Source organism: Streptomyces xanthophaeus, from assembly GCF_000725805.1.
GTDB classification, from domain to species: domain Bacteria; phylum Actinomycetota; class Actinomycetes; order Streptomycetales; family Streptomycetaceae; genus Streptomyces; species Streptomyces xanthophaeus.
Genome location: NZ_JOFT01000058.1, coordinates 1 through 46,430, shown reverse-complemented (window position 1 = coordinate 46,430; position 46,430 = coordinate 1). Strand labels below are relative to the sequence as shown.

Genomic DNA, 46,430 nt, shown 5'->3' with positions numbered 1-46,430 from the left:
CGGCTTCGCCGAGCTAAGGCCGCCCCTACGGGGCGGTGGTCCTCCGCTTCGCTCCGGACCTAGGAAGGAGAAGGCCTCGCTGCGCTCGCCTGAAAGAACTCCTTGCTCCGCTCGGAGGCGCTTCGCTTCGCGAAGCTAAGGCAGTCCTGCGCTTCGCTCCGGACTGCAGGGAGGCAAGCGGCCTCGCTGGGCTTGGCCGTGGGAACGGCCTGGCTGCGCTTGGCCAAGGAGAGCAGCCTCGCTGCGCTCGGCGGAGCTTCGCTTTGCTGAGCCGTGGCTAGCGCTGGGGGCTGGTGTCTTTTGGTTTGTTGCGGATCGTAAGGAAGAGAGCGTCTTGCTGTGCACCGGTGCAGCCAGCCCTGCTTTGCAGGGCTACAACTGGGCTTCCGTCCCTGTGGGCCAGGAAGTGGCTGCCTTGTTGTACTCGGGTTGGTGGGGGAGATGCTGGGGTTCTGGGCTTGGGGTGGTTCTTGGAGGGGTGGTGAGCGTTAACGGCGTTAATGCCTGTTGGGGGTGCTTCAAAGTGGGTTGTGGATAGGGATTGGAGTGGGTGGGCGGTTGTGGAGGGGTGGGTTGGGGCGTTGTGGTGGCTGTTGGGGTGTCAGGAATGGGGCTCTGGCTGGGGGTTCGGACGGCGTTGCGGGCGCGCAGCGCGGCAGGGGACGGCCTATAGAAGGTACGGAGATGCGTTTGCGCAGGTCAGGGGGGATGTGGGGGGAAAGTTATGTCCCCCTAGGAGGGACATAACTCGGGCGTTGTGTCCCTCCTAGGGGGACACAACGGCTGCAAAACGTCAGCGCGGCTGACGGTTTTTGGGCTAAAACGTCGGGCTGGCTGACGTTCTTCCGGAGTTATGTCGGGGAACTGCGTCAGGGGCGGGGAGGGTTGGGGTGGACCCTGAGGGGAGGAGGGGGGTGGCTGAGATGTGTACCTCGTGGGGGGACATATGACACGCCGAACGTCAACGAGCGTGACATTAGTGTCACCCTTGTTGACATACTCTCTCTACAGATCAACGAAGTGGAGAGCATCCTCGTGTCATCAGAGCCACAGCGCCGCCGGCCGAGTCCGTCGCGCGCGCCGCGTCCTGATCTCCCCGTTGATGATGCGATTTCGGCCTGGAGTCAGCCCCTGGCTCCGGTGAAGGATCTGGACAGTCTCGCCCGGCGGTATCCGAGCCGGAAGCTCACGCTGGACGGAGAGCGCAAGCCGCTGGAGTTCTACGGGACGCAGAACCAGCCGAATGCGTTCTCGATGGACAGTCTGGAGTTCTTCCTCGTCATCGCGCAGTACTTCCGGGAAGCGCTGCCGTTGAGGGTGATCTTGCTGCTCATTGCTTGCCAGCGGGCGGGGGGGCGGATTCCGCTTACTCAGGAGGAGATGGCTACGATCCTTGACGTCAGTCGGACGAAGACGTCGGAGGCGCTGCACACCGTCATGTCTCATGGGATCGTCTTCAAGGTGCGGCGGGGTGTGTACCAGTTCAACCCGCCCTACAGTTACCGGGTGGCTGAGTTCATCCCGGGTACGGAGACGGCGGGTGAGTTCGTGAAGGTGGAGCAGCACAGCACCATCTCCCAGATTCGCAGCGACACGAGTCTGCCTGACCTGGTGCGGTTCCCGTCGCTGGACCACATGCGGCAGGCCATCGAGGAACTGCGGGCCGAACGGTCCAAAGAGCGCGCTGCACGTCGGGTGAGCCGGGCGCAGCGCAAGGAAGAAGGGACAGCTCAGTGAGCACCTTGCGATTCGCTGCGGTCAACGCCGACGGGCTTCTCTCCGACCTCGACCTGCCGCCTGCGGCATACCGCGTACTGCTGAAGCTGCGTTCGCTGAGCGAGCCCGGAGGGCGGATCCTCATCGACCAGGCCAGCATCGGGGGGATGCTGGAGCTGAGCCGGCCGAGCGTCAACGCCGCGCTGCGGAGCCTGGAGCTCGCGAAGCTGGTGCGGAAGGTCAGGAACGGGATCTACCAGATCAATCCGATGCTGGCCGGGTACAACTCGTTCGAGGACGCCGTGGCCGCGGTCAACGAGATGGCGGCCGAGGAGCGGCTGGATGCGCGTGGGTACGTCGCCAGCTATCACGAGGCGGTGGCGGCCTACCAGGACCAGCTGGCCGAGCAGCGGAAGAAGCGGGCCGCGTTGGCCGCGGCGAAGAAGGCTGCGGAGTCGAAGCGGCGGAGGACGTTGCACGCCGTGGGGTAGTGATGTTTGCCTTACCGGGCCCTGAGGGGGTCTCAGGGGCGCTGGAGGGCTTCGGGGTTCACTCCGGGGCCCTCTGGGGTTTTTCGGGGCGCAGAGGGGGTGGAGAGGGCCTTGTGGGGTTAGAAGGCGAAGTCGACGTAGTCGATGTCGGTGAACTCGACCAGGAGTCCTTGGGCGCGGGAGCCGCTGTCCTTGAAGTAGACCTCCTGGAGGCCTTCCGCTGCGATGGCGCGGAGCTGGGACTCGGCGGCGCCCGCTTCCTGGGCTGCGAGGAGGCGGCTCGCGTACTCCGGCGGCAGGTGCTGGGTGATGCGGCGCATCCGGCCGTCGTCGCTCGTTCCCGGAGCGGCGGTGAATCCGAACCGGGCGCGCGTCTCGATGACCAGGCCGGTGGATTTTGCCGCCTTGTCGCGCGCCCGCTTGCGGACCAGGGGCTGCCAGCGTCGGCGGACCTCTCCTTCGAGGCGGGCCGAGAGGGCCGGCTTGGGCTGCTTGATCTGGTCCTTCACGTAGCGCTCGACGGTCCGCTGGGAGATGTTGAGGAGGGTCGCCACTGCCTTGGTGGACTTGAGCTGTTTGACGAGGAAGCGCATCTGAGCGCCCGCTGATTTGGGGACGGGGCGGGTGAAGTTCTGTTCGTCGGCGCGGCTGAGGCTGTCGCTGATCTCGGACATGGCTGGTTGTTACTCCCCGTCGGCCGCGGCGTCGTGGCCCTTGATGTGGCGGGCCGGGTTGTGTCGTTCGTCGAGCATCTGGACGGCCCACAGGAGGGGTTGGGTGCCCTCGTGCTTGACCATGCCGGGACTGACCCCGAGGCGGAACCCTCCGGGCAGCGGCTTGCCCTCGGGGGTGCGGGGGAGGAAGTCGAGCGGGCTGGGACCGTCGGAAAGGTAGACCGCGCAGTCGGAGAGCACCGCGATGGGGTGCAGGCCGGCCGTGGTGGCGAGCTTCTGCATCTTGCGGTGCATGTTGACGCGGGCCGTCGCGATGACGGCGGCCCTGATGTCGGGGCGCCAGGTGGGGCGTTCCAGGGCGGGCCAGGGTTCGCCGGGGCGGTAGCCGGAGCCTTGGGGGCGTTCGCGGAGCTTGCCGATGCCGCCCTTGACGGTGGACTTGATCGCGGAGAGGACGGCGGTGCGCGCGGGGTCGTCCTGCTTGTGGGTCTGCATCGCGGTGAGGAACTCGGTGTCGTCGAGTCCGGGATGCACGCCGAGGTCGGCCATCGTGGCGAGGTAGGCGTCGCGGAGGCGGGTGTACCAGGCGTCGAGGTACGGGCCGTTCTCCGGGCGTAGCCAGGCCTCGGTGGGGTGGACTTCGTGGCCGAGCTCCTGGGCGTAGGCGAGGGTCGGGGTCGCGTACCAGGCGGGACCGGTCGGTGCCTTGCCGTGGGGGGTGAAGGGGCTGGGCAGGCGCGGGTCGAGGCGGAGCCCCGAGAGGTCGGCGAGCCAGCAGCCGGGGGTCTTGGGGTCGAAGCGGGGCGCCTTGGTGTGGGCGGCGGGGCCGAGGCCGACGGTGAGGCGGTTCGCGGCGGCGGCGAAGGCCATGTTCACGTCGATGCCGACCGCGTGGGTGCGGGCGCACTCGGCGTCGGTGAGGAGCTCCGGGTCGCGGATCCAGTCGTAGGCCTCTTCGTCGAGGACCTGGTCCGGGGTCCGCTGGTGGGCGCGCGGGTAGAGGGCGGCGACCACCGGGTGTTCGTCGGGGGCCTCCGGGGGAGCGGGGTCGACCGGGCGGGTGAGGGAACCGGCGACGAGTGCGGACTCCCAGGCGTTGGTGGCGGGGTTCCGGGCGGCGCGGGTGGGCGGGCGCAGGGCCGTCATCAGTTCCAGGCCGGAGACTGCGGTGGATCCTCGGGGGGTGAGGACGCGGGTGGCGTAGCAGGTGAGCAGCTCGGCGAGTTCCGGAGCCGGGAGGCCGGAAGTGTCCTCGCCCCAGGCCCGCGGGTCGAGGGCGCCCCAGGGGAGGATCGCGAGCTGGACGCACTGGCGGGGACCGCCCTGGGTGGCCGGGCGGTAGATGCGGGGCCAGGGGCCGAAGCCGCGTCGGGTGAGCTGCCACTTGGCCTTGGCGAGCTGGCGCAGGACCGGGTGGTCGTCGGGGAGGCGCAGGCCGCGGCGGTCCTCTAGGACGAGGGGGAGGCCGAGGGCTTCCGTGGCGTCGGGGGTGAGGACGAGGAGGGGGTCGCCGTCCTTGCCGTTGCGGTGCAGGCGGGGGGAGCGGAGGTCGGCCCCGGGGCCCAGGGCCCAGGTGACGAGGTCGGGCAGGCCGGTGGTGGGGTGGTCGAGGACCAGGCCGCCGGAGGCGTGGGCGCGGCCGTGGCCGTCCAGGACGGCCAGGGGGCCGTTGCCTTCCAGGGCGGCGGGACGGTTCCAGGCGGCGGGGCGGCGGCGGGCAGCCGGTGCGTTGGCGGTCTCCCCTTGGGTCCCGGGTACCGCAGTCTCGGGTGCCGGATTCTTGGGTGCCGGGGTGGGTTCGGCGTTAACGCCGTTAACGGTCCCTGTGGCGGTCCCGGTCCCCGAGGTCTGTGAGTCCCGTCCGGGGGGCGGGGCGTTAACGGCGTTAACGGCGTTAACGGTCCCGAGGGGGGTGGGGGGCTGCGGCTTCGGTTCCGCGTTAACGGCGTTAACGGTGCCCTGGGTCTCGGGTGCCCGGGTGGGCTCCGCGTTAACGGCGTTAACGGTGCCTGAGTCGGCCGGAAGGTGTCGGTGCTCGGCGTTAACGCCGTTAACGGTCCCGGCGGTCTGTGGGGCTCGGTCCGCGTTAACGGCGTTAATGGGTGCCGGGGTGCCGGGTGCCGGGGGGGCGTCCGCGTTAACGGCGTTAATGGGGTGGAGGGTGGCCAGGCCGTCCAGGAGGCGGATGTAGGCCGCGCGCTTCGGGGGGCGGGGGGCCGTGCGGCCGGTCTCCCAGGAAGTGACGGTCTCCCGGCGGACGGACAGGGCCTTGGCGATCTGGTCCTGGCTGAGCCCGGCGGCCTCGCGCAGGCGCTTGCGCTCGTCGGGGTGCGGCAGGGCGTCCTGCGCCGCTGCCTCTTCGAGCAGGGCGTCGACCGCGGCGAAGAGGCCGTCTTGTTCCTCGTGCATGGTGGGGTACCTCCGGGTGCAGCCTATGTGAAGCGCACGGTTGAACGCACACGAAACGCACGTGGGGCGCTGCGTCGGCGTTAACGGCGTTAACGCCGTTAACGCCCCCGTCGGTGGGTGCCCGTCCTAGATCCGGCTCAGGAGGAGCTCCGTGACGGCCTTGAGGTCGTCAGGGGACAGCTGGGCGGCCAGGGCGTTCGCGATGTCCTCCGGGGAGCCGGCCGCGATCGTGAGCCGTGGGGTCGCGTTAACGGCGTTAACGCCGTTAACGGCTTCCGTGCCTTCGGAGCGGTCCGCGGGTGCCGGGGCGGGGGCGTTAACGGCGTTAACGCCGTTAACGGTCCGGGTGCGCTGTCGGGGGGGATTAACGGCGTTAACGGTGGCCTCCGCCGCTGCCTCCTGTTCCTCCTGCGGCAGCCGCCCGATGCGCCGGGCCGGTTCCACCTTCAGCTCGCCCGACTCCACCTTGTCCTGGAGGTCCGGGGTGAGCTGGAGGAGGGCCAGGCGCTGGGAGACCCAGGCCGCCGTCTTGCCGAGCCGCTTGGCGACCTGGGCCTGGGAGCCGTGTACGTCGACGAGTTCCTGGAGGGCGCGGGCCTGGTCCATGGGTGCCACGTCGACCCGGTGGATGTTGGCGATCAGCGCCGATTCGAGGATGTCGGCCGCCGAGGTGGCCAGGGAGTCGTTGACGTGGATGTGCATCGACTTGAGGCCCGCCAGCTGGGCCGCCGCCAGGCGCCGGTTGCCGTCGATGACGACGTACGGGGCGCGGCCGAGGCCGTCGGTCTGGCCCGGGTGGGCCTCCATGAAGGCCATCCGGGTGGCGACCGCGAGGGGCTGGAGCTGGCCCCGGGCGGTGAGGGACTGCGCCATCTCCTCCAGCTCGGTGAGCTCCTCGCGGAGGTTGAACGGGTTGTGGGCCAGCGCCTCGATGGGGACTTCCGACGGCGGGACGATCCCGGAGGTGGGGGCGGCGGTGGCTTCGGCGATCGCCGCGCGGCGGGAGCTGACGCCGACGGGCTGGGCACGGGCGAAGGACGCGGAGACGGCGAGTTTGTCGGCCTTGCTGCTCATGAGATCTCCCGTGCGAGGGCGCGCAGGGCGACGGCCTGGTCGCCTCTGGGGGCGTAGACGAAGAGGGGCTGCTTCACGCGGACGGCTTCGCGCTGTTCCTTGAGGTCGGGAACGATGGCGACGACGCGCGGATCCTTTATGTCCATCCAGGCCTGGAGGGACGAGGTCGCGATGTAGCCGCGCCGCCCGTCGTAGAGGTTCACGACGAGCCCGAGGTAGCCGATGTCGAGGCTGAGGTCGTCGCGCAGGTCATTGATCTGGGAGGTGAGCAGGTCGTACGCGTCGGCCGAGGAGTCCTCCGCCTGTACGACGATCAGCGCGCCGGAGGCTCCGGGCTGTTCGTTGTCGCGGCGGCGCCCGTAGTAGATGGCCGCGTCCATGCTCAGGCCGAGGCTCGGGGGGCAGTCGATGAGGATGACGTCGTAGTCGGACTCGACGGGGGAGAGGGCCCGTTCGAGGGCGGCCTCGCGGGCGCGGACGGTGGAGAGGCGGACGTCGAGGAGGAAGGCGTCCGTGCAGGCGGGCAGGATGTGCAGCCGGTCGCCGAACCGGTCGCCCGGGACGGGCACGATCAGGTCGGCGAGCGGGCCCTTGGCCTCGCCCGCCATGTGGCAGGTGAGGCTGTCGCCGCCGATGGGCAGCGGCTGCTGGCCGAGCTGCTTGGTCAGGTGGCCCTGCGGGTCGAAGTCGACGAGCAGGACGCGCATGCCCAGGCCCGGGAGGTCCTCCAGGTCGAGGGGTGTGGTCGCCGTGTCCGGCTGACCGCCGTCGCCCTCGTCCCCGGTGGCCGTGAGGCGGGCCAGCTGGCGGGCGATGCGCACCGGGTGGAGGGTTTCCGGGTCCTCGGCCAGGGCCTCGGCGGTGCCGGCGGTGATGGCGGTCTTGCCGACGCCGCCCTTCTGGTTGCACACGACGATGCGGCGTACGACGGAGGGCCGCTGCACGGTGGGGGCCGGGTTCGTCTCCAGCCAGAGCCGCACGGCCTGGGCCAGTCCCTGGATGAGGGAGACCCCGCGGTCCTTGGCGCCGGAGCGGAAGGACTCCCACTGGCCGGAGGGCAGCCAGGTGGAGAAGGACTCGGCGCCGGAGGTGTCGACGGGGGCGGGGGCGGAGGCGAGCGCGCTCCACTGGGCGATGCCCTGGTGGACGGCGTCCTGGATGTCCACCCGCAGTTGAGCGGTGCGGATCTTCAGTTCCTGGCGCAGCCACGGGGGGAGCTTGGAGACGACCTTCTCTCGGTCGCTCTGGGACGAGGGCGAAGTCATGAGAGGGACTTTACTAACGTTCGGGGGTTCAGGGGACCGCCACGCTTGAAGCTTGCTAACGAAATGCGGGTGGAGGGACCCCGGGTACGCGACAGGGCGGCCTCGCACACGCCGTAGTGAGCACCCCCGTGGTTCACCACGGCGTGTGCGAGGCCGCCCTGGATGCGGTGTCAGCCGACCGGGACTCCGAGGGAGTCGGGGGCGGGCAGAGCGAGTTCGGCCCGGCACGCGGCCGAGCCGGCCGGGTCGAAGAGGGGGATGCGGTCGGCGGGCACGACCCCCGGGAGGAGGAGGTTCCAGAGGTCGACGAGCCGGGTGTGCAGGTCGTCGCGGCCGGTGCGCACGTGCGAGGTGACCTGGATGCCGGTGAACGAGCCGACGAAGAGCGTCGCGAGGTCGTGCACGTCGAGCGAGGGCAGTACGTCGCCGCGCTGCTGGGCCGGGACCAGGCAGCTGACGCAGGTGTCGATCCAGGCGTCGTACGGGACCGGGTCCGGGTGGGTGAAGGAGCCGAACTCGATGACCAGCCGGATCCCGGCGCGGATGCGGACGTTGGTGCGCAGTCCGTACGCCATCTGGTGGGTGAGGTCGATGACCGTCTGGAGGCCCGGGTCGGCGATGGCGGGGACGCCCTCACCCACCTGGAGCTGCTCGGCCATCAGGGTGCGGGCGAGGGCTTCCTTGGACTGGAAGTGGAAGTACAGGGCGCCCTTGGTGACTCCCGCGCGCCTGACCACGTCGCTGAGGCTGGTGCCTTCGAACCCTGCGGCGTCGAAGGCGGCGGCTGCGCCGTCGAGGATCGCCTGACGGGTGATCTCGGCCCGTTCCTGCCTGACCCTCGCCACGTATACGTCTCCTGTGTGCACGGCGAGCCGGAGGTGGGGGGATGCGGAGGCTCGCACGAGGAGCAATGTAGTGGGACAGCGCCAAAGAAAACCAGTCGACAAGTACTTTTTTAGAGGAAGGGCAGGCTGTTCGCTGGGGTTTGGACTGGTTTGCCTTATTAGTTTTTGGCAGGCGGGAGGGGTGCCCGGGCGTTAACGGCGTTAACGCCGTTAACGGTCGGCGGCGTTAACGCCGTTAACGCTCGCCGCCTTTCCCGGCCCTACGCGAAGGCGGTCCGGCCCCGGTCCACGGCGTCCAGCGCCGCCTGCCACGGGAAGTGGTCGGGGGCGTCGGGGCCGGCCGGGCCGGGGACGAAGCCGCCCTCGCCGTACAGCACCGTCGCCCCGGCCCCGCTCAGTACGGCCAGGGACTGGTCGAACCGCGGGTGCGCGGCGAGCGCGGAGTTCAGGCAGGGGACGGTCACCACCGGAGTGCCCTTGCCGAGCGCCTCGGCGGCGACCCCGACCGCGAACCGGTCGGTGAGGCCGAGCGCCCAGGAGTTGAGGGTGTTGAAGGTGGCCGGGGCGACGAGCAGTGCATCGGCCACGGGCCATACGTCGGGCTCCCCGGGCAGCTTGTACTGCCACCGCACCGGGTGGCCGGTCAGGGCCGCCAGCCCGTCGAGGCTCCCGGCCAGCCAGTGGGCCGCGCTCGGCGTCAGGCCCAGGCACACGTCCCAGCCCCGGGCCCGGGCATCCTCGATCACGTGGGCCACGTCGAACACGGGCGGGGCGGCGGAACAGAGCAGGTAGAGCGTCCTCGTCATACCGACATGTGATCACATTGCTTGACCTGCGCTCCGGTTGAGGGGGGCCGTCGCAGCGGCCTCGGACGTCTGCGAAAGATTTGCCGGCTCCGAGCGATGAGTTCCGGGCGGCCCGGTGGTCTCTCCTCCTGACAGCGGATGCACGGCGCGCCGACCACGGACGGACAGGAACCACGGACATGACCCAGACGCCCAAGGGACCGGCCTCCTACTTCCCCTCCATCGAGAAGAAGTACGGCTTCCCGGTCTCCCACTGGCAGGACCTCATCCGCTCCTCGCCCCTCACCCGGCACATGGAGCTCGTCTCCTGGCTCAAGACGGAACACGGGCTGGGCCACGGTCACGCCAACGCCCTGGTCGCCCACACCCTGAAGTGAACACCTGTTCCTGAGACGCACGCGTATGCGTCTGAGCTTTGCGGCTATGGCCCGTCTCGCGGCAGTGGAATTGACTGAACCCATGACCCAGGACACGCAGACCACGCAGACCACCCTCGTCATCGGCGGCACCGGCAAGACCGGCCGCCGCGTCGCCGAGACGCTCGCCGCCCGGGGCCGCCCCGTCAGGGTCGGCTCCCGCACCGGCGAGCCGCCCTTCGACTGGGACCGGCCCGACACCTGGGGGCCTGCCCTGGAGGGAGTCGACCGGGTGTACGTCACCTACTACCCCGACCTCGCCTTCCCCGGGGCCGCCGAGCAGGTCGGTGCCTTCTCCCGGGCCGCGGTGGCCTCCGGAGTGCGCCGCCTGGTCCTGCTCTCCGGCCGCGGCGAGGAGGCGGCCCAGCGCGCCGAGGAGGAGCTGAAGGCCTCCGGCGCCGACTGGACCGTCGTCCGCGCCGCGTGGTTCCACCAGAACTTCGACGAGGGCTTCTTCCTGGAGCCGGTCCTGGCCGGCGAGATCGCCCTGCCCACCGCGGACGCCGTGGAGCCCTTCGTCGACGCCGGGGACATCGCCGACGTGGTGGTGGCCGCGCTGACCGACGACCGGCACATCGGCCGGACGTACGAGCTGACCGGCCCCCGCCTCCTCAGCTTCCACGACGTCGCCGCCGAGCTGTCGAAGGCCACGGGCCGTGAGATCGCGTACGTCCCGGTCTCGGGCGAGGCCTATCGCGCGGTGCTGCGCGAGCACGGCCTGCCGGAGGACTTCGCCGACCTGTTCACGCTGATCCTCGACGGGCGCAACGCCCATCTGGCGAACGGGGTGGAGGAGGTCCTGGGCCGGCGGCCGCGGGACTTCGCCGACTACGCCCGCGAGGCGGCGGCGGCCGGCGTCTGGAACGCCTGAGCCGTCCGGCGGGGAGGATGTGCGCATGGACACGCTGACCGGCCTCCTCGAACGCCCCCAGGCCCGGGGCGCCTTCCTGCTCAAGTCCGTCTTCAACCCGCCCTGGTCCCTGCGGGTGGAGGACCGGGCTCCGCTGTCGCTGGTGACGATGGTGCGCGGCTCCGCATGGCTGGTGCCCGACGAGGGCGCACCCGTGCGGATCGGCCCGGGGGACGTCGCCGTCGTACGGGGGCCAGAGGCCTACACGGTCGCGGACTCCCCGGACACGCCCGTGCAGATCACGGTCGACGTGGACCAGCGGTGCAGCACGCAGGCCGGCGAGGACGTGACGGGCACGATGGACCTGGGCGTACGCACCTGGGGCGCCGCCTTCCAGGACGAGGACTCCGCGGTGATGCTCAGCGGCACCTACCAGGCACCGAGCGAGATCGGCCGGCGGCTGCTCGGGGTGCTCCCGTCGGTCCTGGTGCGCCGCCGCCCGGACTCCACCGACACCGCGCTCGTCGGAATGCTGTCGCAGGAGATCGGCAGGGACGAGCCCGGCCAGGAGATCGTCCTGGACCGGCTGCTGGACCTGCTGCTGATCGGGGTGCTGCGCACCTGGCTGGCCGCGCCGGGCAGCGGCGCCCCCGCCTGGTACTGCGCCCAGAGCGACCCGGTGGTGGGCCCGGCGCTGCGCCTGCTGCACGAGGACCCGGCGCACGGCTGGACGGTGGAGGAACTGGCCCTGCAGGTCGGGGTCTCGCGCGCCTCGCTGGCCCGCCGCTTCACGGAGGTCGTGGGAGAGCCGCCGGTGGCGTACCTGACGGGCTGGCGCCTGGCCCTGGCCGCCGACCTGCTGCGCGAACCGGACTCCACGGTCGCGACGGTGGCCCGCCGGGTGGGCTACAGCAGCGCGTTCGCCCTCTCCACCGCCTTCAAGCGGGTGCGCGGCGTCAGCCCCCGCGAGTTCCGCAGCTCCCCGGCCGCGCCCGCGGCGCCCGCGCCGTCCGCGAGCCCTCGTACGGTGGTCCTCCCGGCGCCCTAACGTGCTCTCAGGCCAGTTCGAGCACGCCGACCGGCTGGCCGCCGCTGAGCTCACCGGTGCGGGCGAAGCCCAGACCCAGGTAGAAGGGTTCGGGGCTGCCCTCGCCCGGCTCCCAGGTGACGTAGGCCCGCGTGGCGCCCCGGCGGCGGAGCTCGTCGGTGACGGCGCCGACCGCGAAGCGGCCGTAGCCCTTGGACTGGTGGGAGGCGCAGATGTTCAGGCGCCAGAGGCCGGAGCGGATGTCACGGGGGTCCTCGGCCGGGTTCCAGGCTATGTCGAGGAAGGCCATCACGAAGCCGACGACCTCGTCGCCGTCGACGATCGCCCGCGGCCAGGCGGCCTCCCCGTGGACGTACGCCTCGGCCAGCGACTTCACGACCGGAGAGACGAGGTGTTCCTGACGGGGATGCACCCGCACCGCGCAGACGGCGTCGAAGTTGTCGGCGGTGACCGGTACCAGGCGCGGTGACGTGCTGTTCATCCCCGCACCCTAACGGTGGAGCAGCAGCGCCCAGGCCAGGAGTGCGACGGAGGCCGTGCACAGCACCGCGCGCCACACGTTGGCGCGCACCCAGCGCGCCTCGAACGCGCCGCGGACGGCGGCCGGATCGGCGAGCTGCTCGGCCGGACCGGCCTTGTCCAGGGCGTTGTTCAGCGGGATGTTCACCCGGGCCGTGACCGCCATCGCCAGGACGTAGCAGACGAACGCGCCGGTCAGCGGCCCGAGTGCGGAGCCGCCGGAGGGGATGTGCAGGCCCAGTGCCAGCCCGGTGAACAGGAGGGCGCCGATGTAGCCGAGCAGGAACCAGCCGTTGAGGATGGCCACGTTGATGCGCTGCATCGCCTCGATGACCGTCCGGTCGGTGCTGCGCGCCAGACCGGGCATCACGGCGACGGAGAACCCGTAGAACAGGCCGCTCATCAGGCCCATGGTGATCGTCGCGGCGACGAGTGAGGCGAGCCGTGCCGTTTCCACGCCGGTTTCCCCCTGGTGGTGGTCGGAGCGCCGATCATAGGGGCGCCCCGGACCCCGTGTCCCGCAGGATTCGACCCGGCGTCCACGGTGTCTCGGCCGCGGCCCGCAACAGTGGGCGTGATCCGGTCCGACGGCCCGGGGGACCGGCAAGCGGGTCCTCGCCCCCCGGGACGGCACGGTCCGACGAGGTAGCCTCCGGCTGGCCACCGGCACCGGAACCCACCTCCAGGAGGAGCAACCGTGAAGGACCAGACGGCCCCGAAGGACGGACTGGACGCGCTGCGCACCGACATCGAACGCCGCAACCCCGCCCAGCCCGAGTTCCACCAGGCGGTACGGGAGGTGCTGGAGACCCTGGCGCCCGTGCTCGCCGCACGGCCCGAATACGCCGAATCCGGGCTCGTGGAGCGCCTCGTCGAACCGGAGCGCCAGATCATCTTCCGGGTCCCGTGGCAGGACGACCACGGCCGGGTGCACGTCAACCGCGGCTACCGCATCGAGTTCAACAGCGCGCTCGGCCCGTACAAGGGCGGTCTGCGCTTCCACCCGTCGGTCGACATCGGCGTGGTGAAGTTCCTCGGCTTCGAGCAGGTCTTCAAGAACGCGCTGACCGGCCTCGGCATCGGCGGCGGCAAGGGCGGCAGCGACTTCGACCCGCGCGGCCGCTCGGCCGCCGAAGTGATGCGGTTCTGCCAGTCCTTCATGACCGAGCTCCACCGCCACATCGGCGAGCACACCGACGTGCCGGCCGGGGACATCGGCGTCGGCGGCCGCGAGATCGGCTACCTCTTCGGGCAGTACCGGCGCATCACCAACCGCTGGGAGGCCGGCGTGCTCACCGGCAAGGGCCGCGGCTGGGGCGGCTCCGCGATCCGCCCGGAGGCCACCGGCTACGGCAGCGTGCTGTTCGCCGCCGAGATGCTCGCGGCCCGCGGCGGCGCCCTGGACGGCCTGAGCGCCGTCGTCTCCGGCTCCGGCAACGTCGCCCTGCACACCATCGAGAAGCTCCAGCAGCTCGGCGCTAACCCGCTGACGGCCTCCGACTCCGAGGGCTACGTCGTCGACGACAAGGGCATCGACCTCGCGCTGCTCCGCCAGATCAAGGAGGCCGAGCGCGGCCGGGTCTCCGAGTACGCGCAGCGCCGCGGCGCCTCGGCCCGCTTCGTGCGCGGCGGCCGCGTCTGGGAGGTCCCCGCCGACGTCGCCTTCCCCTCGGCCACCCAGAACGAGCTCGACGAGGCGGACGCCCGCACCCTGGTCCAGAACGGTGTCAGGGCCGTCTCGGAGGGCGCCAACATGCCCACCACCCCCGGGGCCGTCCGCCTCCTCCAGGAGGCCGGTGTCGCCTTCGGCCCCGGCAAGGCCGCCAACGCGGGCGGGGTCGCGGTCAGCGCCCTGGAGATGAGCCAGAACGCGAGCCGTACGGCCTGGTCCGCGGAGCGCGTCGAGGAGGAGCTCGCCGCCATCATGCGCTCCGTCCACGCCGTGTCGTACGAGACCGCCGAACGGTACGGGGCGCCGGGCGACTACGTGACCGGGGCCAACATCGCCGGCTTCGAGCGGGTGGCGGACGCCATGCTCGCCCAGGGCCTCATCTGACCGGCTCCCGGCAGGGGCGGGGGAGGGTCCGCAGGGGCCGCCTCCGCCCCCCGTAGGCTGATCAAGGCCCGCACCCGCCCCGCCCGCCGACCCACCGGAGCCGCCGCCATGCTGACCGCACTCACCGGCACCTACGGGGACCGGAAGGACGCCGTCACCGTCGCGGGCCGCTCCGCCTCCTACGAGGAACTGCTCGGCGCGGCCCGTGCGGTGGCCGCCGACGTGGCCGGGGCCCCCGCCTTCGCGGTGACCGCGACCGCCTCCCTGGAGACCGTCGCGGCCGCCGTCGGCGCGCTCCTGGCCGGGGTGCCCCTCGTACCGCTGCCGCCCGACGCGGGGAGCGCCGAACGCGAGCACATCCTGCGGGACTCGGGCGCCCGCACCGTCGACGTGGACTTCGCGCGGCGCTCCGACTGGAGCGGGCCCGTGCCCGCGGCGCAGGACCCCGCGCTGATCCTGTACACCTCCGGCACCACCGGCGCCCCCAAGGGCGTGGTCCTGTCCGCCGCGGCGCTCGCGGCCGACCTGGACGCCCTCGCCGAGGCCTGGCAGTGGAGCGCCGAGGACACCCTCGTGCACGGCCTGCCGCTCTTCCACGTCCACGGGCTGGTCCTCGGCGTCCTGGGGGCCCTGCGCACCGGCAGCCGCCTCGTCCACACGGGCCGGCCCACCCCCGAGGCGTACGCACGGGCGCGCGGCAGCCTCTACTTCGGCGTGCCCACGGTCTGGTCCCGCGTCGCCCGAGCTCCCGAGGCCGCCGCCGAGCTCGCGGGCGCCCGTCTGCTGGTCTCCGGCAGCGCCGCCCTGCCCGCGCCCGTCTTCCGCGACCTGGAGCGCCTCACGGGGCACCGGCCCGTCGAGCGGTACGGCATGACCGAGACCCTGATCACCATCAGCGGCCGGGCCGGGGCCGAAGTCCGCCCGGGGACGGTCGGCACCCCGCTGCCCGGCATCCGCACCCGGATCGCCGCCGAGCCGGGATCCGACATCGGCGAACTCCAGCTGACCGGGCCCACCTTGTTCGCGGGGTACCTGGGCCGGCCGGAGGCCACCGCGGCCGCGTACACCGAGGACGGCTGGTTCCGTACGGGCGACATCGCGGCCGTCGATCCTGCCGACGGGGTCCACCGCATCGTGGGGCGCGCCTCCATCGACCTGATCAAGTCGGGCGGCTACCGGATCGGCGCCGGCGAGATCGAGAACGCCCTCCTGGACCACCCCAAGGTCACCGAGGCCGCGGTGGTCGGGGTCCCCGACGCCGACCTGGGCCAGCGGATCGTGGCGTACGTCGTCGCCGAGGGCGTGACCGGTGAGGAGCTCACCGACTTCGTCGCGGCCCGGCTCTCGGTCCACAAGCGTCCCCGGGAGGTCCGCTTCATCGCCGCGGTGCCCCGCAACGCCATGGGCAAGCCGCAGAAGAAGCTGCTCCTGGCGGGGGAACCCGGCAGCTGAGGTCCCGCCTGCCGGGGCCGACAGCGACCGTGGGACGCCCGGCGCGGGGCCCGCGGGCCGGGGCCGGGGGCGGGCCTCTGCATCGCCTCACCACCTGCTAGAGCCAGGGCGGAGGCGGACTCGACGCCTTCCGATCCGGCCCGCCGGGCGCAGCGACTGAAGAACAGCGACTCAGCACAGTTTCGGTCGCTGTGGCGCGCTGGCCGAAACCCCTGTTCAGAGGGGGTGTTACTGCCTGACAGCGACTGAAGCGACTCAAGGTCCCGGTATATGAGCCGTAACGCACGTGCGCGTGTGCGTGCGTGTGTGCGTCATATATAGGGGTCTTGAGTCGCTTCAGTCGCTGTTCTGGCTTGCGTACCTCTGTGACCTGGTGTTCTGTGAGCGACTCAACGAGCTACCGAAGAAACTTCGGTAGCTGCGCCTTCAGTCGCTGAGTCGCTCGAGCACGCAGCGCAGGCGTCCCCCTGTGCAGGCTCAAAAGACTCTCGCTTCCCAGGGGTTTCGCTAATCTGTTTCCAGGCGTTCAGTCGCTTCAGTCGCTGATGGGGGAAGTGATGGCAGCTGAGCTGCGGGTTTCGCGTAGCGACCCAAGACAGTCGGGGGGAGCTGCATGGGGGGAACCGCAGCCTCTTGCGACTGCCTTGTGGTGCGCGCGCCGAGGGTGGCCGGTCCATCCGCTGGCACCGGGCCGCAAGACGCCCGTGGGCAACTGTGAGACGTGCCGGTCATCGGGCCACCACCGAGGGGCCTGCGAATGCCTGCGGGCGGGCCGTTGGTGCCACGGCTTCCACGCGGCCACCCTCGACCCCGCCAGGATCGAGCAGTGCTGGGGCCGCCGCCCCGACCTGGGCATCGGTGTGGCGTGCGGCCCCGCGGGGCTGGTGGTCATCGACATCGACGCGCACGCCCGCGAACTCCCCGACCGGGACCGGCTGCTGCCCGGCGTCGGGATATCCCCGGCCGTGGACCTGACCGGACTGGCCAACGGCTTCCACACGCTGGGCCTGCTCGCCGCCCTGCGCGGCGCCGTCAGCCCCGCCGACGACACCTCGACCCTGCGCGTACGCACCCCCTCCGGGGGCCTGCACGTCTGGTACCGGGACCAGGGCGGCCACCGCTGGCAGTGCTCCACCGGCTCGGGCAGCGGCCGCGCCCTCGCCTGGCAGGTCGACGTACGGGCGCACGGCGGCTACATCGTGGCCCCCGGCACCGTGACCCCCGGGGGCGTCTACCGGCCCGTGGGGCCCGTACGGGAGCCCGCGCCGCTCCCGGCCTGGCTCGCCCGCGAACTGGAGCGCACCGGGCACCTGTCACCGGCGCACGTGGCCGCGCCGCGCTCCGTACCGCCGCGGGCCCGGCAGGCCGTCATCGCGGCGGGCGGCGGCCGTGGAGCCCCGGGCCGGCTGCTGGCGGGGGTCCTCGCCGAGGTCACGGCCTGCGCCGCCGTACCCGAGGGGGCCGCCTTCTCCGAGAAGCTCAACCGCGCCGCCTACACCGCCGGAGGACTGGTCGCCGCCGGGCACCTGACCGAGGCCGAGGCCTGCGCCTCGTTGCGGGAAGCGGCCGAACGGGCCCGCCCGGGGCAGGAACGCCGCAGCGGCGCCGTCATCCGCAGCGGACTCAGAGCGGGCGCGATGCGTCCGCTGGCGCTGGGAGGCCGCAGGTGAGCCTGGACAACAGCAGCCAGCTGTTCGAGTTCGACGTCCAGGCCGCCGCTGCGCAGATCCTCGCCCAGCCCGTCGCGGCGGAGCCCGGCGAACAGGACGCGGACGTCGACGAAGCCCAGGAGCCTCCCGTTGCGGAAGCCCGCGCCGTGCACTCGGACGGGGAGGCGACGGCGTCCGGACTGCTGCCAGACACCCTCACCGACCGCGGCAACGCCAAACTGTTCGTCAAGCTCTACGCCGACGACTACCGCCACGTGCCCGGCATCGGCTGGTTCCGGTGGGACGGCACCCGCTGGCAGGTCGACGAGGACGACACCGTGCTCTGGGCCGCGGGCGACCTCGCGGAGAGCATCGCCACCACCGACCCGCGCGGCGTCTACACCCCGTCCGCGCTCCAGCAGCACCGCCGACGCGCGCTCAGCACCAGCGGCATGAACGCCATGCTCACCCAGGCCAAGTCCGCCCCGGGCATGGTCCTCAACGCGGCGCGGCTGGACGCCGACCCGTACGCCCTGTGCACCCCCGCGGGCGTCGTCGACCTGCGCACCGGGCACATCCGCCCCGCCCAGCCGACGAAGGACTTCCACTCGCGCTCCACCACGGCCGCACCGCAGCCGATGGCCACCCCGCGCTGGAACCGCTTCCTGACCGACACCTTCGGCGAGGGACCCGAAGGCGCGGAGATGATCGATTTCCTGCAGCTGCTGCTCGGCTACTCCGTCACCGGTGACGTCGGTGCCCAGGTCATGCCGTTCCTCTTCGGCTCCGGCAAGAACGGCAAGTCCGTCCTGCTGGACGTCCTGATGAAACTCCTCGGGGACTACGCGGACGCCGCGCCGCCCGGCTTCCTGATGGCGCGCCCGTACGAGGGCCACCCGACCGACCTCGCCGAACTGCACGGCCGGCGCGTCATCGTGTGCAGCGAGGTCAAGCCGGGCGACCGCTTCGACGAGGCCCGCGTCAAGCTGCTCACCGGCGGCGACCGGATCAAGGCGCGCCGGATGCGGCAGGACTTCTTCAGCTTCGAGCCGACGCACAAGCTGTGGCTGCTCGGCAACCACCGGCCCGAAGTGGGCACCGGCGGCTTCGCGTTCTGGCGGCGCATGCGGCTGATCCCGTTCGAGCGGGTGGTCCCCGACCACCGCAAGATCGACAACCTGGCGGACGTCCTGGTCACCCAGGAGGGCCCGGGCATCCTCAACTGGCTCATCGAGGGCGCCCGGCGCTACCTGGGCGGGGACAAGGACCTCTCGGGCCCCGAGCGGGTCCGCATCGCCACGACGGCGTACGCGGAGACCGAGGACCACACCGGGCGGTTCATCGGCGAAACCTGCCGTTTCGAGCCTGATCTGAGGGCGGAACAGGCCCTTCTCTACGCCGCATACAGGAGCTGGTGCCACAATGAGGGGGCGCCGGCGATTTCCTCCCGTGCGTTCGCGGCACGCGTCCGCGAGGCGGTGGGTCTGGCATCGCCGAAGGAGATGATCCTGTCGAACCAGCGCAAGTACTACCCGGGCATCGGTCTGCTCGCGCACGAGGAGAGAGCATGAGCGCCCTCATCGCAGAGGACGAGATCCTCCACGAGGCAGACCTCGTATGGCTGGAGGACATCACCCGGCTCGACTACGTCCGGCAGAGCCTGGACCGGCTCCCGACGCGCCGCGGCAAGCCCGCCTACCACCGTGACGGCCGGATGGTCGGATACGCCGTGCTGGGCCCGGGGGCCAAGCCGTCCCGGTCCTCCGGCACCTTCCGGCGCAGGGTGTTCTGGCTGCTCCCGCACGACCGGGACAACGAACCCGACGGGCTGTACGCCACCGGGGCGCCCGCGGAGGCCGTGGACGCGCGGACCCTGGCACCGGGCGTCAAGGGGTGCAAGACGGAGCGCTCGGAAGGCGGCCCGATGTCCTCGGCCCGGCTGGGCACGGGCGGCGGCTGAGTCCGGGCCGTCGGCGAAGCCTCGGCCGACGGCCGCGGGAGGGATTTCCTGCCCTCCCGTACGACCAGTTTTCCGCCCCGCACGGAGAAAGAACATTCCACCCGGTATATTTCTGCCGTCGTTGAGAGGCATCGGTTCGGGGGGAAGGCCATCGACGTGCAGAGTGCTGTCGTCGCGGGGGACGGCGGGATCCGGGCGCAGGTGGCCGTGGTCGGGGGAGGGCCGGTCGGCCTGCTCGTGGCGGCCGAACTGGCCGCCCGCGCCGTCGACACGGTGGTCATCGAGGCGGCGGCCGCCGTCACGGAGCAGCCCAAGGCGACCACCCTGCACGCGCGGGCCGTCCAGTGCCTGGCCCGGCGCGGCCTCCTGCCGGCCGGGGCCTCCTCGTCCGCAGGCGGCGCGACTTCCTTCCACTTCGGCGGTCTTCCCGGACTGGTCATCACGGCTCCCCAGGGCGAACCCGAGCCGATCCTCAAGTGCTCCCAGGCCGATCTGGAGCGGTTCTTCGAGGAACGGGCCCTGCAGGCCGGAGCCCGGATCCTGCGCGGGCACAGGGTGACCGGGATCGTCCAGGAGCCCGGCGGGGTACGGATCACGGCCGAAGGGCCGCGCGGGACGGTCACCTGTGTCGCCGGGTACGCGGTGGGCGCGGACGGTGCGCGCAGCACGGTCCGCGAACAGGCGGGGATCGGCTCGGACACCTACGCGGCATCGGTCGCGGCCATGGCGGGCACGGTCACGCTTCCGGACCCGGCCTCCCTGCTCCCGGGCTGGCACCGCACATCCCGCGGATGGATCGCCGCAAAGGCAGGGTCCGGGGGGCGCACGCACATCCGGACGGTCAACTTCCGCGGGGCGCACCCCGACCGGCACCAGCCGCTCGGCCTGGCGGAACTGCGCCGGGAGACGTCCTGGATCGCCGGGCGAGAGATCGCGATGGAGGATCCGCGCTGGCTCAGCCGGTTCAGCGACTTCACCAGGCTGGCCCGGAGCCTGCGTGCCGGGCGGATCTTCCTCGTCGGGGACGCCGCGCACGTGCACTTCCCGATCGGCGGGCAGGGGCTGAGCACCGGGGTGCTGGACGCCCTCAACCTGGGCTGGAAGCTGGCGCTGGCGGTGCACGGCTCGGCGGGCGCGCAGCTGCTCGACACCTACGACCTGGAGCGGCGGCCCGCGGCCCGGCGGGTCGTCGAGAACACGCAGGCCCAGCTCGCGCTGATGCGGGAGGGAGCCGAAGCAGACGCGCTGCGGGAGGTGTTCACCGGGATACTGGCCGCGGACCCGGCCGGGGGATACCTCAGCGGCATGGTCAGCGCGCAGGACACGGTCCTTCCGGAGCACACGGGGCGGACCGCGCTGGGTGCGGGAAGGTTCTTGCACAACGTCGCGCTCACGACCACGACCGGCGAGACCGATGTGATCGGACTTCTGGCGGACGGCAGACCGGTGCTGGTGCTCTTCGGCGAGGAGAGCAGCGGCTACCGGGAGGAAGCGCGGGGCTGGGAGGGGACGCTGCGGGTGGTGCACGCGAGGCCCACTCCCGACGTACCGCAGGAAGCGCTGCTCGTGAGGCCCGATGGGTACATCGCCTGGGCCCCGGGAGGTGACGGCCTGGCCGTCGCGCTGTCGGCGTACCTGGCCGAGGGCGCAGGTGCGGACGGTGCGCGGCCGAGCCGGGTGTGACGCGGTCTCAGGCGGTGCTGTCCGTGAGTTCCAGCTCGTCCGCGGCCTTGAGCGCCTCGGCGTAGACGGCGGCTCCCCGGGTCGCGGCGAGGTCGAGCGAGGCGAGGACGGAGGGCACCGTCACGCTGGGCAGCAGGTGGCGCATCAGTGCGGACACCCGGGTCACCAGGTCTCCGTAGTCACAGATGGCCTGGGACATGGACTGGATGCCGGCGAACGCGCCCACGAGGACGTCGGCGGTCTCGCCAGGCACGACGTGGGGCAGGAGTTCGCCCTGACTCTGCGCCGTCCTGAACAGCTCCGTGCCGACTTCGCTCCAGCGCAGGAACGGGCCGCTGCGGTCCAGGCCATGCGCCAGCTGGTCCATCGACAGCCGTACACCGGCGCGCACCATCGGGTCGGTCTGCAGGCGGTGGGCGTGCAGCATCACCACGTCCACGACCTCCTGCACCTTGGAGGCGCGCGAGGGAACGAGGAGCCGCTGGTCCTGCTCGGCGAGGACGCCTTGGGCCAGGTCTTCCTTCGACTGGAAGTGGAAGTACAGCGCTCCCTTAGTCACTCCGGCTTCCTTGAGGATCTGGGAGATCGTTGCGGCTTGGTAGCCGTGTTCCTCGAAGGTCTTGGCCGCCGCGGAAAGGATCGTCCGCCGTGTGCGGACGGCTCGCACTTGCTCAGCCACTCTGCCTCCTCCCTCCTCAGGGTGTGTGACCACGCTGTGGCGGTCAGTAAAAAACCGCCCAGTTTGTATCTTACAGCGGGTCGCCACGTTGGATCGATTCGCCGAGAAGAGATAGTCGGGTCAGGGAAGGAAGGTCATGATTCTCGTCACCGGTGCCACGGGACGGATCGGGCGGGAGGTGGTTCGCCGATTCCCCGCCGACGTGGCCGTTCGCATCCTGGCGAGGAATCCGGACCGCGTGACGGGCGCGTCGGGCACGGCCGGGATCGTCAAGGGGGATTACAGGGATCCACGGTCGCTCTCCCGGGCACTGGCCGGAGTCCGCGCCGCCTTCCTCGTGACCAGTCGCATCGGCGACGACGACGTGCGCTTCGTGCGGGCCGCGGCGTCGGCCGGCGTACGCCACGTGGTGAAGCTGTCCGCGGCCGCGGTCGAGGACCCCGGGGCGGATGACCTGATCACCAGGTGGCAGCGGGCGAACGAGGACCTACTGCGCGGGTCCGGCATGGAGTGGACCCTGCTGCGTCCCCGCTCGTTCATGTCGAATGCCTTGGCCTGGGCGGATTCCGTCCGCACGCAGCACGTGGTGCGCGCCCGGTACGGGTCTTCGCCCAACGCGTGCGTCGATCCGCGGGACGTCGCGGAGGTGGCGGTGCGTGCACTGACCGAGCAGGGGCATGCGGGCAAGGCCTACACCCTGACCGGGCCGGAGCCGATCACGGCGGTCCAGCAGACGGCCCAGCTCGCCGAACTGCTGGACCGTCCGCTGCGCTTCGAGGAACTGGGCGCTGGCCAGGCGCGGGCCGCGCTGGGTGAGCGGTACTCCCGGGAGCTCGTCGAGGCGCTCCTGGCCGGTGCGGAGCGCCAGCGCGCGGGAGCGAAGGCCGCCACGGACGCGACGCTCCCCGCACTGCTCGGCCGGCCGGCCGGTTGTTTCCGTGCGTGGGCAAGAGATCATCTGAGTTCTTTCTCGTCCCCGTGACGGAGCGTAGTCGTTCCTTGTTCTCTGTCTTTCTTGCTTCCTGCCGCTTCAGAGGCCGTGCGACCCTGCGACCACGGTGGCACTGAAGACGAGTGCGCCGTTCTGATGGCCGGTCACCACGACCGTTTCCTCGCCGTCGGGGCCCGTGCCGGGGAGCTGGACGGCCTCGATCGTGCAGGGCGAGTCCAGTTCGGCGTACCGCTTGAACTCGGTGGAGATGCTGAGCGGCAGGTAGGAGGACCGCCCCAGCACGGAGGCCGTGGCCTGCCGCGCCGCCTCGACCAGCACCATGCCCGGTACGTGGTCCACCTCGTGCTCGAACAGGATGGGGTGACGCGTGTCCGCCCTCAGCTGCCAGCGGGTGGGATCGCCCGTGGGCGACAGGACCACGTCCATGGGCGACATGCGTCCGACGCTCTGCGGCGCCGCCGGACTGGTGAGCGGCAGCTGGTGCCAGTCCCCGCCCAGGGTGTGGTTGCGGCGGACGCGCTGGTACACGCCCGGCGTCATGCAGGAGAACGAACCGCCCCCGGTCGCGACGACGTTCCCCTCACGCCGGAGCACCGCCTCGAAGCGCAGACCCGACAGATTCGTGCCGCGGCGTCTTATGTCCGTGCACGTGATCTCGATGTCGAGGGACGCCGGCGACCAGCCCACCCGCAGATGCTCCGGACGCACGGTTATGTAGATGTCCGCGACGCTGAACTGGTGCCCGAGGGGTACGTCGAATTCGGCGTGCCCGAGGAGCATGCCGATCTGGCGAATCGTTTCGCAGCCGATGAGCGGATCATGGTAACCGTCCGCGACGGGGGTGAAGAAGCTGTGACCCCGGGGCCACTGGGCAGCCACGCGGAACCGCGTGTCGTCGTGACGTTCCCAGTCGGTGAGCATGACCTCGGCGACGGCGGACCGGTGCACTAATTCCTTGGGCACGGTCGCGGTCAGGGTCGGCCAGGAGGGGCTGACGGACCTGAAGGGCCTGATGGGCGACCTGGCCTCCCCTCGTGGGGAGGGGATCGTTGGGCGCTCAACTCGGAACGTAGTCGCAGTCATTGTTCCCCCTGAACAATTGGCGCTGACGAGTCGCGGGTAATGAGGCGAAGCTTGAGGAAAGATACATACCAACCGGTTTAGTTTCCAGGGGAATGCGAGCCTCCAGAGCCAGAAGTTGCGGACGATCGCATTCCGGCCAATTTCGACTCGACATCGCCCCTGCTAGGCGTCGTGCGGGCGCCGTGCGGTCCTCCATCCCCCTCCTGGCGCGTCTCAAGTCGGCCTTGAGGTCGTTCGGCGACGGTGACCTAAGGCCTGAGGAGGAGTCGTGGGTGTTTTGGGCGCTGAAAAGTTCGCTCTCCGTATCGAGCGGGGTTGGGCCAGTGATGAAGAGCTGGCCGCGGTGACCGTCGTGTTGTGTTCGGTGCTCGCCGGGCGCGGCGGGGAGCAGGACGTACCGGAGCCGCAGGACGCCCCGCTGTGGCGGTCCGAGCAGGCCACGGCCGCCTATCGCTCCCCTCACAACTGGCGGTAGTGCCGGCAGTTGTTGACCAAGGCTGAATCACGTGCGCGCCAGGCGGTCGACCTGAGAAACCGCATGCGCGGTTTGTTAGGGTGGGGTATTGGTCGGGCCGCACCTTGAGGGAGGGACGTGTAGTGAGTGTTCTGAACCACCTCACCCGGGCCCTTGCGGGGGCGGCGGACGCTTACGGGCGTGTGGCCGAGCTGCAGGCCATCCGGGAACAGGCCCGGAACGGGCCGAGCGCGCGGGCGACCGAGGCGCAGCACGCCAAGGGCAAGCTGACCGCGCGCGAGCGCATCGAGCTCCTGCTCGACGAAGACTCCTTCCAGGAGGTCGAGCAGCTGCGCCGCCACCAGGCGACCGGGTTCGGCCTGGAGGACAAGAAGCACTACACCGACGGCGTGATCACGGGCTGGGGCACGGTCGAGGGCCGCACCGTCTTCGTCTACGCGCACGACTTCCGGATCTTCGGCGGGGCGCTGGGCGAGGCCCACGCCACGAAGATCCACAAGATCATGGACAAGGCCATCGCGGCCGGCGCCCCGCTGGTCTCGCTGAACGACGGCGCGGGCGCCCGCATCCAGGAGGGCGTCTCGGGAACGGGCTCGGCGGCGCGGACGTGCACGCCGAGACCTCGGGCGTCGCGCACTTCGCGTACGACGACGAGGAGACCTGCATCGCCGAGGTCCGGTTCCTGCTGTCGATGCTGCCGCAGAACAACCGGGAGCACCCGCCAACCGTGCCCTGCGACGACCCGCCGAACCTGCGCTCCGAGACGATGCTCGAGCTGGTGCCCGTCGACGGCAACCGTCCCTACGACATGCTCAAGGTCATCGAGGAGCTCGTCGACGACGGCGAGTTCATGGAGGTCCACGAGCGCTGGGCCCGCAACATCATCTGCGTCCTGGGCCGGATGAACGGCCAGGTCGTCGCGATCGTGGCCAACCAGCCCGGTCACCTGGCCGGCGTGCTGGACATCCACGCGTCCGAGAAGGCCGCGCGCTTCGTGCAGCTCTGCGACGCCTTCAATATCCCGATCATCACCCTGCTGGACGTCCCCGGCTTCCTGCCGGGCGTCGACCAGGAGCACGGCGGCATCATCCGCCACGGCGCCAAGCTGCTCTACGCGTACTGCAACGCCACGGTCCCGCGGATCTCGCTGATCCTGCGCAAGGCCTACGGCGGCGCGTACATCGTCATGGACTCCCAGTCCATCGGCGCCGACCTCACGTACGCCTGGCCGACCAACGAGATCGCCGTCATGGGCGCCGAGGGCGCGGCCAACGTCATCTTCCGCAAGCAGATCGCGGACGCCGACGACCCCGAGGCCATGCGCGCACGCATGGTCAAGGAGTACAAGGCCGAGCTCATGCACCCCTACTACGCGGCCGAGCGCGGCCTCGTCGACGACGTCATCGACCCCGCAGAGACCCGCGCCACCCTCGTCAGGGCTCTCGCGATGCTCCGCAACAAGCACGCCGAGATTCCGTCCCGCAAGCACGGTAATCCCCCGCAATAACGGAGCAACTTGATGGCCAAGCAGGAACGCGCAGTGCGGACTCGGGAAACCCTGATCCACCGTGCGGCCGAGACATTCGACCGTGAGGGTTTCACGATCGCGTCGCTCACCACGATCAGCACCCAGGCCGGGGTGAGCAACGGCGCACTGCACTTCCACTTCGCCTCCAAGGCTGCCTTGGCCGACGCCGTCGAGGACGCCGCCCTGCAGGGGCTGCGGGCCGTCACGGCGCAGTCGTCACCGGCCGGGGCGAGCCACCTGCAGCACCTCGTCGACGTGACCCACGGGCTCGCCCACGAGCTGCGCGGCAACAAGGTGCTGCGGGCCGGGTTCAAGCTGAGCGGCGACGTGGCCCGGCCGCGCCGCACCGACCTGCGCGAGCACTGGCAGAGCTGGGTCGAGGAGGAAGTGGCCCGGGCCGGGGCGCAGGGGGAACTGCGCCCCGGTGTGGAGCCGGAGGGCGCCGTGAGCGCGGTGGTGGGCGCGACCGTGGGGTTCGAGGTGCTGTCCGTCCGCGACGCCACCTGGATCTCGCGCCGCACCGTCACGCGGTTCTGGGAACTGCTGCTGCCGTCCCTCGCGGCGCAGGACGTCCTCGTCCGGATCCAGGCGCAAGGAAGCGGAGCGTAACCGACCGGGCGGTCTCTTCGAGGGTTCCTCAGTCGTCGCCGATGACCCGCCCGAGGGTCCGATTTCGGGCGTACCCCTTCTGCTGCAACGGAGTTCGCGCCTGAGCGCGGCTCGCGTCCCTTGCGTGCGATCCGCGGTGAAGATTCAGCCATCTCGCGATGTGGCCTTCTCGGCCACCCGGGCTCCTGACGGCAAAGATCTTGTCTGACCTGCTGGTTTGCTGCCGCCGAAGGCTCAACTGGCGGCGCGGGCAAGGGTGGTGCTGGCTGGAATCGGACCGATCGTATTGACAAACCGACTGTGCTGTTTTTTTATCAGGGGGTCAGGTGCGAGTGCGCACCGGACGCCCGGCGGGTCGCAACCATGCAGGCCGGGACCGACCTTCGGGCGAATCCTTTGGGGGAAAAATGGACATCGAAGTGCTGGGTGCGCTGTCGGTCCGGGAAAACGGGGTCTCGATCACTCCGACCGCGCCGAAGCCGAGACACGTACTGGCCTTGCTGGCGCTCCACGCCGACCAGGTCGTCTCCGTGGGCCTGCTGATCGAGGAGCTGTGGGGCGCGACCCCGCCGCGCAGCGCCCGCACCACGCTGCAGACCTACGTGCTGCAGCTGCGCGTACTGATCGCCAACGCGCTGGAGCACGGCGATGACGAGCGCTGCACCGCGAAGGACATCCTGGCCACCCTCCCCGGCGGCTACCGCCTGGAGACGCGCGGCGGCACGGTGGACTACCGGGAGTTCGAGCGCCGCGCCGGTGCCGGCTACCGGGCCATGGACTCCGAGGACTACGCGGGCGCGGCCCGCCGCCTCGCCGACGCGCTCTCCCTGTGGACCGGGCCCGCGCTCAGCGACGTACAGGCCGGCACCCGCATCGAAACGGAGGCCAGGCGGCTGGAGGAGGCCCGGCTGTGCGCGCTCGACCAGCGCATCGAGGCCGACCTGCGCCTGGGGCGCCACCGGGAGCTGCTGTCGGAGCTGACCGTGCTGGTCAACCAGTACCGGATGCACGAGAGCCTGCACGGCCAGTTCATGCTGGCGCTGCACCGTTCGGGCCGCCGCGGCGAGGCCCTCAAGGTCTACCAGCGGCTGCGTACGACGCTGGTGTCGGAGCTGGGTCTGGAGCCCTCGGCGGCGCTCAGCCGCCTGCAGCGCTCCATCCTGATGGCGCACCCCGAGACCGCGGTGCCCGCCGGTGTCGCGGCGGCCGCACAGGCTCCCGCGGGCGGCCGGGTCGTCGCCCGCCTGAACTGACCGACGGGCCCTCCCGGGCCCGTACGGCAGGCCTCCACCCGCCCGGCGTCGTCGGCGGGCCGGGCGCGGGACCCGCGGGCCGGCAGCGCTCCCGCGGGCCGGCAGCGCTCCCGCGGGCCGGCAGCGGCTCCTGCGGGCCGGCAGCGGCTCCTGCGGATCAGCAGCGGCGCTGGACGGCGATGTTCGTGAGTTCTTCGATGTCGAACTGGGAGCGGCCCGGTGCCCCGTAGCGAGTTATCTTCCCCCGGCTCACCCATTTGCGGATGGTCGCCTCGGTGACTCCCACGGCAAGGGCTGCCACATTCGTCGGAACGAGTCTGTGGTGAGGCGGCCTGCTCATGCGTCCACACTTTCTCGCTGGTGCTCCATGAGCTGGCGAAGGGTGAGCCATTCGCGCATCTCCCAAGAGTGTCCGGCAGAGCATTTGAGGCTGCTCCTGCCGGAATGACCGGCCGTCTCCGGTGCTGCGCTGATCGTCCCGGTGCAGGAACCCACCACGCACTTCCTCATGATGGCGTGGAGGCCGTTCGGGTCGGGGTCGACTGCGCGACGCAATTCGGCGGTGACGGCGTCGATCTCGTCCGCGAAATCGACCGCCAGGTGTTGCGCGGCGATCCACTCCAGGTTTTCCGTGAGCAGTCGGGCGAACTGCAGGGCCGAACGCCCGAGGGGAGCCCGGCCGAGCTTCTCCGTGATGATTCCCGCCCAGGAATCGAGGATCGCCAGGCTGTTGTGGCGGGCCTCCAGGACGGACATGTTCAGGTGGTCCCGGTTGCGGCTGCCCGACACCTTCGTCGGGTTCGTACGCCGGGGCGAGGGCGACATCTGGTGCAGGCACTCCTGGTGGAGGCCGGGGAGCGTACGCAGGTTCCGCTCCAGCTGTCGGATGCAGGGAACGCACAGGACGAACCCGTCGGCGGCGAGGGTCTCCCTGGCGTGGCTTCTGGGGCACGGGCGAACGTTCATTGAATCTCCTTCATGAGATGACTCGCGCCCGCAATCTCCGTGGGGTGGCATGGCCGCCCGTCCGATTGCGGAAGTTGCTTCATGATCGGTGGCCTGCGGGGAGGTGGGGAGTGGCTGGCATACATCCCCGTCCCGAGGCTCCTGAAAGATTTCGCTGGTGCGGTTCTGTGTGCCGGTTCAGGAAGATCCGATAGACGGTTCAGATTGAACCCGGCAGGCGCCGGCCCTCGTTCTTTCAGTAGATTCAGTCGTCATTTGCGTTCATTTCCCCCGTGGTTTCCAGAAGTTCCCTGGGTGTGGCCGAAAGGTTCTGCGAGTGGGCCGGAAGTGTCAATATCCATCGCGTGACGGGATGTAGTGAGAATCCCGGACCATGGATTCCTCGTCTCGTGGCAGACGTATTCAGGATGACGCTTCCGTTGATTCTCGATCTCCAGGTGGGGTGCGTGCCGTACATCCGGATGCGGTCCGTCCATTGCCCCGGTTATACGCCCGCCGCTGAACGTAACCACGGTTGGTCGAGTCCTGATGCAGCCCTGCACGGGCCCGGCTTGGACGTCCGCACGCATCCGCAGCCGGTGATCACCCGCAGTGCAACCGCCCGCCGCCGCAGTCCGCGGCCGGGCTCCTCAAGTCCCCTTCCACCTGGATCCGAGCCTCAGTGCAGTGCCTCCGCCCACGGTGACCGAGGAAGGAGGCGCTGTGAACGGAACGCACGGAGACGAACGCGCAATACGCGCCGCACTCACCGCAGGGCCGCCGGTGACGGCGGCCGTTCAGTTTTCCCAGGGGAACCCGTTCCCCTCAGACCACCCGGCCGCCCTGGCTCACGTCCCGCTCAACGGGGACAGCGCGGCGGTGCATGCGGAGGTGTGTCTCGTCGGTGCTGGGCCCCGAGGGCTCTCCGTACTGGAACGACTCTGCGCACAGGAGGGGAAGTCGCCCCGCTGGGACTCCCTGACCGTGCACGTCGTCGACCCGGACCCGCCGGGCTCAGGACGGGTATGGCGGCCCTCGCAGTCCCGCCACCTGCTGATGAACACCGTTGCCTCGCAGGTGACGGTGTACACCGACGCCAGTGTCCGCATCGACGGGCCGCTGGACGAGGGACCGAGCCTGTACGAGTGGGCCAAGTCCCTGGAGGCAGGTGCGCTGGAGACCGCTCCCGGAGCCGTCTACGACGACGAGATCCTCGCCGAGGTGGGCCGGCTGGGCCCCGACACCTACCCCACCCGCGCCCTCTACGGCAGCTACCTGACCTGGGTGTTCCAGCGGGTCGTCGCCAACGCGGCCGCGCACGTGAGCGTACGCACGCACCCCGTGCGCGCCGTCGCCCTGGAGGAGTCCGACGCGGGACACGCGGGGCCGCAGACCGTGGTCCTGGAGGACGGCACCAGGCTGTCCGGCCTGTCCGCGGTCGTCCTCGCCCAGGGCCACGTACCGGCCCGGCTCACGGAGACCGAGCGGGAGCTGACCGGCTTCGCCGCCCGGCACGGGCTGACGTACTTGGCCCCCTCCAATCCCGCCGACGTCGACCTGTCGGACATCGGGCCCGGCGAGCACGTGCTGCTGCGCGGGCTCGGGCTCAACTTCTTCGACTACCTGGCGCTGTTCACCCACGGCCGGGGCGGTGTCTTCACCCGTGTGGACGGCCGTCTGGTCTACCGGCCCTCCGGCCACGAACCGCGCCTGTACGCGGGCTCCCGGCGCGGCGTGCCCTACCAGGCGCGCGGCGAGAACGAGAAGGGAGCCCACGGGCGCTACTACCCCCGGCTCCTCACCGCCGGGTACATCTCCCGGCTGCGCGCCCGGGACATCCGCCGCGGGTCCATCGACTTCGTCGCCGACCTGTGGCCGCTGGTCTCCAAGGAGGTCTGCGGCGTCTACTACACGGCCCTGCTCGCCGCGCGCGGCGAACTCACCGACAACGGCGCGGAGTTCACCGAGCGGTACCTGCACGCCGAGCCCGGAGAGGCCGAGGACCGGCTCCTCGACGAGGCCGGGATCGCCCCGGCCGAGCGCTGGGACTGGGAGCGCATCTCCCGTCCCTACGGCGACGAGGAGTGCTACGACCTGGCCAGCTTCCGCGCCTGGCTGCGCGGCCACCTGGACGAGGACGTCCGGCTGGCCCGCCAGGGCAACGTGAGCGGGCCGGTCAAGGCAGCGCTCGACGTCCTGCGGGACCTGCGCAACGAGCTGCGGCTCGCCATCGACCACGCCGGTCTGTCCGCCGCGTCCCACCGCGACGGCCTCGACCGCTGGTACACCCCGCTCAACGCCTACCTGTCCATCGGACCCCCGGCGTCGCGCATCGAGGAGATGGCCGCGCTCATGGACGCGGGCGTCCTCGACGTGACCGGCCCCGGCCTGCGCGTCACCGCCGACGAGCAGGACCCGCTCGGCCCCTGCTTCACCGTCACGTCGAGCGCGATACCGGACGTGCGGGTACGGGCCACGGTGCTCATCGAGGCCCGCCTGCCCGAGATCGACCTGCGGCGCACCGCGGACCCGCTGATGAACGAGCTCCTGCGGACCGGGCAGTGCCGCCCGTTCCGCATCCCGGGCGAGGACTCCACGGGTGCCTCGGACTACGAGACCGGCGGTCTCGCCGTGTCCGAGCGGCCGTACCACCTGATCGATGCCCAGGGGGTGCCGCACCCGCGGCGCTTCGCCTACGGCGTGCCCACCGAGTCCGTGCACTGGGTGACCGCCGCGGGCATCAGGCCCGGCGTCGGCTCCGTCACCCTGGAGGACTCCGACGCCATCGCGGCAGCGGTCCTCGCGGTGCCCGGGCTGCCGGCCGCGCGGCGCCGGACAACGCCCGGCTTCCCGAGGAGCCGTACGGCCACCGCCCCGGTCACGGCCGCCGGCGCGAAGGCAGGCGCATGAGTCCCTTGCACGAGTCCCCGCGGGCGGGGAGGCTCTCCGCCCTGCTGGACTCCGGGCTGCTCTCGCCGGTCCGGGCGGGCACTCCGGTCGAGGCGGCCGTCAGCGACATGGCCTGGCTCCAGGCGATGCTCGACGCGGAAGCGGGCCTGGCACGGGCCCAGGCCCGCTGCGGGACCGTGCCCGCACGGGCGGCCGAGGCCATCACGGCCGCCGCCCGTGCGGACCTCCTCGACGTACGGGAGCTGGCGCTCGCCGCGCGCGAGACCGCCAACCCGGTGGTGGGCCTGGTGAAGGCGTTCACCGCGCTGGTCGCCCGGAACTCCCCGGAAGCCGCCGAATACGTCCACCGCGGCTCGACCAGCCAGGACGTGTTCGACACCGGCGCGATGCTCGTCGCAGCGCGGGCACTGCGGCTGATCATCGCGGACCTGCGGGCCGTGGCCGCCGCCCTGGCGGGCCTCGCGGCCACGCACCGGGACACGGTGATGGCCGGCCGCACCCTCGCCCTGCACGCCGTGCCCACGACCTTCGGGCTCAAGGCGGCAGGGTGGCGCCTGCTGGTCCTGGACTCGGCCGAACGCCTCGAACGGGTCGCCCGCACCGGGCTCCCGGTGGCGCTCGGCGGCGCGGCCGGGACCCTGGCCGGCTACCTCCAGTACGCGGGGGAGGACGCCGACCCCGCGACCGTGCTCGACGAACTCGGCGCCGCCTTCGCCGCCGAGACGGGCCTGGCCCACCCCGTGCTGCCCTGGCACGCCCTGCGCACCCCCGTCGCCGACCTGGGGGCCGCGCTCGCCCACACGTCCGCGGCCCTCGGCAAGATCGCCGCGGACGTGCTGGTCCTCGCCCGGACCGAGGTCGGCGAAGTGGCCGAGCCCGCGGTCGCCGGGCGGGGGGCCTCGTCGGCGATGCCGCACAAGCGCAACCCCGTGCTCGCGACCCTGATCCGCTCCGCCGCCCTGCAAGTGCCCGCCCTGTCCACCGTGCTGGTCCAGTGCCTGTCCACCGAGGACGAGCGTTCGGCCGGGGTGTGGCACGCGGAGTGGCAGCCGCTGCGCGAATGCCTGCGGCTCACCGGCGGCGCCGCGCACACGGCCCTCGAACTCGTACGGGGACTCACCGTCCACCCCGAGCGGATGCGCTCCAACCTCGGAGCGACCGGCGGGCAGCTCGTCTCGGAGCGGGTCTCCGCCGTCCTGGCGCCGCTGCTGGGCAAGGCGGCGGCCAAGGAACTGCTGACCCGTGCCTCGCAGGCCGCCTCCGCGACCGGTCGGCCGCTCGCCGACGTACTGGCCGAACTGCCCGAGACCCAGGGCCTGCTGACGCGTGAGGAGACGGCCGCGCTGCTCGATCCGGCCGGGTACACGGGCGTCGCCGGACCGCTCGTCGACCGGGCGCTCGCCTCACCGGGGCACGCACGGGCACGGCTGCGGGACACCTATGCCGCAGCTCCGCGTCCCGCCGTCGACGTGGCGCCGCAGACCTCGGACGGGCTGGTCCCGGCGGTGGCGGACACCGCCCGCTCGACACCTGCTTGAGCCTGCCTCGGGGCCCTCTCGAAGGCCCTTCGAGGTCCCGTCCCCGACCGGCCGAACCCCGCCCCGCGGAGCGGCCGTACACCGCATGATGCAACCACGATGATCGGGAGGGGCAGCCTAGTGAGTCCGGACGCACAGGTGGTCGGCGGGGGCCACGGCCATGCCGTGGTGATCGGCTCCAGCCTCGCCGGTCTCACCGCGGCGCAGGCCCTGGCCAACTTCATGGACCGGGTCACCGTGATCGAGCGCGACTGGGTGCCCCGCGGACCCGGGCGGCGCCGGGGCGTGCCCCAGGCGCGGCACACGCACACCCTGACCGCGAGCGCCCACCGGGGCCTGGAGGAGCTGTTCCCGGGCATCGGCCGGGAACTCACCGCCGCCGGTGCCGTCCGGGTCCGGATGCCCGAGGACATGCTGCTGCTCGGGCCCGGCGGCTGGCTGCCCCGCGACGGCGCGGACCTGTCGGTCCTCAGCGCCAGCCGCGACCTGATCGACGCGGCGATACGCGACCGGCTGCGCGCCGACCCCAAGGTGTCCTTCCTCCAGGAACACGAGGCCGTCGGGCTGGAACCCGGCCGCAACGACACCGTCACCGGGGTCTGGGTGCGCGGCCGGGACCGCAAGGCGCCCGAGGGCTGGGCCGCCCGGCGCCTGGTGTCCGCCGAGTTCGTGGTGGACGCGAGCGGGCGCGGCTCGCGCGCCCCCCAGTGGCTGACCGAGATCGGCTACCAGCCCCCGCTGGAGACGGTGGCGGGCGCCCGGACCTCCTGCGCCACCGCCCTCTTCGCACCGCCCGTCGGCCACGTCGCCGACTGGAAGAGCCTGTTCCTCATGGCTTCGCCCGACAATCCGCGCCAGGGCGTCCTCCACCCCGTGGAGGGCGGCCGCTGGTCCGTGACCGTCAGCGCCCAGGACGGCGAACGGCCGCCCACCGACCACGAGGGCTTACTACGGGCGGCCGGCGCCCTGCGCCACCCGCTGCTGCGCGAGGTCATAGAGGTCGCCACACCGCTCGGCCCCGTCTACGGCAGCAGCGGCACCGAGAACCGCTGGCGCCACTACGAGCAGCTGCGCCGCTGGCCCGACCAGTTCCTCGTCGTCGGCGACGCCCTCGCCGCCCTCGACCCGGCCCACGGCCAGGGCATGACGCTCGCCGTGCAGTGCGCCCTCGTCCTCGACCAGATGCTGATCAGCCACGGCACCGCCGTCGGCATCACCTACCGGCTGCGCCGTGCCCTCGCCCACCGGCTGGCCCCCGCCTGGCAGCTGAGCACCCGCAACCCGTACGCGGCAGGGGACGGGCAGGACGCGCCGACGGGCCTGCGGGCCCGGCTGGGCCGGCGCTACGCGGACCGGCTCGCGGCAGCCGCGACCACCGACCCGTCCGCCGCGGCACTGCTGATCGACGCGCTCCACACGGGGACCCCGACCTCCGGGGGACTGCGCCCGCGCGTGCTGCTCGCCGCGCTCCGCGGCCCCGCCGCCCAGGCGGGCACCGTCGTGCCCAGCACCACCCACGGCCCGGGCGGGCGGCGCCGCCGCTCCAGCGCGCCGGACGCACCCGTCATCGGGGTCTCCACCGGGTCCACGCGGTCGCGCATCACGGGATCGTCGGCGCAGTGGCCGTCCCCGGCGCCCGCGGGCGACCGGCGGGGTTCGTAACAGCCCTTTTCCGCAACGCGGCAAGTTGTACCCGGCCGTCGGCCGTACGGAACACAGCCATACGATTCGCCTATGACCAGAGTGGAGCTATTAGGCGCTGTAGCAGCCGACTTGAGGGACAGGGGGCCGAAAAAAACCGGTAACCCGGTTGGAAAATTCGGCTTGTTGCAGATGAGGGAGGCTGATGAACACCGGAGCGGCTCGCAACTCGCTCAAGAATCAGTCCAGTCGGGGCAGGAGTTCCGCTTGAGCCCGGTTGTCCGCCCCTATCGGGCGTCGATAGCGTTCCAGGTGCTCCAGGGCACGGGCCAGCTTCCGCCGCGGCAGGCCGCCACGACCACCGACCGCCTGCCGGCCGGACCGGAAATGCCCGTAACGGCCGAGCGGCGAGGGGAGGGCGCGCGGGTATGAGCACGACCAATACGGCGCCGCAGAGTGCGCGCACCGAGGAATCCGCGGGCGAGCGCATCGCCGACTGGGCGGACAGCCGGCTCGGGATCTACCATTTGCGGTTCCTGGTCCGCAAGGTCTTTCCCGACCACTGGTCCTTCATGTTCGGTGAGATTGCGCTCTACAGCTTCGTGATGCTGCTCCTCACCGGGACGTGGCTCACTTTCTTCTTCAACCCGAGCATGGGTGAAGTCGTCTATCACGGCCCGTACACCGAGCTGAACGGCGTCCGGATGTCGGAGGCCTACGCCTCCACGATCAAGATCAGCTTCGAGATCCGCGGCGGCCTGTTCATCCGGCAGGTGCACCACTGGTCGGCCCTGATCATGATCGGCGCGCTCTGCCTGCACACGATGCGCCACTTCTTCACGGGCTCGTTCCGCAAGCCGCGCGAGGCCAACTGGCTGATCGGCTTCGTCCTGCTCGTGCTCGTCACCCTCGAGGGCTTCCTCGGGTACTCGCTCCCCGACGACCTGCTCTCGGGAACGGGCCTGCGCATCGCCGAGGGCGTCACCCTCGCCATCCCGGTGGTCGGCACGTACCTGGTGATGTTCCTGTTCGGCGGCGAGTTCCCCGGGCACGACGTGATCGGCAGGTTCTACAGCCTGCACATCCTGCTGATGCCCGCGGTGATCGTGGCCCTGCTGACCGTGCACCTGTTCATGGTCTTCTACCACAAGCACACCCAGTTCCGGGGTCCCGGACGCACCGAGAAGAACGTCGTCGGACAGCCTCTGATGCCGCACTACACGGGCAAGGCGGGCGGCTTCTTCTTCCTGGTCACCGGGGTGCTCGCCCTGATCGCGGGCATCGCCCAGATCAACCCCGTGTGGAACTTCGGTCCCTACCGGTCCGACCAGATCTCCCAGGGCTCCCAGCCCGACTGGTACATGGGATTCCTCGAAGGCGCCCTGCGTGCCTTCCCGGCCTGGGAGTTCACCCTGCCGGGCGGCTACACCGTCAACATGGGCGTGCTGGTCCCCGCGGTCATCCTGCCCACGCTGATGATGGCCGTCATCGCCCTGTGGCCGTTCCTGGAGGCCTGGGTCACCGGTGACAAGGAAGAGCACCACCTGCTCGACCGGCCGCGCGACCACCCCACGCGGACGGCGTTCGGCTCCGCCTTCATCGCCCTCTACCTGGTGCTGTTCTTCGGCGGTGCGAACGACATCCTGGCCGAGAAGTTCGACCTGTCGCTGAACACCATCACCTATGCGGTCCGGATCGGAGTCTTCCTCGTTCCGTTCCTGACGTACGTCGTCACCAAGCGGATCGCTCTGGGCCTGCAGCGCAGGGACCGCGACAAGCTCCTGCACGGCCGCGAGACCGGCAAGATCAGGCGGCTCCCGCACGGTGAGTTCGTCGAGGTGCACGAGCGTCTCGACCGCGGCCAGGAGTACGCCCTGCTCGCCAGGGCGCGCTACGCCCCCCTGCCGGCGCCCGAGCCCGAACACGACGGCGTGCCCAACCCGAAGAGCCGCAAGGAAGCGCTGCGCTACCGGCTCAGCCGCTGGCTCTACGGCGAGCAGGTCCCGCTGCCGACCCCGCAGGAGATGCAGGAGGCGCTGGCGCACCTCGGCCACTCCGCCGACGGTCATTCCTCGCCCGACGGGCACGCGAAGATCGGCCGACAGGGTTCCGCAGAAGAACGGCAGCCGGAGCAGGAACTGCACTGATCCGGCGGCACGGCACGGAGAAGAACCGGGCCGGGTAGGCACCACCGCGGCGGCGCGGGTGATCGGGGGACGGTCATCCGCGCCGCCGTTCCCGTTCCCGGCGGCAGGTACCGCACGCCCGGCGCCGCGGGCCCCCGGCTCCGGCCAGGCCGGCGTCGTCGCATGCGCCGTCGGGACCCGTACGACAGGGACTCGAGCCGCTCCGGAGCGGGCGGCCACAGCATGGACGGACGTCCGCGCAGCGCGGACTCCTTGCCCAGCTCAACAGGGGGCCAGCTCCCCTGCGGCATTCCGGCACCCGTGCCGGAGCATCCACGGAGGCCCGATGAACCGAACCCCATGGCGCCGGGACGGAACCCGGGCCGAGTCCATCACCCGGGCGCGCACCGGCCTGAGCGAGGACGTGCGGGGCCGCCAGCGCCGCTACATCGTGGCCATGGGGGTGCGCAGTGCCTGCGTGGTCGTGATGGCCGCCACCTGGAACAGCTGGCCCGCGCTCGCCATCGGCGCCCTGGTCGCCGGGGTCGTCATCCCGTACGCGGCCGTGGTCGCCGCCCAGGCCGGCTGGCGGCAGCAGCGGGGCACCCGGCCGGAGCTCGCGCCGGTCCGGGAGGAGCCCGCCGCCCGCATCCTCCTGGAACCCACCCTGATCCTTCCGCCGGAGCGGAAGATGGCGAGCTGACCCGCGGCGGCGCATCCCGCCCCGCAGCCGGACAGCCCGGACAGCCCGGACAGCACAGTGCCCGATCCGTTCGACGGATCGGGCACTGTGCTGTCGGGGGTGGTGCTCAGCGCCTGGTCAGCTCCGACTTCCGGTTCTGCCAGGGACGGCACAGCATCGTGAAGCAGGCGAGCGCGGCCAGCGCGCTGCACAGCTGGATCGTGGCCATCGGGACCGCCGAGCCCTTCCCGGCCATGCCGATCACCAGCGAGCCGGCAGCCCCGAAGACGTAGCACGAGGTGCCGAGCAGCGCGGAGGCGGAACCCGCGGAGTGCGGGGTGCGCATCAGACCGAGCGCCTGGGTGTTGGGCAGGACGAGGCCCAGCGAGGAGATCAGGACGAACAGGCCGATCGCGATCGGCACCGTGGCCACGTCGCCGAAGGCACCGCCCGCCACCAGCAGCAGTCCCGTTCCGGCGACGGCCATCAGGGAGAGCCCGGTGCCGAGCACCTTGTCCAGGCGGACCTTGCCGACGAGGAGCCGGCCGTTGACCTGACCGACGATCATCAGACCGAGGGAGTTGAGGCCGAAGAGCAGGGCGAAGGTCTGCGGGGAGGCCCCGTAGATCTCCTGGATCACGAACGGCGAGGCGGCGATGTAGGAGAACAGCGCGGCGTACGCGAACCCGTTCGTCAGCACGTGCCCGAGGAAGATCCGGTCGGCGAACAGGCCGCGCATGATCCACAGGGTCGACACCACTCCACCGCTCTGCCGCCTCTCGGCGGGCAGGGTCTCGGGCATCCGGCGCCAGATGAGCAGGGCGAGGGCGAGGCCGATCACGGTGAGGACGACGAAGACGCCCCGCCACGCGGTGAAGTGCAGCACCTGACCGCCGATGATCGGCGCGATGATCGGGGCGCAGCTGGAGACCATCAGCAGGGTGGAGAAGAACTTGGCCATCTCCAGGCCGTCGTACAGGTCGCGTACGACGGCGCGGGCGATGACCACGCCGGCCGCACCCGCCAGCCCCTGCACCAGGCGGCAGGCGATCAGCACCTCGATGGTGGGTGCGAAGGCGCAGCTCGCAGTGGCGATCACGTAGATGAACAGCCCGGCCAGCAGCGGCCTGCGCCGCCCCCACCGGTCACTCATCGGGCCCACGACGAGCTGTCCGATCGCCATGCCGGCGAGGCATGCCGTCAAGGTCAGCTGGCCGGCCGTGACGGAAGTGCCCAGACTGCGCGTGAGCTCCGGGAGAGCCGGGATGTACATGTCCATCGACACCATCGGCACCGCGGCCAGGGCGCTGAGCATGAAGGTGACGAGAAGCCCGGTCCGGCGCATCGCCCGGCCGTCGCCGACCGGACCGCGGCGGCCCTGCACCCGGGATGGTGTCACTCGGGCCCGCTCACCCCCGGTAGTGGATACCGCCGTGCGTTGAGACATTCGTCCCTCCACGTCCAAGTCGTATGAGTTTCCTGCCGATGGTGTCAGCAGGGGCCTCAGAACCAGTGGGGAATGACTGGCGCCGCACTTGGGCCCGACGGCTCGCGCCGACGCCGGGACAGTACGATGCGCGGAGGCGGGCCGCGGCCCGGAGGATCCCTTCACCGGGGTGCCGGGTGAGGTGCCAACCCCTCGCCGCAGCAGTCCAGTTGACGTGACCCAGGTCACGTTGTGACGCACTTGGCGGCGCGCGGCCATCCGTGTCACTATTTCGGCACGCCTTCCCTGCCCAAAAACGCTGCGTCCTCGTAGCTCGGGCGCCGATGCGGCGCCCCGTCGGGCGAGACCCCATCCGTTTCGCCCGGGCAGTGTTGACCGACCGCCCCATGGCGGTTCAGGAGGCAGCTGGCGTCGGCGATGGCCGACGCAGCTGGTTGTGCACCGGCGGACCCCACGCCGTGTCCCGTGCACCAGCCGCCCTCATGCACCCACGTAGGCCCTCGCGGCCTGTCCGGCCCGATCGACGACCTCGTCGATCGGGCCGTCGTGCGTTGTGCCCGCGCAGGGCGCGGAACGGAACGGACCCCCCTGGAGCTGTGCGGTAGCGACCAGGGCCCGGGCACCGGAGTGCGCGAAAGGCTTTTCACGTACAGAAGGCAGACTCAAGAGAAAATGGAGCCCAGATATGCCTAGGCTTTGCAAGCCCGCGGTGCACGCGCCGGAACACATCATCACGGTGGAAGAAACTCTCGAGTTCGCCGAAAGCGCCCACGCCGGAAAGCCGCAGCTGCCCCTGGCGCTTCGACTCATCCGGAACACGGGGGTGAAGAAGCGGCACCTGGTGCAGCCCATCGAGAAGACGCTCAGCCACCCGGGTCTCACGGAGCGCAACCGCATCTACGAGGTCGAGTCGAAGAAGCGGACCCCCGCGGTCATCGAAGAGGCCCTGAAGAACGCCGACCTGTCGGCCCGTGAGGTCGACGCGATCATCTACGTGTCGTGCACCGGCTTCCTCATGCCGTCGCTGACCTCCTGGCTGATCAACAAGCTCGGGTTCCGCCCCGACACCGTGCAGATACCGATCGCCCAGCTGGGTTGCGCGGCGGGCGGCGCGGCCGTCAACCGCGCCCACGACTTCGTCCTGGCCCACCCGGGAAGCAACGTCCTGATCGTGGCCTGCGAGTTCTGCTCGCTGTGCTACCAGCCGGACATGGACGACATCGGTTCGCTGCTGTCCGACGGACTCTTCGGCGACGCCGTCGCGGCCGCCGTGGTGCGCGCCGAGGGCGGCGTCGGCATCGACCTGGAGCGCAACGCCTCCTACGTCATCCCGAACACCGAGGACTGGATCTCCTACGCCGTCCGCGACACCGGCTTCCACTTCCAGCTCGACCGCCGCGTCCCCGGCACGATGGAGCCGCTGGCGCCGGTGCTGCGGGAGTTCGCCCAGAAGCACACCTGGGACGCCGGCAACCTCGACTTCTACATCGTGCACGCAGGCGGTCCGCGGATCCTGGACGACCTCGCCAAGTTCCTCGAGGTCGACCGCAAGGTCTTCCGCCACAGCTGGGCGACCCTGAGCGAGTACGGGAACATCGCCAGCGCCGTCGTGTTCGACGCGGCCCGCCGCCTCTTCGAGGAGGACGCGCCCGCGCACGACGCCAAGGGCCTCATCGCCGGGTTCGGTCCCGGCATCACCGCCGAGATGGCGCTCGGCCGCTGGTCCGTCGACGCGCCGCTCCACGACTGAGCCAGTCCGGAGAACACCCCGTTCGACGGGGTTTTTCGTACGCACGAAGAAAGTGAGAGCGAATGAGCATCGTCAGCGCCGGCGAGGGCCGGAAGCTGGTCACCAAGGCGCAGGAAGTGACCTTCAAGGCCACCGCGGGGGACGGTTCCTCCATTTCCATCTTCGAGGTCGTCGTCCCCCCGGGCTTCGACGTCGGTGCACACGTCCACACCGAGTCCCAGGAGTTCTTCTACGTCCTGGAGGGCGAGCTCGAACTGCTGTGCTTCGAGCCGACCGAGCGCACGACCGACACCTGGCACCACTGGGAGTCCGCCTCCGGTGACCGTGTGGTCCGCGTGGGCGCGGGCAGCTGCATGTTCGTTCCGCCGAACACGCCGCACGCCTTCCGCAACCCCACGGACAAGCCGACGACCATGCTCTTCCAGAGCTACCCGTCCCCCGAGCACGAGCACTACTTCGAGGAGATCACGGAGATCTGGTCGACCGGCCGGACCGTGGACCCCGCGGCCGTCGAGGAGATGCGCAAGCACTACGACGTCACCCAGATCACGCCGATGCGCTTCGAGCCGCCGGTTCTCCGGGACCCCCAGCCCGCCGCACAGTCGGAGGCCTAGGAAATGGGCGACGTGGACAACATCCCCCTGGTGCACGCCAGCCTGGGAGAGCAGGAGCTGGCCGCCGTCGCCGAGGTCTTCGCCTCGGGCTGGCCGGCCGGCCAGGGCCCGAAGGGCAAGGCCCTGGAGGCCCAGCTGAAGCAGCGCTACGGCGCGGGCGACGCGGTCGCGCTGTGCAACGCGGGCGCCGCCCTTCACCTGGCGATGCTCGCGCTGCGCGTCAAGCCGGGCGACGAGGTCATCGTCGCCGACTACACCTTCCCGGCGCCCGCCCACGCGGTGCGCTACGTGGGCGGGACCCCGGTCTTCGCCGACGTGCGCGCCGACACCGGCACCGTCGACCCGCAGGCGGTGGCGTCCCTCGTCAGCCCGCGCACCGTCGGCATCATCGCCGTCGACACCGTCGGCCTGCCCGCCGACTACGACGAGCTGCAGGCGATCGCCGACCGCCACGGCCTGTGGATCGTGGAGGACGCCGCCTGTGCGGTGGGCGCCACGTACAAGGGCCGGGAGGCCGGCTCGCTCGCCGAGGTGGGCGTCCTGTCCTTCCATGGGCGCAAGGGAGCCACCAGTGGTGAGGGCGGCGCCCTCATCGCCACCGACCCCGCGATCGGTGCGGACGCCCGGCAGCGGTCGTCCTTCGGCATCGGCAGCATCTACGACCAGGGCCAGGTCATCGGCCTGCCGATCCCTCAGTTCACGGAGATCGGCTACAACTTCAAACTGTCCGACATCGCCGCGGCGATCCTGCAGGTGCAGCTCCGCCGCATCGAGGAGCTGCTCGCGCGCCGCGCCGCCGTCGCCGCGCGCTACGCGGAGCACTTCGCCGACGAGGAGCTCCTGACGATCCCGTTCGTGCCGCAGGACCGCACCCACGCCTGGCAGTCCTACATCGTGAGGCTGGACCCGCGCATCGACCGCGGCGGGGTCGCCACCGAGCTGCGCGCGCACGGGATCGGCTCCCTCCACGGGACGTTCGCGAGCCATGTCCAGCCCGCGTTCGACGCCAAGCAGGTGTGCCCGGTCTCGGCCGATCTCTTCGACCGCGGCCTCGGCATCCCCATGCACGCCGAGCTCACGATGGACCAGGTGGACCGGGTCGCGGAGGTCCTCCGTCCGGCCCTGCGCACCCACGCCACACTCACACGATCCCTGAAGGGAGCAGCAGCATGACGAACAACCAGCCGGCCCCGGACCGGATCATGAGCCTGATCAACGGCTACTGGGCCACCGGTGTCATCGGCGCCTCGGCCACCCACTCCGTCTTCACGCACCTGGAGGACGGCGCGGGCACGGCCGCCGAGGTGGCCACCCGCGCCGCCATCTCCGAGCGGGGCGCGCAGAGCCTGCTCGACGGCCTGGTCAGCATCGGCCTGGTCACCCTGGCGGAGGGCCGCTACAGCAACACCGCCGAGGCGTCCGACTACCTGGTCGACGGCAAGCCCGCCTCCCTGGCCGGCTTCGCCAAGGTCAAGCTGAACCACACGGGCAGCCTGATCAACCTGCCCGAGGTGGTCCGCGTCGGCGGTCCGCTGGAGGACGCCGAGACGGACAAGGCCGACAACCTGCACTGGGCGGACATCGTCCCGGCGATCGCCGCCGTGTCGGTCCCCGCCGCGACGGCCGGTCTCGACGCGCTCGGCATCCGCGAGGCGGGCGAGATCTCGGTCCTCGACGTCGGCGGCGGCTCCGGCGTCTACGCCTCGATCTGGCTGAACGCCAACCCCGAGGCGCGCGCCACCCAGCTCGACTGGGAGCCGATCAACGCGATCGCGAAGCGGCTGGTGGGCGAGAACGGCGTCGGCGACCGCTTCACCACCGTCAACGGTGACTTCCACACCACCGACTTCGGGAGCGGGGAGTACGACATCGCGCTGTACTCCCACATCGCCCACCAGGAGGACGCGGCCAGCAACATCGAGGTCTTCACCCGGCTCCGCAAGGCCCTCAAGCCCGGCGGCGCCCTCGTCGTCAGCGACTACATCGTCGACGACGACCGCAGCGGTCCGGCCTTCCCGCTGCTCTTCGCCGCGGAGATGCTGCTGAAGAGCAACGACGGCGGCACCTACCGGCGCGCGGACTACCAGGAATGGCTGCTCAAGGCGGGCTTCGAAGAGGTGTCGTTCCACGACGCGGCCCCCGCCACGATGGTCATCGCCCGCTAGCAGCAACCCGTTGGGTGAACGGTGGGTGCGTGCAGGACGACCCTGACCCGCCGGTCCTTCACCCGGCCATCGAGAAGTCTCCCGTCAGGTGGGAGCGACCTGCTCGCCGTGGCCGTGGCCGTGGCCGCGCGTTCGTGGCCCGGGGCCGTTTCGGCCCCGGCTCCCTGCGACGCGGGCCCGGCCGGCGCGAGAGGCCCCGGGCGCCCCTCACGCGCGTCCTCGCGCCCCGTACGGAGCCGACGACCGCCCGAACGTTCACCGCTCACCGCTCACCGCTCACCACGAAGGAGACAGCCCAGATGAAGGGCTCTGTGGCCTACCGGTCGATACAGAAGCGCGGTCTTCACATCGGCCTGCTGGCGGAGATGGCCGCCGCCGTCAATCCGACCACCCCGATCACGCTGGACCACGACCTGGGCGTCCTGCCCGAGGTGGGCCGGCGGCTGACGGTGGCCCAGTACGCCGAGCACGTGGACGACCTGGCGGCCCGCCTGTGGGCCGCCGGGGTCCGTCCCGACGAGCGCGTCGTGCTGTTCAAGACCGCCAACGCCGACCACTGGATGCTCGCCGCCGCGGTGTCCCGCATCGGCGGCGTCGTGGTCAACCTCTCGCCCGCCCTCGACGCGGCGACCGTCGCCGTCCTGCTGGAGCGGGTCGACCAGCCGACGCTGCTGACCGAAGGCAGCAAGCTCGACCTGCTCGCCGACGTACCGCTGGCGGACCTCACCCGGCGGGTGATCACCTCGGCCGACCACCGCCCGGGAACCATCTCGCTCGCCGACCTCGCCGGCTCGCCGCGGGTCAAGCCGGTGGTCCGGCCGATCGACGAGGCCGCCGTCATCACCCACACCTCCGGCACCACCGGCATCCCCAAGCTCGTGGTGCACACGCCCCGCACCCAGGGCATCCGCCTCGTACCGCAGTGGCGGCTGCTGTCGCTGCTGCGCAAGAAGGAGACCGTCGCCATCCACGTGCCGTTCGTGCACTCGCGGATGGTCGCGGCGATGTCCCTGGCCCTGCTGAAGGAGTACCCGGTCCTGCTGATGCGGGAATCGGAGCCCGCCGACGTCGCCGAGCAGCTCCTGGAACACCGGCCCGTGCTCATCGAGGCGCTGCCCAACTCGCTCATGGAGTGGGAGGGCCTCGCCGAGGACCCGCGCGCGCCGTTCAGCTCGGTCAAGGTCTTCAGCAGCACCTTCGACGCCATCCACCCCGCCACCATGAGCAAGCTGCTCAAGGCGTCCGACCGGCGGGGCGCCCTCTTCTTCCAGATCTACGGGCAGAGCGAGGTCGGCCCGGCCGTCGGCCGCGCCTACTTCCGCAACTCCGCCCACAAGGCGAACGGCCGCTGCGTCGGCTGGGCCATGCCGCTGGGCGCCGCGAAGATCCGGGTGGTCAGCCGCAACGGCCAGACGCCGTCCCCGGAGAACCCCGGCCTCATCGAGGTCGCCTGGGACGGCATCGCCAAGAGCTACTTCGGCGAGCAGGACCGCTACGACAGCAACCGTGACGGCGAGTGGTGGGGGACCGGCGACGTCGGTTACCGCACCAAGTTCGGCTGCCTGCACATGCTCGACCGTGAAGTCGACATGATCCCCGGGGTGCGCAGCACCCTGGAGATCGAGGACATCGTGCTCGGCAAGCTGCACGAGCTGAGCGAACTGGTCGTGGTGCAGGGCCCGGACTCCAAGCCGGTCCCGGTGATCTGCACCGTCGACGACATCCCGCTGGACCGCAACCGCTGGCGCGCCGCCGTCGTCGAGTTCCCGCAGCTCGCCGAGCCCGTCCAGATCCCGCAGGCCGAGCTGCCCAGGACCGCCACGCTGAAGGTGCAGCGCCTCGCGCTGGCCCGGCGGTTCGAGGAGCAGCTCCAGAAGTCGGCCTGATCCGGGGCGATCACCGAGGACGTCCGGCGGGATCCCGTCGGACGTCCCCCCGTACGGGCCGTTCTGTTCCGCCACCCCAGTCGCCTGCCCCTTCCCACTACCGTCTTGGAGAGTCATGTCCCGCCGCCTGTTCACCTCGGAGTCCGTGACCGAAGGACATCCCGACAAGATCGCCGACCAGATCAGCGACACCATCCTCGACGAGCTGCTGCGTCAGGACCCCACCTCGCGCGTCGCGGTCGAGACCCTGATCACCACCGGTCAGGTCCACATCGCCGGCGAGGTGACCACCAGCGCGTACGCCGACATCGCCTCCCTCGTACGGCAGAAGGTCCTCGACATCGGCTACGACTCCTCGTCCAAGGGCTTCGACGGCGCCTCCTGCGGCGTGTCGGTGTCCATCGGCGCGCAGTCCCCGGACATCGCGCAGGGCGTCGACACGGCCTACGAGTCGCGGGTCGAGGGCGATGACGACGCTCTGGACAAGCAGGGCGCCGGTGACCAGGGCCTGATGTTCGGTTACGCGACCGACGAGACCCCGAACCTGATGCCGCTGCCCATCGAGCTGGCCCACCGCCTCTCGCGCCGCCTCACCGAGATCCGCAAGGACGGCACGGCCCCCTACCTGCGTCCCGACGGCAAGACCCAGGTCACCATCGAGTACGACGGCAGCACCCCCGTCCGCCTGGACACCGTCGTGGTCTCCTCGCAGCACGCGAGCGACATCGACCTGGACTCGCTCCTCGCCGCCGACATCCGCGAGCACGTCGTCGAGTACGTCCTCGCGCAGCTCGCCGCCGACGGCATCAAGCTGGAGACCGAGGGCTACCGCCTGCTGGTCAACCCGACCGGCCGCTTCGAGATCGGCGGCCCGATGGGTGACGCCGGCCTGACCGGCCGCAAGATCATCATCGACACCTACGGCGGCATGGCCCGCCACGGCGGCGGTGCCTTCTCGGGCAAGGACCCGTCCAAGGTCGACCGCTCCGCCGCCTACGCGATGCGCTGGGTCGCCAAGAACGTCGTCGCCGCCGGTCTGGCCTCGCGCTGCGAGGTCCAGGTCGCGTACGCGATCGGCAAGGCCGAGCCCGTCGGCCTCTTCGTCGAGACCTTCGGCACCGCCAAGGCGGACGTCCAGAAGATCGAGGACGCCATCGGCGAGGTCTTCGACCTGCGCCCGGCCGCGATCATCCGCGACCTCGACCTGCTGCGCCCGATCTACTCCCAGACCGCC

At 71.0% G+C, this 46,430-nt stretch carries 38 protein-coding genes and 1 pseudogene; 27 read left to right on the top strand and 12 right to left on the bottom strand.

Annotated elements, in window-relative coordinates; genetic code table 11:
* Window positions 1–1,020: 1,020 nt before the first annotated feature.
* Both IO30_RS0127935 and IO30_RS0127930 read left to right on the top strand, forming a co-directional pair.
* On the top strand, window positions 1,021–1,737 hold the full coding sequence (locus tag IO30_RS0127935; protein WP_031147397.1) for a hypothetical protein: 717 nt from the start codon (window positions 1,021–1,023) through the stop codon (window positions 1,735–1,737).
* Window positions 1,734–2,207, top strand: coding sequence for a helix-turn-helix domain-containing protein (locus IO30_RS0127930; RefSeq protein ID WP_031147395.1), 474 nt, complete (start codon window positions 1,734–1,736; stop codon window positions 2,205–2,207). Before IO30_RS0127935 ends, IO30_RS0127930 begins: the two co-directional genes overlap by 4 nt.
* A gap of 119 nt (window positions 2,208–2,326) precedes the next feature.
* Here IO30_RS0127930 and tpg read toward each other — a convergent pair whose 3' ends face one another.
* From tpg to IO30_RS0127900, 6 genes are all read right to left on the bottom strand, one after another.
* Window positions 2,327–2,881 carry a telomere-protecting terminal protein Tpg gene (gene tpg, locus IO30_RS0127925; protein ID WP_031147393.1) on the bottom strand — a complete coding sequence of 185 codons (555 nt, stop codon included), beginning with the start codon at window positions 2,879–2,881 and terminating at the stop codon, window positions 2,327–2,329.
* 9 nt (window positions 2,882–2,890) lie between these two features.
* The gene (gene tap / locus IO30_RS0127920; protein WP_031147391.1) at window positions 2,891–5,290 is read right to left on the bottom strand and encodes a telomere-associated protein Tap; all 2,400 of its coding nucleotides are present in this window, start codon (window positions 5,288–5,290) and stop codon (window positions 2,891–2,893) included.
* Between the two features lie 126 nt (window positions 5,291–5,416).
* On the bottom strand, window positions 5,417–6,364 hold the full coding sequence (locus IO30_RS0127915) for a ParB/RepB/Spo0J family partition protein (RefSeq protein WP_031147389.1): 948 nt from the start codon (window positions 6,362–6,364) through the stop codon (window positions 5,417–5,419).
* Window positions 6,361–7,629, bottom strand: a complete 1,269-nt coding sequence (locus IO30_RS0127910; RefSeq protein WP_031147387.1) for a ParA family protein — start codon at window positions 7,627–7,629, stop codon at window positions 6,361–6,363. The genes IO30_RS0127915 and IO30_RS0127910 overlap by 4 nt, the downstream gene beginning before the upstream one ends.
* Before the next feature lie 170 nt (window positions 7,630–7,799).
* On the bottom strand, window positions 7,800–8,474 hold the full coding sequence (locus tag IO30_RS0127905; protein ID WP_031156132.1) for a ScbR family autoregulator-binding transcription factor: 675 nt from the start codon (window positions 8,472–8,474) through the stop codon (window positions 7,800–7,802).
* Window positions 8,475–8,734: 260 nt separating this feature from the next.
* Entirely contained in the window at window positions 8,735–9,280 is a 546-nt protein-coding gene (locus tag IO30_RS0127900; protein ID WP_031147384.1) for a flavoprotein, read from the bottom strand.
* A gap of 179 nt (window positions 9,281–9,459) precedes the next feature.
* Between IO30_RS0127900 and IO30_RS0127895 the strand changes: the two genes are divergently transcribed.
* The 3 genes from IO30_RS0127895 (at window position 9,460) to IO30_RS0127885 (ending at window position 11,594) form a co-directional block, all read left to right on the top strand.
* Entirely contained in the window at window positions 9,460–9,657 is a 198-nt protein-coding gene (locus IO30_RS0127895; protein ID WP_031147382.1) for a DUF4287 domain-containing protein, read from the top strand.
* A gap of 82 nt (window positions 9,658–9,739) precedes the next feature.
* A complete protein-coding gene (locus IO30_RS0127890; protein ID WP_031147381.1) occupies window positions 9,740–10,567 on the top strand; it encodes an NmrA family NAD(P)-binding protein in 828 nt (275 codons plus the stop codon).
* 25 nt (window positions 10,568–10,592) lie between these two features.
* On the top strand, window positions 10,593–11,594 hold the full coding sequence (locus tag IO30_RS0127885; RefSeq protein WP_031147379.1) for an AraC family transcriptional regulator: 1,002 nt from the start codon (window positions 10,593–10,595) through the stop codon (window positions 11,592–11,594).
* A 7-nt stretch (window positions 11,595–11,601) separates the two neighbouring features.
* Here the strand turns inward: IO30_RS0127885 and IO30_RS0127880 are convergent, their stop codons facing one another.
* Both IO30_RS0127880 and IO30_RS0127875 read right to left on the bottom strand, forming a co-directional pair.
* Window positions 11,602–12,075, bottom strand: a complete 474-nt coding sequence (locus tag IO30_RS0127880; RefSeq protein WP_031147377.1) for a GNAT family N-acetyltransferase — start codon at window positions 12,073–12,075, stop codon at window positions 11,602–11,604.
* A gap of 9 nt (window positions 12,076–12,084) precedes the next feature.
* Window positions 12,085–12,570, bottom strand: coding sequence for an anthrone oxygenase family protein (locus tag IO30_RS0127875; RefSeq protein WP_031147375.1), 486 nt, complete (start codon window positions 12,568–12,570; stop codon window positions 12,085–12,087).
* A gap of 240 nt (window positions 12,571–12,810) precedes the next feature.
* On the opposite strand from IO30_RS0127875, the gene gdhA reads away from it, so the two are divergent.
* From gdhA to IO30_RS0127845, 6 genes are all read left to right on the top strand, one after another.
* Window positions 12,811–14,169, top strand: coding sequence for an NADP-specific glutamate dehydrogenase (gene gdhA / locus IO30_RS0127870; protein ID WP_031147373.1), 1,359 nt, complete (start codon window positions 12,811–12,813; stop codon window positions 14,167–14,169).
* Window positions 14,170–14,277: 108 nt separating this feature from the next.
* A complete protein-coding gene (locus tag IO30_RS0127865; RefSeq protein ID WP_031147371.1) occupies window positions 14,278–15,621 on the top strand; it encodes an AMP-binding protein in 1,344 nt (447 codons plus the stop codon).
* A 557-nt stretch (window positions 15,622–16,178) separates the two neighbouring features.
* Complete coding sequence (locus tag IO30_RS0127860) at window positions 16,179–17,291, top strand: bifunctional DNA primase/polymerase (RefSeq protein WP_031147369.1); 1,113 nt, start codon at window positions 16,179–16,181, stop codon at window positions 17,289–17,291.
* Complete coding sequence (locus IO30_RS0127855) at window positions 17,288–18,841, top strand: DNA primase family protein (protein ID WP_031147367.1); 1,554 nt, start codon at window positions 17,288–17,290, stop codon at window positions 18,839–18,841. The genes IO30_RS0127860 and IO30_RS0127855 overlap by 4 nt, the downstream gene beginning before the upstream one ends.
* Window positions 18,838–19,230: a DUF6009 family protein gene (locus tag IO30_RS0127850; RefSeq protein ID WP_031147365.1), complete on the top strand. Its 393-nt coding sequence runs from the start codon at window positions 18,838–18,840 to the stop codon at window positions 19,228–19,230. The genes IO30_RS0127855 and IO30_RS0127850 overlap by 4 nt, the downstream gene beginning before the upstream one ends.
* Window positions 19,231–19,386: 156 nt before the next feature.
* The gene (locus IO30_RS0127845) at window positions 19,387–20,913 is read left to right on the top strand and encodes an FAD-dependent monooxygenase (RefSeq protein WP_051902634.1); all 1,527 of its coding nucleotides are present in this window, start codon (window positions 19,387–19,389) and stop codon (window positions 20,911–20,913) included.
* Window positions 20,914–20,920: 7 nt separating this feature from the next.
* Here the strand turns inward: IO30_RS0127845 and IO30_RS0127840 are convergent, their stop codons facing one another.
* Window positions 20,921–21,592: a ScbR family autoregulator-binding transcription factor gene (locus IO30_RS0127840; RefSeq protein WP_031147361.1), complete on the bottom strand. Its 672-nt coding sequence runs from the start codon at window positions 21,590–21,592 to the stop codon at window positions 20,921–20,923.
* A gap of 136 nt (window positions 21,593–21,728) precedes the next feature.
* Here IO30_RS0127840 and IO30_RS0127835 point away from each other — a divergent pair, with 136 nt between their 5' ends.
* Window positions 21,729–22,574, top strand: a complete 846-nt coding sequence (locus IO30_RS0127835; RefSeq protein ID WP_031147359.1) for an NAD(P)H-binding protein — start codon at window positions 21,729–21,731, stop codon at window positions 22,572–22,574.
* Window positions 22,575–22,622: 48 nt separating this feature from the next.
* Here IO30_RS0127835 and IO30_RS0127830 read toward each other — a convergent pair whose 3' ends face one another.
* The gene (locus IO30_RS0127830) at window positions 22,623–23,507 is read right to left on the bottom strand and encodes a ScbA/BarX family gamma-butyrolactone biosynthesis protein (protein WP_234321855.1); all 885 of its coding nucleotides are present in this window, start codon (window positions 23,505–23,507) and stop codon (window positions 22,623–22,625) included.
* A gap of 397 nt (window positions 23,508–23,904) precedes the next feature.
* On the opposite strand from IO30_RS0127830, the gene IO30_RS0127825 reads away from it, so the two are divergent.
* The 4 genes and pseudogenes from IO30_RS0127825 to IO30_RS0127810 all read left to right on the top strand — a co-directional run bounded on the left by IO30_RS0127825 (window position 23,905) and on the right by IO30_RS0127810 (window position 27,492).
* Window positions 23,905–24,102, top strand: a complete 198-nt coding sequence (locus IO30_RS0127825) for an acyl-CoA carboxylase subunit epsilon (RefSeq protein WP_234321856.1) — start codon at window positions 23,905–23,907, stop codon at window positions 24,100–24,102.
* 131 nt (window positions 24,103–24,233) lie between these two features.
* Window positions 24,234–25,609 (top strand): annotated as a pseudogene (locus IO30_RS40930) (acyl-CoA carboxylase subunit beta).
* Between the two features lie 33 nt (window positions 25,610–25,642).
* On the top strand, window positions 25,643–26,239 hold the full coding sequence (locus IO30_RS0127815) for a ScbR family autoregulator-binding transcription factor (RefSeq protein WP_234321857.1): 597 nt from the start codon (window positions 25,643–25,645) through the stop codon (window positions 26,237–26,239).
* 407 nt (window positions 26,240–26,646) lie between these two features.
* Window positions 26,647–27,492: an AfsR/SARP family transcriptional regulator gene (locus IO30_RS0127810; protein ID WP_031147351.1), complete on the top strand. Its 846-nt coding sequence runs from the start codon at window positions 26,647–26,649 to the stop codon at window positions 27,490–27,492.
* 336 nt (window positions 27,493–27,828) lie between these two features.
* Here IO30_RS0127810 and IO30_RS0127805 read toward each other — a convergent pair whose 3' ends face one another.
* On the bottom strand, window positions 27,829–28,458 hold the full coding sequence (locus IO30_RS0127805; protein WP_031147349.1) for a hypothetical protein: 630 nt from the start codon (window positions 28,456–28,458) through the stop codon (window positions 27,829–27,831).
* A gap of 858 nt (window positions 28,459–29,316) precedes the next feature.
* On the opposite strand from IO30_RS0127805, the gene IO30_RS0127800 reads away from it, so the two are divergent.
* The 5 genes from IO30_RS0127800 to IO30_RS42215 all read left to right on the top strand — a co-directional run bounded on the left by IO30_RS0127800 (window position 29,317) and on the right by IO30_RS42215 (window position 37,355).
* A complete protein-coding gene (locus tag IO30_RS0127800; protein ID WP_078904841.1) occupies window positions 29,317–31,347 on the top strand; it encodes an FAD/NAD(P)-binding protein in 2,031 nt (676 codons plus the stop codon).
* The gene (locus IO30_RS0127795; RefSeq protein WP_078904840.1) at window positions 31,344–32,885 is read left to right on the top strand and encodes a nitrosuccinate lyase; all 1,542 of its coding nucleotides are present in this window, start codon (window positions 31,344–31,346) and stop codon (window positions 32,883–32,885) included. The genes IO30_RS0127800 and IO30_RS0127795 overlap by 4 nt, the downstream gene beginning before the upstream one ends.
* 120 nt (window positions 32,886–33,005) lie before the next feature.
* Window positions 33,006–34,547, top strand: a complete 1,542-nt coding sequence (locus IO30_RS0127790) for an FAD-dependent oxidoreductase (RefSeq protein WP_158866799.1) — start codon at window positions 33,006–33,008, stop codon at window positions 34,545–34,547.
* Between the two features lie 407 nt (window positions 34,548–34,954).
* Window positions 34,955–36,673, top strand: a complete 1,719-nt coding sequence (gene qcrB, locus IO30_RS0127780; protein WP_031147339.1) for a cytochrome bc1 complex cytochrome b subunit — start codon at window positions 34,955–34,957, stop codon at window positions 36,671–36,673.
* A 325-nt stretch (window positions 36,674–36,998) separates the two neighbouring features.
* Window positions 36,999–37,355, top strand: coding sequence for a DUF3099 domain-containing protein (locus IO30_RS42215; RefSeq protein ID WP_051859675.1), 357 nt, complete (start codon window positions 36,999–37,001; stop codon window positions 37,353–37,355).
* A 106-nt stretch (window positions 37,356–37,461) separates the two neighbouring features.
* Here IO30_RS42215 and IO30_RS0127770 read toward each other — a convergent pair whose 3' ends face one another.
* On the bottom strand, window positions 37,462–38,679 hold the full coding sequence (locus IO30_RS0127770; protein ID WP_037895327.1) for a multidrug effflux MFS transporter: 1,218 nt from the start codon (window positions 38,677–38,679) through the stop codon (window positions 37,462–37,464).
* A gap of 787 nt (window positions 38,680–39,466) precedes the next feature.
* Here IO30_RS0127770 and IO30_RS0127765 point away from each other — a divergent pair.
* From IO30_RS0127765 to metK, 6 genes are all read left to right on the top strand, one after another.
* Entirely contained in the window at window positions 39,467–40,531 is a 1,065-nt protein-coding gene (locus IO30_RS0127765) for a type III polyketide synthase (protein WP_199921101.1), read from the top strand.
* Window positions 40,532–40,593: 62 nt separating this feature from the next.
* Window positions 40,594–41,145: a cupin domain-containing protein gene (locus IO30_RS0127760; RefSeq protein WP_031147331.1), complete on the top strand. Its 552-nt coding sequence runs from the start codon at window positions 40,594–40,596 to the stop codon at window positions 41,143–41,145.
* A 12-nt stretch (window positions 41,146–41,157) separates the two neighbouring features.
* Window positions 41,158–42,318, top strand: coding sequence for a DegT/DnrJ/EryC1/StrS family aminotransferase (locus tag IO30_RS0127755; protein WP_037895326.1), 1,161 nt, complete (start codon window positions 41,158–41,160; stop codon window positions 42,316–42,318).
* The gene (locus tag IO30_RS0127750; protein ID WP_031147327.1) at window positions 42,315–43,310 is read left to right on the top strand and encodes a methyltransferase; all 996 of its coding nucleotides are present in this window, start codon (window positions 42,315–42,317) and stop codon (window positions 43,308–43,310) included. The genes IO30_RS0127755 and IO30_RS0127750 overlap by 4 nt, the downstream gene beginning before the upstream one ends.
* Window positions 43,311–43,609: 299 nt before the next feature.
* Window positions 43,610–45,196, top strand: a complete 1,587-nt coding sequence (locus tag IO30_RS0127745; protein ID WP_031147325.1) for a class I adenylate-forming enzyme family protein — start codon at window positions 43,610–43,612, stop codon at window positions 45,194–45,196.
* A 115-nt stretch (window positions 45,197–45,311) separates the two neighbouring features.
* The coding region (gene metK / locus IO30_RS0127740; protein ID WP_031147323.1) for a methionine adenosyltransferase at window positions 45,312–46,430 on the top strand (1,119 nt) is incomplete at its 3' end.

Coding starts and splice junctions, on each gene's coding strand:
- tpg (WP_031147393.1), bottom strand. CDS start 2,881: ATGTCCGAGATCAGCGACAGCCTCAGCCGCGCCGACGAACAGAACTTC.
- tap (WP_031147391.1), bottom strand. CDS start 5,290: ATGCACGAGGAACAAGACGGCCTCTTCGCCGCGGTCGACGCCCTGCTC.
- IO30_RS0127915 (WP_031147389.1), bottom strand. CDS start 6,364: ATGAGCAGCAAGGCCGACAAACTCGCCGTCTCCGCGTCCTTCGCCCGT.
- IO30_RS0127910 (WP_031147387.1), bottom strand. CDS start 7,629: ATGACTTCGCCCTCGTCCCAGAGCGACCGAGAGAAGGTCGTCTCCAAG.
- IO30_RS0127900 (WP_031147384.1), bottom strand. CDS start 9,280: ATGACGAGGACGCTCTACCTGCTCTGTTCCGCCGCCCCGCCCGTGTTC.
- IO30_RS0127895 (WP_031147382.1), top strand. CDS start 9,460: ATGACCCAGACGCCCAAGGGACCGGCCTCCTACTTCCCCTCCATCGAG.
- IO30_RS0127890 (WP_031147381.1), top strand. CDS start 9,740: ATGACCCAGGACACGCAGACCACGCAGACCACCCTCGTCATCGGCGGC.
- IO30_RS0127885 (WP_031147379.1), top strand. CDS start 10,593: ATGGACACGCTGACCGGCCTCCTCGAACGCCCCCAGGCCCGGGGCGCC.
- IO30_RS0127880 (WP_031147377.1), bottom strand. CDS start 12,075: ATGAACAGCACGTCACCGCGCCTGGTACCGGTCACCGCCGACAACTTC.
- IO30_RS0127865 (WP_031147371.1), top strand. CDS start 14,278: ATGCTGACCGCACTCACCGGCACCTACGGGGACCGGAAGGACGCCGTC.
- IO30_RS0127860 (WP_031147369.1), top strand. CDS start 16,179: ATGGCAGCTGAGCTGCGGGTTTCGCGTAGCGACCCAAGACAGTCGGGG.
- IO30_RS0127850 (WP_031147365.1), top strand. CDS start 18,838: ATGAGCGCCCTCATCGCAGAGGACGAGATCCTCCACGAGGCAGACCTC.
- IO30_RS0127835 (WP_031147359.1), top strand. CDS start 21,729: ATGATTCTCGTCACCGGTGCCACGGGACGGATCGGGCGGGAGGTGGTT.
- IO30_RS0127810 (WP_031147351.1), top strand. CDS start 26,647: ATGGACATCGAAGTGCTGGGTGCGCTGTCGGTCCGGGAAAACGGGGTC.
- IO30_RS0127805 (WP_031147349.1), bottom strand. CDS start 28,458: ATGAACGTTCGCCCGTGCCCCAGAAGCCACGCCAGGGAGACCCTCGCC.
- IO30_RS0127795 (WP_078904840.1), top strand. CDS start 31,344: ATGAGTCCCTTGCACGAGTCCCCGCGGGCGGGGAGGCTCTCCGCCCTG.
- qcrB (WP_031147339.1), top strand. CDS start 34,955: ATGAGCACGACCAATACGGCGCCGCAGAGTGCGCGCACCGAGGAATCC.
- IO30_RS42215 (WP_051859675.1), top strand. CDS start 36,999: ATGAACCGAACCCCATGGCGCCGGGACGGAACCCGGGCCGAGTCCATC.
- IO30_RS0127770 (WP_037895327.1), bottom strand. CDS start 38,679: ATGCGCCGGACCGGGCTTCTCGTCACCTTCATGCTCAGCGCCCTGGCC.
- IO30_RS0127765 (WP_199921101.1), top strand. CDS start 39,467: ATGCCTAGGCTTTGCAAGCCCGCGGTGCACGCGCCGGAACACATCATC.
- IO30_RS0127760 (WP_031147331.1), top strand. CDS start 40,594: ATGAGCATCGTCAGCGCCGGCGAGGGCCGGAAGCTGGTCACCAAGGCG.
- IO30_RS0127750 (WP_031147327.1), top strand. CDS start 42,315: ATGACGAACAACCAGCCGGCCCCGGACCGGATCATGAGCCTGATCAAC.
- IO30_RS0127745 (WP_031147325.1), top strand. CDS start 43,610: ATGAAGGGCTCTGTGGCCTACCGGTCGATACAGAAGCGCGGTCTTCAC.